Raw genomic sequence first — 57,671 nt, 5'->3', positions numbered from 1 at the left:
TGGCGGTGCCGTCGAGGTTGAACGAATACCCGGTCGGGACAACAACACCCACGGTGGTGCGCTCCACCCCCGCGTGTTCCATCTTCGCGATCAGTCGCGGCAGCGCCGACTCCGACGACGAGGTCGCCACGATCAGCAGGTACTCACGCGACAGGTAGCGGCACAGCTTCAGGATCGAGACGCCCGAGACCATCCGCAAGATCACGCCGAGCACACCGAACACGAACACCAGGCACGTCAGATAGAACGCGATCATCAGCGTCGCCAGCTGCACCACCGCCGACCAGCCGGTGCGGCCCACCACGTTCGCGATCGCGCCGAACGCGCCGATCGGCGCCAGCCACAGGATCATCGACAGGATCCGGAACACCAGCTTCTGACCCAGCGAGACCGCGCGCAGGATCGGCGCGCCCGCCTCGCCCATCGCCTGCACGGCGAACCCGACCAGCAGCGCGACGAACAGTGCCTGCAGCACGCTGCCCGCGGTGAGCGAGGACACGAGTGTGGTCGGCACGATGTTCTGGATGAAGTCCCACGTGCCGCCCGCACTGTGCGCCTGATCGGCGTATTTCGCGCCCGCGCCGGAAGCGCCCACGTCCAGGCCCTCGCCCGGATCGATGAGGTTGCCGACGACGAGCCCGATGCCGAGCGCGACCGTCGACATCGCGAGGAAATAGCCGATGGCCAGGCCGCCCACCTTGCCGACGGTCGCGGCCGCGCGCACCGAACCGATGCCCAGGACGATCGTGCAGAAGATGACGGGTGCGATCATCATCTTGATCAGGTTCACGAATACGGTGCCGAGCGGCGCGAGTGACTGACCGAATTCCGGGGCCACCCGGCCGACAACGACGCCGGCCACGACGGCGATGATCACCGCGATGTACAGCCAGTGGGTATGGTCGCGTTTCCGCGCTGCGGTGGTATCACTCATGCCGACGAGCATGAGCAACTATTGTGACGGCCGTCACTTTGGTCCATAAGTTTCATATCTGTGCATAACGTTCGAGAATCCAGGTCGGAGGCAAGAGGTGCGACGAGGACGACTGTCGCTCGCGGGACAGGCCTTCGTATGGCAGTTGGTGGTGCTGGCGCTGCTGATCGCCGTCGGCACGATCCTGGCCGTACTCGACGCCAGACGCGACCATGACCTGGCCGCGGAAATGCAGGTCAGAGATGTCTCGGTCACGGTGGCGCGGTCGCCGTCGACCCTGGCCGCGGTGAACTCGCCCTACCCGAGCGGGTTGCTGCAACCGACCACCGAGCGGATCAGGGCAGCGACCGGCATGGACTTCATCGTCGTGATGGCACCCGACCGCACCCGCTACACCCACACCAACCCCGATCTGATCGGCAAGCCCTTCGTCGGCAGCATCGACGGCGCTCTGGCGGGCCAGACTCTCACCGAGACCTTCACCGGCACCCTCGGCCCGTCGATCCGCGCGGTCACTCCGGTCTACGACAACGGCCGGGTGGTCGCGCTGGTCTCGGCGGGTGTCACCCGCGCCAAGATCAGCACCCAGGTCGCCTCCCAGCTGCCGCTGATCCTCGGCGTGGCCGCGATGGGTCTCGCGCTGGCCGCGCTGTCGTCGTTCCTGATCAGCCGCAGGCTGCGTCGCCAGACCCACGGTCTGGCCCCCGACGAACTGCGCGCGCTCTACGAGCACCACGACGCGGTGCTGCACTCCGTCCACGAGGGGCTGGTGGTGTTCGGCGACCAATCCGAGGCCGCCGAGGTCGTCAACGATCAGGCGCGCACCCTGCTCGACCTACCTGACGGTCCGGTCCTGCGCGGCGACCTGCCGGTCTCGCTGCAACAGATGAGCGGGGGCGTGGTGCGCGACGAGACGCACGTGACCACCGACCGCATCCTGCTGGTGAACCAGGACCTGGTGAGCTGGGAGGGCCGCGATATCGGCACCGTGCTCACCATCCGCGATCAGACCGAGCTGCGCGCGGTGCTCGGCGAGCTCGACTCGGTACGCGGCTTCGCCGAGTCGCTGCGCGCCCAGGCGCACGAGGCGGCCAACCGGCTGCACACCGTGGTGACCATGGTGGAGCTGGGCCGCCCCGAGGAGGCGGTGGCCTTCGCGACCGCGGAGCTGCAGCTCTCGCAGGTGCTGATCGACCGGCTGCTGGCCGCCGTCGGTGACGCGGCGCTGGCCGCGCTGCTGCTCGGCAAGGTCGACCAGGCCGCCGAGCGCGGCGTGAGCCTGGCGATCAGCGAGGACACCGCGCTGGACTCCACCGATCCGCTGTCGGCGCAGGAGACGGTGACGCTGGCAGGCAACCTGATCGACAACGCGATCGACGCGGCGGCCGGCACCGTCGACAAGCGCGTCGAGGTGTCGGTGTGTCATCGTGACGGCGCGCTGTGGGTCCAGGTGTCCGACAGCGGGCCGGGCATGTCGGCCCAGATGTTCTCGCGTGCCGCCGAACGCGGCTACACCACGAAATCCGACCACGCGGGCCTCGGCCTCGCTCTGGTGCACCGCCTCGTCGACCGACATCGCGGCACCATCACCACCACGGCCGCACCACACAGCGCGGTCATCGTTCGCATTCCGCTGAGGGAGACACCGTGATCCGCGTTCTGATCGTCGAGGACGAGCAGTTGATCGCCCAGGCACATCGGGCCTATCTCGAAAGGCTCGACGGTTTCGTCACCGGCGGGGTCGTGCACACCGGACGCGACGCGCTGCGGGTGGCGGCCGAGGCGATCGCCGACGGCAATCCGTTCCATCTGGTGCTGATGGACATCGGGCTGCCCGATATCAGCGGCCTCGATGTGGCCGCCGCGCTCAACGGGCTCCAGCCGCGCCCCGACGTCATCGCGATCACCTCGGCGCGCGAACTGAACATGGTGCGCAGCGCGGTGGCGCACGGTGTGGTGCTGTACCTGCTCAAGCCGTTCACGTTCGCCGCGTTCCGCGAGAAGCTGGAGCGCTACCGCGATTTCAACACCGCGCTGCCCGCGGGCGAGGCGGCGCTGTCGCAGTACGACATCGACCGCGCGCTCGGCGCGCTGCGCACCGCCGACCAGAAGGCCGGTGCGCCGAAAGGCGTTGTCCAGCACACCCTGGAGGAGGTGTCACGGGCGGTGCGCGCGGCCGAATCGGGTATCACGGCCACCGATGCCGCTGCGGCCGTAGGTGTTTCGCGGATCACAGCATGGCGGTATCTCGAGAAGCTCGCCGACGACGGCCTGGCCGAGCGCCGCGCCGATTACGGCCGGGCCGGTCGCCCGAAGACCCGCTACCGCTGGCGTGCGAGCACGTAAGCCCGCACGAGGGCTTGCACAGCGCGAGCAGTCCGGCCGCGTGAGCACCGGGCTCAGGCGGGACGGGAGGCACCCGCCAGGTCATCGGGCGCCGCGATTCGCGCGACCGGACCCAGGTCGACCGGCATGTGCTCGAAACCGTGCAGCGTGAACAGGTTTCGGCGGACCGGCTCACCGCGCAAACGCAGATTCGGATAGCGGGTGTAGAGCGCGCGTAGTGCGTGCACCGCTTCCATCCTGGCCAGGCTCGCACCGAGGCAGGAGTGGACGCCGCTACTGAAGGCCAGGTGGTCCTTGGCGTTGCGGCGGTCGATATCGAAGCGATGCGGGTCGGGGAAGACCGCCGGGTCGCGGTTGGCCCCGGCCAGCGACAGGATGACCGTGCTGTTCGCCCGCACTCGCACACCGTCGATGTCGACATCCTCGAGTGTTTGGCGCGCGGTGGTCTGGACGGGCGGATCGAACCGCAGCGTTTCCTCCACCACGTCGGGCCAGCGTTCGGGGTCGTGCTGGGCGAGGGCGAGCTGGTCGGGGTGGGCCGACAGCGCGGCGACCGCGTTGCCGATCAGATTGACCGTCGTCTCGAAACCGGCGCCCATCAGCAGACTCGCGCCCGCCTGCAGTTCCCGCAGACTCAGATCGCCCGAGCTGACCAGAGTGGACAGGATGTCCTCGCCCGGTGCGCGACGCAACGTGGCGATGTGGTCGGCCAGATAGTCGTCCATGGTCTCGATCGCGGCCATCGCGGCCCGATAGGTCCGCCACGATGTGCCGAGATCGAGCAACGGCGTGACTTTGTCGCCCCAGTGCAGGAACATCTCGCGGTCCGCGGGCGGGAAGCCGAGCATGTCGGCGATGATCGCGATCGGGACCCTGGCCGCGAAATCGGTGATCAGGTCGACCGAGCCGTTCGCGGGCATCGCCTCGAGCAGTTCGGCGGTGACCACCTCCACGCGCTCGCGCAGCCGGGCGATAGCGCGCGGGGTGAAGGCCGACGCCACCGGCTTGCGCATCCGGGTGTGCTCCGGCGGGTCGAGGACCAGCATCGACGGCGGCTCGACCGGATTGGGCGGCACCGTGACCAGCGCGGCGAGCGTGCGCCACGGGGCGGGCAGGTCCGCGTTGAGGGCAGGGCGCACGCCGAATCGGGGGTCGCGCAGGATCGCTCGGACCTGCGCGTGATCGAACGTGGCGTAGGACACCGGCGTCTTGATCACGCCGCCGCGACCGCGCAGTTCATCGATCAGCGAATACGGATCGTGCAGGCCCCGCTGACCGCTGAGCAACGTCGAGAACGGATCGCCGCGACGCACCTGCCATCGCAGGATCGCCCGCGGCGCCCCGTGTTCGGCCGACCATCGAACCCAGTATTTCGCAATCATCGCCACCCCTGCCGCTCTGCCGAAGTCTTGCTTCCACAGTACGGCCGGGGTGTGACTCGCGACACGTCCCCGAGGTGGACCCGAACCTATACCTGGGTAGGAGTCAGCGCCGGACGGTCACCTTCTCGGTGACGACCCGATGTTCGACACCGGCCGGATCGGGATTGACGACCTGCACCAGCGAGGCCCCGGCGAACAACACCGCGACGAAGCCGTCGATCAGCTCCTGCACCGTCTCCCACGGCGTACTCGACAACACCCGGTCGCCGGCGGAAAAATCTTGCAGTGCGGCGGATTTGCGTGCCATCGTGAGCACTTCCGGCACCGGGAGCCCGTCGAGCGCGGCCCGGAAACCACCGGGCAGGAACTGATCACCGTGCACCCGCACCGCGGTCGCGAAGTCGGTGACACCGACCGGCAGGTCGCGCACCGGGGTCCCCATGGCGTCCAGCGACAGCACCGCCACCTCGTCGACACCGTCGGCATCGTCGAGCCGGTCGGGCGTGACCAGCGCGAGGTCGGCGTCGGGATCGGGGGTGAGCACCACTTCGGTGCCTGCCCACCAGCAGCCGAGCAGCACCGCGGCGGTCTGCCAGTGCGCGGGCAACAGCACCGCGACCCTCGCGCCCGGGGTGAGCGCGAATTCGTCGCGGATCAGGTTCGCGGTCTTGGCGGCCCAGTTGGCCAGCGTCAGCCCGGACAGTTCGATCCGCGCACCGGTGGCGTCGTCGTACCAGGTGACGCGCGGTCCGGCGGGATCGCGTTCGAGGATGGGGTCGAGGAGGGCGTCGGTCAGGGTCGAATTCGGCTCACGCATGGGTCAATTCACACATTTCGGTCCGTTCTGGCCTGCGTCGATCGGCGGGGCGGGCGGTATCGGTGTCGCGGTCGCCGAGGAAGTCGCGTCGAGATCGAACATGCCTGCCGCGGCCGAGCCGGGACCAGAATAGTCGCTCGCCAACACCACGCTCACTGTATCCGCCGACACTGTCTCGCCGGCGACCACCGTCAAGCCACCCAGCGCCTCCGCGACCGCCGCCGCCTTCGGGTCGTCGGCGTCGGCGGCCAGCACGCGGCTCGAGCTCACGCTGCCGCCGGTGTAGTTGCCGACCGTGCCTTCCCGGAATCCCTTGCCCGTCAGGGCCGTGGACACTTTGCCCGCGAGTCCGGTGGCGCCACCCGCGTTGAGCACGTTCACCGTCACGGTCGAGTGGTCGATCTTCGCAGCGGGGTCTTCTTCCTTCTTCTCCTCCCCCACCAGCCCGGCGACGAAACTCTGCACCGTCTTCGGGTCGACCTTCACCACCGATTCTCCGGCCGAGGTCATGCTGTTGAGGTCGGAGACGGGAATGGTCTCGAATTCCACCTTGCCGCCGGACAGATCCTTGAGCTGCTGCAGGAAGGCCAGCACGTCCCAGTCGTCGTCGAGCACGACGGTGCGCCCGACCGCCTCGCTGATCTGGCTGAGCTTGCCCGGATTGGCCAGGGTCTTGGCATTGAGCAGCTGGCCGACCAGTTGCGCCATGAACACCTGCTGACGCACGATCCGGTCGATGTCCCCGCGTTCGAGATCGTGGCGCTGGCGCACGAAGCTCAATGCCTCCTGACCGTCGAGACGCTGACGCCCGGCCGGGAAGTCCGCGCCCGACATCGGTTCGTCCACCGCCTGATTCAGGCACACCTCGACGCCGCCGACCGAGTCGGTGAGCAGCACGAAGCCGAGCAGGCTCACCTCGGCGTAGTGGTCGACGGTGATGCCGGTCAGCTTCGCCACCGATTTGATCAGTGCCTGCCGGCCCGCCTTGGTCGACTCGCGTTCCGCCTCGGCCTCGGACTTGCCGTCGGCGAGCAGTTCGGCGCGTTCGGTCTCCTTGGTCGAGCCGTAGGCGGAGTTGATCTTGGCCTTGCCCTGGCCGCCGACGTCGACATAGGAGTCGCGCGGGATGGAGATCGCGGTGGCCGAGCGGCCGTCGTTGGGCACGCGGATCAGCACGATGGTGTCGGTGTTGGTGCCCACCTCGTCGCCGGCGTGCAGCATCGCGCGTTCGGCGGTGGTGAGCGGGTTGCCGTGCGCGTCGGTGCGGCTGTCGACGCCGACGAGCAGGATGTCGACAGCGCCGTCGCGCTCACCGCCGAGGCCGAGGCCACCGATCCGGTCGATGTTGGCGATCAGGTTGTCCACACTGCGCCAGGCGAATCCGGTGAGTGCCAGCACCAGCACCGCCGAAATCGCCACCATCAGTTTGGCCGGACCGAAGGTGCCCGCAGGCGCGCTGACCGGTCTTGTCGACTCTCGCACTCGTGCATCCTCTCGACGAACTCCGCGCCCGATCCGCTCTTCCCCCCGGCAAACTCCGCCTTGTCGTTACCCGGGCTCGTCCGAGGACACCGGCCATCACAGGCTAACCAACAGTTACCACACTCGAGCCCAACCACACGTGCCCCGGCGTGCCAGACTGGCCGCGTGAACGTCGATTTCCCCACCCCCGCTCCTCTGATCGTAGCCGGCGCACGCGGCCTGCTGGGGCGACAGATCCTGCGCCTGGCGCCCTCGGCGCACGGCTTCGGGCGGGCCGAACTCGACATCACCGACCGCGCTGCCGTCGACGCCGTCCTAACCCCGGGCGCCGTAATGATCAACTGCGCGGCCTACACCGCGGTCGACGCCGCCGAAACCGACGTCGACGCGGCCTTCGCCGCCAACGCGACCGGACCGGGCGTGCTGGCCGCCGCCTGCGCCGAGGCGGGCGCGCGCCTGATCCACGTGTCCACCGATTACGTCTTCCCCGGGACCGCGCGCACTCCGTATGAACCCGATGATCCCACCGGACCGGACACCGTCTACGGCCGATCCAAGCTCGCCGGTGAGCGGGCGGTGCTCGCGCTGGGCGCCCAGGTGGTGCGCACCGCCTGGGTCTATTCCGGTGTTCAGGGGGATTTCGTCGCGACGATGCGCAGGCTGGAAGCCGAACGCGACACCGTCACCGTGGTGAACGACCAGCTCGGCTCCCCCACCAGCGCCGCCGATCTCGCCGCGGGCCTGCTCGAATTGAGTACCCGCCCCGACACTCCCCGTGTGCTGCACGCCACCAATTCCGGCACCGCCACCTGGTTCGACCTCGCCGCGGCGGTTTTCACCGACCTCGGCGCCGACCCCGGCCGGGTACTGCCGTGCGCGTCCAGCGAATTCCCCAGACCCGCACCGCGCCCGGCGTATTCGGTGCTGTCCCCCGCGGTCTGGGACGCGGCGGGTCTCACCCCGCTTCGCCCCTGGCGTATCGCACTCACCGACACACTGCGCGGGTTGTCCGACTAGGCTCCGCAGTCGTGAACGCAGCAGACGCAGCCGATTCTCCAGCCACCGCCGGCCTTGCCGTGGTCACGGTGACCTATTCACCGGGTGAGCACCTCGAGCACTTCATCACCACCCTGGCCGACGCGACGAGCGAGAAGCCGCAGGTGATCCTGGCCGACAACGGCTCGACCGACGGCGTCCCCGAACTCGTCGCCGAGGCCAACTCGCACGTGACGCTGCTGCACACCGGCGGCAATATCGGCTACGGCGGCGCCATCAACCGGGCCGTCGCCGAGATCGATCCGTCCATCGAGTTCGTCATCCTGGCCAACCCGGACATCCGCTGGGGCGTCGACTCCATCGACAAGATGCTCGAAGCCGCCGCCCGCTGGCCGCGGGCAGGCGCGATCGGGCCGATGGTTCGTGAGCCCGACGGCAGCGTCTACCCGTCCGCGCGCCGGGTCCCCGGGCTCGCCGACGGCGCCGGGCACGCGATCCTGGGCTCGGTCTGGCCGAAGAACCCCTGGTCGGTGCGCTACCGCCAGGAGAACGAGCAGATCTCCGAGCGGGTGGTCGGCTGGCTGTCCGGCTCCTGCCTGCTGGTGCGCCGCGCCGCCTTCGACACCATCGACGGCTTCGACTCGCGCTACTTCATGTACATGGAGGACGTGGACTTCGGTGACCGCATGGGCAAGGCGGGCTGGCACAATGTGTTCGTCCCGGACGCCGAGGTGACCCACGCCAAGGGTCACGCCGCGGGCAAGCATCCGGAATTGATGCTGCCCGCCCACCACGCCAGCGCCTACCGCTTCCAAGCGGACCGGCATCCGCACTGGTGGCAGGCACCGTTGCGGGGCGCGTTGCGGGCCGGACTTGCGGTTCGCTCCAAGATTGCGGTTCGATCGGCGCTGCGTGAGCAAGCGCGAACCGGCGCCTGAGTAGGCACCGGTCCACTGTGAACAGGGGAAACTCGATGGCAGGCAATGCAGGCACCGACGCGGTCATCCTCGTCGGCGGACAGGGCACGCGGCTGCGTCCGCTCACCCTCTCGGCGCCCAAGCCCATGCTGCCGACGGCCGGGCTGCCGTTCCTGACCCACCTGCTGGCCAGGATCGCCGAGGCCGGGATCACCCACGTGGTGCTCGGCACCTCCTTCAAGGCCGAGGTCTTCGAAGAGCACTTCGGTGACGGCTCCGAACTGGGCCTGGACCTGGAGTACGTGACCGAGACCGAACCGCTCGGCACCGGCGGCGGTATCCGCAATGTGCTGCCCAAGCTGCGCGCGGACAACGTGATGGTGTTCAACGGCGACGTCCTCGGCGGCACCGATCTCGGTGCGATCCTCGACACCCACGAGTCGACCAACGCCGACGTCACCCTGCACCTGGTCCGCGTCAGCGACCCGCGCGCGTTCGGCTGCGTGCCCACCGACGACGACGGCCGCGTCACCGCGTTCCTGGAGAAGACCCAGGATCCGCCGACCGACCAGATCAACGCGGGTTGCTACGTGTTCCGCCGCGAGTACATCGAGAAGATCCCCACGGGTCGCCCGGTCTCGGTGGAACGCGAGGTCTTCCCGGCGCTGCTGGCCGAGGGCGCCCGCGTCCAGGGCCACGTCGACGCCTCCTACTGGCGCGACATGGGCACCCCGGAGGACTTCGTGCGCGGCTCCGCGGACCTGGTCCGCGGCATCGCTCCCTCCCCGGCCCTGCCCGGCCAGCGTGGCGAGTCCCTGGTCCACCCCGGCGCGGGCGTGGCACCGGGCGCGCTGCTCATCGGCGGGACCGTGGTCGGGCGCGGCGCGGAGATCGGCGCGGGTGCGCGATTGGACGGCGCGGTGATCTTCGACGGCGCGGTGGTCGAGGCGGGCGCGACCGTCGAACGCTCGATCATCGGCTTCGGTGCGCGCATCGGCCCCCGCGCGCTGGTTCGCGACGGTGTGATCGGCGACGGCGCCAATGTCGGCGCCCGCTGCGAGCTCCTGCGTGGCGCTCGCGTGTGGCCCGGCGTGGTCATCCCCGACGGCGGCATCCGCTTCTCCACCGACGTCTGATCCTCGCGACCGCGCAGCAGCGGCGCCTCCAGCGCTCGGGGCCGGCCACCGGTCGCCCAGGCCAGACCCGCCCGGCCCCGCCTCGCTCGTGATCGCGACGATGGCGCGATCGAGCAGCTCGACGCGATCGAACGCGCCCGCGCCGCGGCTAGCTGAAGCCGACGGCTTGGTCGCCCCAGGCGGTGTGGAGTTCGGCGTCGGGGTTGTCCACGATGCGGTCGATGGTGTCGATGAGCAGGGTGGTGCGGGCGGTGGGGCGGTAGTGGGGCCAGTGTTTGGAGCCGTCGAGGGCGGCGGGGACATTGTGTTCGGCGAACGCCAGCCAGCGGCGCTGCATGCGGCCCGAGACCGCGACCGAGGCTTTGCGCCCACCGAGCCAGAAGGTGGGGTCGTGGTTCAACGTGCCGAAATTGCCGAAGACATAGGGCAATTCGGTGGCATGACCGGCTCCGACCCTGGCGGCCTTCAACATCGGGGTGGCGTAGTCGAAGCGATACATCCAGGTCGGCGAATGCTGGGCGTGGCCCTCGGCGACCCAGGCCGCGGGCATCCGGAAGGCCGCGTCGGTCGACATCGCCAGTGCGCCACGGGTTTTGGTGAGATCAGGGTAGGCCGAGGTGATCTCGGCGATCCGCTCGGGCGACATCTCCGGATGCGAGGCGGCGACGTCGCGCAGCATCGCGTTCACCGCGTCGGGCGTCACCGGCATGATCGGTGAGCGCAGCACCCGGAACAGCGACGCCTCATCGCGATTGGTGCCGATCAGCAACGGCACCCGATGCGAGCGTCCCTGCTGGAATCGGTCGATCGGGTAGCCGGGCAACAGTTCCCCGTCGACGACCGGCGCCGCGGCGAGCCTGCCCGGTTCCTTGATGGGCACCTCGTCCAACAGCACCGAACCGATGTCGACGAGCTGTTCGATCGGCAACTCCAGCAACCGATTCGCCGCGCCGGGCCCGAGTTCGAGCAGCTCCAGATAACGCTGCCCGACGACCGCCGCCCGTTCCTGCCCGAAAACTGTCGTGGCGGGCGGACTCTGGGCAATGGCCTTGTGGAACAGGCCTGCCGCGGCGGGCGAGGTGAGCAGCGCGGTCACACATCCCGCGCCCGAGGACTCACCGAACAGCGTGACGTTGCCCGGATCACCACCGAACGCGGCGATATTGTCGCGCACCCAGGTGAGCGCGGCGAGCTGATCGTGCAGGCCGAGGTTCGCGGTGAACTGCTCGCCGAACGAGGACAGATCGAGGAAACCGAGCACCCCGATTCGGTAGTTCACCGAGACGACAACCACATCGCCCGCCTCGGCCAGCTTGCGTCCGTCGTAGATGGTCTGGGCGGCGGTGCCGAGGCAGTAGGCGCCGCCGTGCACCCAGACCATGACCGGACGCGGGGCGCCGTCGCTGGGCTCCGGCCGCGGCGACCAGACATTGACCCACAGACAGTCCTCACCCATCTGCAGGTCGGAATCCACCGGCACCATCGCGCCCATGGCCTGCGGTGCGATGTCGCCGAAGACCACGCAGTCGCGCACACCGTCCCAGGGCTTCGGGGGTTCGGGTTTCGCGAAGCGCGCGGGCCCGGCGGGTGCGGCGGCGTAGGGAATGCTGCGCCAGACGGCGATCGGTCCGTCCCAGGTCCCACCGACCGTGCCGTACTCGGTCTCCGCCAGTGGGTCGGCATCGTGGGCCCGCGTGTCCGGGTCGAAATCGGGCTGAATGCTCATCGCACACCTCCTAGCCGGCACGACCGCACGGGTGCCTGTGTATTTGCTCCCGCTGGTCGAAGCACCTGGTGACTATCTACGAGAGTACGTGCGCACCGCCCGAACGCGCGCTCTACGCGCCATTTCCGCAGGTAACAGTTACTCCGCGGTACACGCGAAGGCCCCGTTCCGCGGCGACGCACGGCGGTCGTGACGCGAGTTCGGCGGCCGATACCCACCCCGGCCACCGCTCAGGGAGAAACGAGGTCGGCCGCCGTCCGAAACTCCCTCCATCGGACAGCGACCGACCCCGCGCCGGTTAGCTGGATATGTGCTGAGCCTCGTCGCCGACGTAGGCTGCCCACAGGCGCCGGTACGGTCCATCGACGCCGACCAGCTCGGCATGGGCGCCGATCTGCACGAGCTTGCCCGCGCCGACCACCGCGATCAGATCGGCGTCGGCGGCGGTAGCGAGCCGGTGCGCGACGACGATCGTGGTGCGGCCCGCCGTCAGCACGTCGACCGCGGCACGCACCCGCGCCTCGGTGGCCAGGTCCAGCGAGGCGGTGGCCTCGTCCAAGATGAGGATGTCCGGGTCGATGAGCTGTGCCCTGGCCAGTGCCAGCAGCTGACGTTGCCCGGCCGACAGACTGCGCCCGTGCGCGCCGATCGGCTGGTAGTACCCGTGTTCGAGCGCCGCGATCATCTCGTGCGCCCCGACCGCACGAGCGGCCCACTCGATCTCGGCGGGCTCGGCGTCGGGGCTGCCGTAGGCGATGGCCTCGCGCACGGTGTCGCCGAACAGGAACGGCTCCTGCGGGACCACCCCGAGACGTTTGCGGAAGTCGCGCAGCCGGAACCGGCGGATGTCGACACCGTCGACGAGAACCGCGCCCTCGGTCGGGTCGTAGTACCTGGCGAGCAGCTTGACCAGGGTCGATTTGCCCGCACCGGTCTCACCGACCAGCGCGACCTTCTGCCCCGGCTCGATCCGCAGATCCACCCTGTCGAGCACGGTCTTGGCGCGCGCGGAGTACCCGAAGCTCACCGCACGCAGTTCGATCGCGCCGTCGAGCCCGGTCACCGGAAGCGGATCGGCGGCCTCGGGGGTGTCGACGGGAGTGCGCAGCAGGTCGCCGATGCGGTCGACGCCGACCACCGCCTGCTGATAACTGTCGAACACCTGCGAGAGCTGCTGGATCGGGGCGAACAGCAACTCGATGTAGAGCAGGAACGCGATGAGCGTGCCCGCGGTGAGCACGTCGTCGCGAACCTGGTGCACGCCGACCGCGAGCACCGCGGCCGTGGCGATCACCGACATCAATTCGATGCACGGGAAGAACACCGCCATCAGCACCTGCGAGCGCAGCCGCGCGTCGCGGTAGGCCCACGATCGGCGTTCGAACTCGGTCTGGTTCACCGATTCCCGGCGGAACGCCTGGGTGACGGTGATGTTGTCGACGTTCTCCTGCAGATACGCGTTGACCGCGCTGACGCGCTCCCTGGCCAGGTTGTACGCGGGCACCGACGCGCGCCGGAAGGCCACGGTCGCCACGCCGAGCACCGGCAGCAACACGAGCACCACCACGGCCAGCTCGGCATCGATCACCAGGAGCGCGGCGACCACGCCCGCGATGGTGACCGTGCTGGTGAGCGCGGTGGCCAGGCCGGTCTGCAGAAACGCCGACAGCCCGTCCACGTCGGTGGTCATCCTGGTCATGATCCGGCCACCGAGCTCGCGCTCGTAGTACTGCAGCCCGAGCCGTTGCAGGTGGGCGAAGGTCTTGAGGCGCAGACCGTAGAGCAGCCGCTCCCCGACCCGCCCGGTGACGCGCACCTGGGCGACGCTGATCGCCCAGTCCACCACCACGACCACGATCGCCAGCGCGGCCGCGCCGATCACCACCTCGCGCGCACCGGCCAGGACGCCGTGATCGATGCCGTAGCGCACCAGGAACGGGATCAGCACCTGGGCGATGGCATCGAGTCCGACCAGACCGAGGCCGGCGAGCAGCGGCCAGGTGAACGGGCGAAGCAGTCGCGGCAGCGAGAACGCGGTGTCGGGAGTGTGGGAGAACGACGGGTCCACCTCGGGTTCGCCGGACACCGGCGGCAGGCGGTCGAGCAGAGCGACGAGGTCGCCGCTGGGTGGCGCGCTCGCCATCATGCCCCCGCCCGCGCCACCGCCGGGGCCCGCGGGCGCGCCGGCCGAGCGCCGCGCGAACGCCTTGGCCAGGTGTTCCATCGTGCGGTCGTCGTCGGAGTCGACTTCCGGTGCCACCCAGAGCTCTTCGGTGGCGACCCGAGTGGGGTCGCGATGCGGATCGGCACCGATGCCGACGACCTCCGGCGGTGTGAACAGCGCGCGGAACAGCTCACCGGACTGCTGCAGTTCGCGCAGTGTGCCCAGTTCGGCCACGCGGCCGCCGTCGAGAACCGCGACCCGATCGGCGAGCGCCAGCGTCGAGATCCGGTGCGCGACCACGATGGTCGTGCGCTTGCGCAGTTCGGACCCGATCCGCCGGTAGATCTGCTCCTCCACCTGGGCGTCGATGGCCGAGGTGGCGTCGTCGAGCACGAGTACCGGCGCCTCGGTGAGCAGGGCCCGGGCGAGCGCGATGCGCTGGCGCTGACCACCCGAGAGCCGCTGTCCGCGTTCGCCGATGGTGGTGTCGATCCCCTGCGGCAGGGCGGTGACGAATTCGTCGGCCGCGGCCAGATACAGCGCGTGCCAGACCTGTTCGTCGCTGGCGTCGGGCCGGCCGTAGGCGACGTTGGCCCGGATCGAATCGGCCATCAGGTGCGTGTCCTCGAAGACCATCGCCACCTGCGCGCGTGGATCGGGCAGTATCCGCAGGTCGACACCGTCGAAACGCACCGCGCCGGAATCGGGTTCGAGCAGCGCGGGCAGCAACGACACCAGGATCGACTTGCCGCTGCCCGCACCACCCGCGATGGCGACGGTCTCGCCCGAGCCGATCCGCAGATCGACGCCGTCCAGGATCGCCGTGTCGTCGAAACCGAAAACGACCGCGTCGAATTCGATCGATGGCGGCTCGGTGCCGCCGAGACCGCTCGAGCCGGCGTCCGGCGTCCCCGCCGCACCGGCCACCGCGCCCGCGTCGTCCGGCGCTTCGATCACCTCACGCACCCGGTCCAGGGACGCCTTGCCCTGCTGGCTCACGGTCAGCAGCATCGAGAACTGCCGCACCGGCCCCACGAAGGCACCCAGATAGGTCATGAACGCGAGAAAGGTACCGAGCGTGATGGATTGGCGCAGCGCGAGCAACCCGCCGACGATCAGGATCAGCGCCTGCCCCGCCGCGGGCACCGCCTGCACGACCGGGGTGAACCGGCTGGTGATCCGGGCCACCCGCAACCGCGACCGGTACAGCACCCGCGCACGCGCGCCCAGCTGTTCCAGCTCGTACTGCTCCTGCCCGAAACCCTTCACCACCCGCACACCGGCCACCGCGGCCTCGACCTGCATCGCCACCTCGGCGGCCCGCGCCTGCGCGTCCCAGTTGGCGGGGAACAGTTGACGCTGACTGCGCCGGGTGACGATCCACAGCCCCGGCAGCACCACCAGCGCGATCACGGTGAGCGCGGGCGACATCACAGCCATCAGCACCAGCACCGCCGCCAGCAGCGCCACATTGCCCGCGATCATCGGGATGAGCTGCAGGAACATCTGGATCAACGTGACATCGGTGATCGCCCTGCTCACCACCTGCCCGGTGCGCAACTGCGCCTGCTCGCGCCCGTTGAGCCGCAGCAACGCGGCGAACAGGTCGCGGCGCAGATCGTGTTGCACCCCCAGCGACAGCTCGGAGGAGGCCACCCGGCGCGCGTACGACGACCCGAACCTGGCCGCCCCGATCACCAGCAACAGCACCACCCACGGCATCACCGAGGCCGCGGTGGCGCTGAGCGTGTCGACCACGTGCCGCACGACCAGCGGCAGCGCCGCGGTGAGCAGCGCCGCCGCCAGTGCGCCGGTGTAGCTGATGATCACCAGCCGCCGGTGCTCGAGACAGCGACGGGTCAGGTAGCGGATCCAATCCGATCTCATCGGGCAGCCACGAGCACGTCCGCGTCGTCGAACTGGTTCGCCGGCCGCGACAGACCGTAGTGGCCGCGCAACGTGGTCTCGGTGTACTCGGTACGGAACAGGCCGCGCTCCTGCAGGATCGGGACCACCTCGTCGACGAAGCGCTCCAGACCCGAGGGCAGCACCGCGGGCATGATGTTGAAGCCGTCGGCGGCGCCCTGGCGGAACCAGTCCTCGATGGCGTCGGCCACCTGCACCGCGGTGCCCGCGAAGGTGCGGTGCCCGCGTCCGCCACCGAGGCGGGCGATCAGCTCGCGCAGCGTGAGTCGTTCGCGCCGAGCCAGATTCACGATCAGGGTGAAGCGGCTCTTGGCGCCCTCGATATCGTCCTCGGTGGGCAGGTCCTCGGGTAGTTCGCTGTCGAGGTCGAGTTCGTCGACGGGCAGCTTGAACCGCTCGGCGAGTTGTTTGCGCGCGTATTCGGGCGAGATCAGCCGCGCCAGTTCCTCGTCGAGTTCGCGGGCCTGTTCCTCGGTGTCACCGATGATCGGGACGATGCCGGGCAGGATCTTGATGCTCTCCGGGTCGCGGCCCGCGGCGACGGTGCGGGCCTTGAGGTCGGTGTAGAAGGCCTTGGCGTCGTCGAGGGTCTGCTGCGCGGTGAACACGGCCTCGGCGTAGCGGGCGGCGAATTCCTTACCGTCCTCCGATGATCCGGCCTGCACCAGCAGCGGGTATCCCTGTGGGGAACGCGGCAGGTTCAGCGGACCGTCCACTCGGAAGTGCTCGCCGTGGTGCAGGATCTTGCGCACCTTCGAGGCATCGGTGTGGATGCCGAGTTCCTTGTCGGCCAGGATGGCGTCGTCGTCCCAGCTGTCCCACAGTTTCGTTGCCACGTCGACGAATTCGGCGGCCTTCTCGTAGCGCAGCCGGTGGTCGGGGGTGTCGTCGAGACCGAAGTTGCGGGCCGCGTCGGCACCGGCGGTGGTGACGATGTTCCAGCCTGCCCTGCCGTTGCTCGCCCAGTCCACCGAGGCGAACCGGCGGGCGAGGTTGTAGGGGTCGTTGTAGCTGGTGGAGGCCGTGGCGATGAGGCCGATTCGGCTGGTCTGCACGGCGACCGCGGTCAGGATCACGGTCGGCTCCAGCTTGCCGCTGGGCCGGCGACCGGGGTCGCCCATCAGGACCGGGCTGTCGGCGAAGAAGATCGAGTCGAGCTTGCCGCGCTCGGCGGTCTGGGCGAGGCGGACGTAGTAGTTGATGTCGGTGTGCGCGTGCGGATCGCTTTCCGGCAGCCGCCAGGCCGCCTCGTGGTGGCCGACCGACATCAGGAAAGCGTTGAGGTGCAATTGTTTCGACATGGGAAGCGCCTTTCAGGCCGCACGTTCGGCGACGCCGAGTGCGGTGAGCAGGGTGTGACGAATGCGCCCGAAGGCGGGCAGGCTCGGATCGCGCGCGCCGGTCAGCTCGACCGGGATGTCGAGCGAGAGGCGTCCGTCATCGAGCACGATCACCCGGTCGGCCAGGGCGACAGCCTCGTCGACATCGTGGGTGACCAGCAGCACGCTCGGGCGATGCCTGCTGATCAGGTCCCGCAACAGGGCGTGCATCTTGATCCGGGTGAGCGCGTCGAGCGCGCCGAAGGGTTCGTCGGCCAAGAGCAGATCGGGTTCGCCGACCAACGAGCGGGCCAGCGAGACCCGTTGCTGCTCACCACCGGAGAGTTCCCTGGGCCAGGCGCGTTCGCGGCCGGCGAGGCCGACTTCGGCCAGTACCTGCTCGGCGGCGGCGCGGCGCGTTCTCGGCTGTCCGTAGAGCACATTGGGCAGCACCCGCTGCCAGGGCAGCAGCCGCGAATCCTGGAACACCACCGAGGTTTTCGCCGGTATCCGCAACGTGCCCTCGCCCTCGACGTCGTAGTCGAGTCCGGCCAGTGCCCGCAGCAGCGTGCTCTTGCCGGAGCCGCTGCGTCCGAGCAGGGCGACGAACTGGCCGGGCGCGATGGTCAGGTCGATCGAGTCCAGCACCGTGCGGTCACCGAATTTGCGAGTCAGCGAGCGAACCTCGACCCCGGTGACCTCGGGCTCACTCACCCCGCGATAGTGCGTCGCCATGACAGCACCCTCCGTTCCACCAGCCGGATCGCCGAATCCGAGGCCAGGCCGAAGATGGCGTAGACCACCAAGCCGACCAGGATCACATCGGCCTGTCCGTAGTTCTGCGCGTTCGACATCATCTTGCCGAGACCGTCGATGGCGTTGACCGTCTCGACCACGATCAGCACCAGCCAAGCACTGGTGACCGACATCCGCAGACCGAGGAAGAAGCCGGGCAGCGATCCCGGCAGCACGACGCTGCGAATGAACTCCGCCCGCGAAACACCCTGTACCTCTGAGAGTTCCACGAGTTTCTGATCGATCGTGGTGAGCGAGGCGTGGGTCTGGATGTACATGTGCACGACCACACCCAGGGTGATGAGGACGAGCTTGAACTCCTCGCCGATGCCCAACCACAGGATCATCAGCGGGATCAGGCCGAGGGTGGGAATCGCCCGCTTGATCTGGACCGGGCCGTCGATCAGCGATTCACCCCACCGGGAAAGTCCCGCGATCACGGCGAGTGTGGTGCCGATGAGCACACCGAGGACCATGCCGATCAGCACCCGTTGCAGCGACACCCCCAGATTGGCCAGCAGTGGCCCGTCGACCAGCAACTCCCAGCCGGTCGCCAGGACGGTCCACGGCGCGGACAGTTTGCGCGGGTCGATCAGTTCGAGCAGTGAGCCCGCGGTCCACGCGCCCACCAGCAGGACCACGCCGAGCAGGCGGGCGGCGGGGAAGGCCTTGCGCAGACCGAGCCGGCGCAGAGCGCGCCGCTCGACGAATCCGTCGCCGGACGGTGCGGAAACCGGAATCGCGGCACGAGACAGGGCGATGGTCATTGCTGCCCCTTGGTGCGATACGGCGCCGGTACCGCGTCGAACGCGAGCTTCTCGAATCGGCGGTCGAACAGTTCGGCGGCGGGGAAGGAATTACCGAAGAAACCGGCTTTGGTCACCAGATCGATCGTCTCCTGTTCCCAGGAGATCGCCTCGTTCCAATTCTCCGGGAAATACGGCTTTTCCGTTGTGGCGACAATGCGTTTGCCGTCCTCGACCGAGACCGTCTGATCCTTGACGTAGTACGCGTCGATCCATTCCGTGGGATGCTCCCAGGCCCAGACTTCCCCGCGTGCCCAGAATTTCACGAATTCGGCGACGGCGGCGGCTTTGCTGTTGTCACGCAATACCGAGGTCGGCGCCCACAGCACGGTCAGCGCGTCGACGGCGGGAGTGTCGATCGCGGTGGCGCCGTCGACGCGATACTTGTCGAGGTACTTGGTCAGGGTCGGTTCGCCGAACGGGGCGACGTCGATCTCCTTGGCCTGCAGGGCGGTGAGGAACTTCGTGCTCGGCAGATCCACGAGCTGCACCTCGTCGGTGCGGATGCCCGCCGCCTTCAGCGTGCGCAGCACCACCAAGCCCTGCGCCTGGCCAGGCGAGAAGCCGATCTTCTTTCCACGCAGCCCATCGAGGCTGGTGAAGGTGGATCCGGGGGCGGTGGCCAGCTTGTACAGCGGGGTCGTGCGCACCTTGACGCCGACGATCTTCGCGTCGAGACCGCTGGCGTGCGCGTGGATCGGCGGAATGCCCGCGTTGGTGGCCAGGTCGACCGACCCACCGCGGAAAGCCTGGATGACATCGGGACCGGCCTGCACGGCGGGCCACGACGACACCGTGAAGCCGAGCTTGTTCAGTTCTCCCGACGCGGTCAGCGCCACTCTGGCGGTATTGGCCGCGACCGCGAGCGAGACCCCGGCGGGGACTTCGGTGGGCAGCGGGCCCGTCAGTGCGGCGCCGTCCTCGTCGCCGGTGGCGCAGGAGACCGCGAGCAGCGAAGCCGCTGCGGCGAGAAGTGCTATTCGTCGAATATTTTTACGCAAGGTGATTTCCCGGAGGTGATCGAAGAATTATCGGCGACGGAATTCGAACCGCGACAACACAGCACATCCGACGTGACCCGGGCGACGCCGGACTGCATTTTGTTCATAGTGTCAACTGTCGCGTGCGACGCCGCTTCCGGTCAATATTCGACTGTCTTAAAATAACCACGAATCAAACTGCCTGCGCGACAGCCGTGCTCAGTGGATCACTGAACAATTCCTGCAACACCACCCCGGCAGCCGCCATCACCAGCACTTGGCCGGGAAACGTCGACGCGAAGATCACCTCGGCCGGGTCGGCGCCGATGGTCGAGTGGGCACGCACCGCCTCGTCGTAGGCTTCGCGGACGCCGGGAACCGTGTTCAGGCCACGGTCGATCAGTACCAGCGCTTCCGGATCGATCAGATCGATCAGCGCCGCGGCGACCTCACCCATCACCGTGGCACGCTCGATGAAGTACTCGCGTTCCGGACCGCCGGCCGCGGCCGCCGCCACCAACGCGGGAAAGCCGTCGAACCGGCCTGCGGTTTCGGCGCGCGCCAGCAACGCGTGGTCGCCGAGGGCCTCGAGGGCGAATCTGTTGGTCGTGCCGAGCAATCGGGCGATCGAGCCCGCCCCGAAATGTGGCCCGCAGTGGACGCGGCCGTGCACGGCGATGGCGGCGTCGATGACATTGCCGACGAACAGCACGATCGAGCTCGCCGAGCCGCGCAAACGGCCGTAGAGCTGTTCGGCGTGCACCGTCGCGCGGGTGTGGCTGTCCACACTGACCGGTAAACCTGTGCGGGCACTGAGGTATTCGCGCACCGGCACATCACGCCAGCGCAGATAGGAGTGTTCGACCACCGAACCGGTGGCGGTGTCGACGCGGCCGCCGATCGCCACCCCGAGCCCGCGGATCCGCACCTGATCGGCAAGGTTCGCTCCGACCGCGCGCACGCGCTCCAGCACGGCGTCGAGGATGTCGTACGGGGCGTGGGTGCGATGGGGCACCTGTTCGCTGTGCAGCACCGAACCGGCGATGTCGACCACCGCGACGGTGATCTGCACCGCCGCGATGTGCACCGCGATCACCACATTGCCGACGGCGTCCAGCGCGATCGGACTGTGTGGCCTGCCCACACCACCCGGCGCCGGCGACTCCGGCAGTTCGACGAGCAGCCCCGCCTCGACCAGCGCCCGGCTCTGCCAGGTAACCGTGGCAGGCGAGACCCCGGCGTGTCTGGCCACCACGCTGCGCGGTGCCGACCCGAGGTCGAGCACCGCCCGCAATACCGCCCCCGCGCTACTGTTCGCCATGCGCCACCTCGCCATCACCGCCGTTCGCTCACGGTACGGAGCGCAGCGGCCGCGGCGAAGCGTTCGGCGCACGGTGATCCCAAGCATGGGCCCCTACACTGGGCCGATGCCGAACTACAGCTTCCGGTGCCGCTCCTGTGGCGACACGTTCGACGTCAACCGGCCGATGGCGCAGTCCTCGGATCCGGCGACGTGCCCGGCCGGCCACGACGACACCGTCAAACTGCTCACCACCTTCGCGGCGGTGGGACGCGGCTCGGCGCCCGCCCCCGCGCCCGCGCCGCGTCCGGCAGGCGGCGGTTGCTGCGGTGGTGGCGGCTGCTGCTGACCCCGCGGGTGCCCGGCCGCCGCCCGGTCGTCAGTCGCGGCGGTCGACGTGGCCGAGGTCGCGATCGGGGGCGATCCGGTCGCGAACGCGCTGCTTGAGGACCGCGATATCGGGGAAACCCCCGTCCGCCTTGCGTTCCCAGAGTTGTTCGCCGTCGAGGGTGATGCGGAAGATGCCGCCCTGGCCGGGCACGAGCGCCACCTCACCGAGTTCGGTGGCGAACGTGGTCAGCAGTTCCTGCGCCATCCAGCTCGCGCGCAGCAGCCAGCGGCATTGGGTGCAGTATTCGATCGCGATACGGGGCACCTGAGCAGTATCCCCCGCTCAAGCCCGAAACGTCCCGTCGAGGTAGACCCAGGCTCCGTCGACCCGCACGAAGGTGCTCAGCTCGTGCATCGTGTCCCGGGCGCCGTCGATTCTGTAGTGGGCGATGAACTCCACGGTGCCGTTGTCGTCGAACGGCCCGCCACGCCGCGTGCCCACGATCTCGAGGAACAGCCACCGCTGATCCGGATCGAGCTCGAGCTCGGCGGGGCGCGTGCTGGGGTGCCACGAGCGCAGCAGGTAGTCCACATCGCCGACGACATAGGCGGTGTAGCGAGACCGCATCAGCGTCTCCGCGGTCGGCGCGGCCTTCTCCCCGGCCAGAATCGGCCCACAACAGCCATCGAACGGCTCACCTCGACGACACGCTCGCACTTCACCCATACCGTCATCCTGCCGGACCCACCCGCCACACCGCGCACCCCAGGTCCGCCGTGCCTACTCTGCGTCGCTCACCCGAACGGCTGCTGCGCGAGGGGAGCGAGCTCGAGTGCCCGCGCCAGCTCCGCGGTCTGATCGCGCCACCGCCGCAGATCGGTGACACTCGGCGCCATCTCGTAGTCGAGGTGATGCGCCGCCCGCGACAGCGCCGCCCACAACGCGCCGACCTGTCCCGCGGTCTCCGGCCCCGCGTAGACCCGCAACGCGAGCAGCTGTGCCCGCATCGGGCACCGCATCAACTCCGGCGCCACCTGCGCCCACAGCTGGTCCACCGCCTGCTCGAGCGCCAACCGCAGGATCCAGGCCACCGCCCGCGACCACACCCCACCGGCATCCGACACCGACCCGTCCAGCAAGTTCTCGGCCGCTTCCAGCCGCTGCGCCACCGAGGGCCGCGGGCTGAATTTCGCGCGAGCCGGTCTGCCGCGGCGACTCACGACCCCACCGTACCGGCACGGCGGCGCGCGGCCACCGACTCGCGCCGACCGCGAAGGGGCCTGCCGGTGTCCCCGGCGAGCCCACTCATGTGCGCGCCGCCGCAGGCTCGTGCGCCCGCAGCCAGGCGATGAATCGTTCGGTGTCACTGATCAATTCCCGCATCGGGCGATCGATCGGCACGTGCGCTCCCGCGGTGGCATCGCGCAGGACGCCGACGAGCCAGCGTCCACCGACCGCGCTCAGGTGCTTGTTCAGGTCGTCCACCCGGGCGCCGACGCCCATGATGGCGAGGGTGATCATGGCGCGGGTGGTGTGGGCGTTGCGCACGCGCCGCTCCACTTCCCCGTGTTCGAGGCCCACCGCCAGCAGTTCCTGACGGGCTTTCGCCAGCCCGGCCGCTTCGATGGCCGAACGGCAGCAGGTAGCGACGAGCTCATCGGCGATCGCCGGTGGGAGTTGCGGTGTGCGCAACAGGGATCGGGCATCGTCGAGATAGCGGCGGACCGGGTCGCCGGTGACCCTGACCTCGACGATCGAACGCTCGCGACGCTGCACCTCGAGCACCGTCGCGTCGAGCTGCATGCGGCGCACCGCCTCGGCGAGACGCTCGTCATGGGTGAACACCACCACCTGCCGCGCGGCCGCCACCTCGGCGAGCACCCTGGCCAGTCCGTCGACCTTCGCGGGATCCATCGCCTGCACCGGGTCGTCGATCATCACGAACCGGAACGGGCTGTGCGCCACCGTGGCTCGTGGGAGAAACAGCGAAAGGCCGAGCGCGTGCAGCTCCCCCTGGCTCATCACGCCCAGCGCCGCGCCGTCCACCTCGTCGACCGTCACATCGAGCAGCACCCGCCGCGCCGTGCCCGCGCTGCCCTGCAACCGAATCGCGCCGAGCTCGACATTGCTCTGCTGTCGCAGGGTGCTCCACACCCAGCGTGCCGTGGTCTCCAGCGGCCGCATCCGCTCCTCGCGGATCGTCGCCGTCGCCGCCTTGAGCCAGTCGGCCGCCTTCTTCACCACCCGCAGCTCACTCGCGTGATCGGCGACGGCGCGAGCGGGATCGAGCCAGGCGAGCACGCGCGGGACCAGCGGCGACCACACCGCATCGAGGCGGTCCAGCTCGGTGCGCGTATCCCGTTGCAGCGCGGTGAGTTCCGCGGTGAGATCGGCGTGAATCGCGCGCAGTCGAGCCGGGAGCTGGTCCGCGTAGTCGGCTGTCGCGAGCGCGGCCCACTCCGACCAGAGCTGTCCGACGATGTCGCGCTGTTTACGCAACGAGTCCGAGGTGGCGTACCGCGCGGGCGCCTCCGACTGGCGCTGCACCGAATCGAACGCCTGCCCCAGGTGGCCCGGTGCGCCGGTACCGACCGCGAATGCCGAACCGAGCTCGACCGGCAGGTCTGCGGGAAGGTTGCGGGCCGCCGCCAGAGCCGTGTCGAATTCCGCCGTGGCCGCCTGAAACGCCGCGAGTTCCGCAGTGCGGTGGGCGATTTCGGCATCGGCCGCGGCCAGCCAATCGGCGTCGAGTTCGTCACGTCCACAGACCGGGCACGGGCACGAACCCACCGCCGAGGCGTGTTCGCGTGCCCGCGTGAGCAATTCGAGCACGCGCAGATCGGCCTCGGAATCGGCAGTGGCGTGGCGCGCCACATTCCGGGCCGCTTCGGCGAGTCGATCGGTCGCGGCGGCGACCCGCGCGACATCGGGCAACGACAGGCGCAGGGTCGCGCGCAGACCCGCGGGCCCGTCGATACCGAGGACCGAACCGGCTACCGCGCCCGCCACCGCGTCGAGATCGGGGTCGGGCGTGCGCAGCAGGTCGGCCACGGCGCGGGCACGTTCGTCATCGGCCTCGGCCAGCTCGACCAGCAGGTCGGCGCGGGACTGGCGCGAATCCTTCACGGCGCGTTCGAGTTCGAGTTTGCGCAACCGGATCTGCTCGGCCGCGGCGGCCAGCTCGTCGAGGCCGAGCAGGCGATGCAGCGCGTCGAACAGGTCGCTCGGCTTGCCGTCGACGAGCGCGCCGAGCTCGCTGTAGGACAGGAACGGCCGGTACAGATCGAGCCGCTGGCGCCGGCCGTGCGGGTCGACCGAGGCCGCCGCTGCGGATCCACGCCGCTCGGTCCACCGCGCGTCGGCCAGCTCCGCACTCGGGTCCCAGCTGGTGGCGACCGAGAGCGCGGGGTCCTCGCCCGCGGTGAGCAGCTCGACCTCGATTCGGGCGGTCCCGGGTTCGTGCAGGTTGCGCCACCCCTCTCGCCAGGCGGTCGAGCGGCCGTCCCAGCGCCGATTCCCGCCGGTCAGCGCGAACTCCGCGGCCTCGGCGAAACTCGACTTCCCGCTGCCGTTGCGACCGACCACCAGCGTCAGGCCGGGTCCCGGATTCAAGCGCAGCGTCGCCGCGGGCCCGATCCCCCGGAAACCCTGCACGGTGATCGACCGCAGAAAGACCCCGGTATCACCGGAATCCGTTGCGGCCGAGTCACCGTCGACAGCTGTGAGCGCGGCGAGCACGCAGTCGGCGACCCGTTCCTCCACTGCCGGGTCGGCGGCGAGCTCGCGCGCGACCACCTCGGCGATCCGATCCGAGCACACTTGCGACATCCCCCTTCGCGTCGGCGCGCAACGCGGCGATCCTGGTTGAAACGCTACCCGATCGCCGGATGTTCGCCCAGGGGATGCGCAGGGCCCCCAGCGAATCTGCCCGCGGGAGTGGAATGGCCATCGCGGCGCCACGGCGGGCCCTCGATGTCCACCCCTCGCCCACCCCGGCGGGCAGCTCGATGAGGTGTTCACACCCGCGTTACGCTGCGTCGAGCAGCACGGGCGGTCCGGGCGGTGCCGAACAGGTCAGAATGCCAGAGATCACGACCCACGGCAAGAGCTGGAGCACGAATTCGCCGCAGCACCAGTGTTTTCCACGCGCCCCGCCGCCGGCGCCGCCAGTTGTCGGTGGGTTGCGGTAGATATTCGGCGAACACGAGAACGGGGGAACCGATGACCGAGCAACGCACGCCGTGGACCGAGGACCAGGTCCGCGCGCTCGCGCCCGATGCGAGCTCGCTGGCTGCCGCACGCAAGCTGGCCGGTCGCTGGCGTGAGACCGGCACGGCGGGCAACGCGGTGTGGGGGCTGTGTCAGGGCAGTGGCGCCAAGCCGTATCAGGCGATCGTCGACCTGGACGGGCCCGCCTACAAGTGCTCGTGCCCCAGCCGCAAGTTCCCGTGTAAGCACACGCTGTCGCTGTTGCTCACCTGGTCGAGCGGCCAGATCCCCGGACGGGAAGCGCCCGCCGACTTCGCGGCCGAGTGGCTGGCCGGGCGGGCCGCGAAAGCCGCCGCGCCACCGAAGGCCAAGGCCGCGAGCACGCCCTCGCAGGCCACCGTCGAACAGCGGCGGGCCAGGGTGGCCGCCGGGCTCACCGAACTGGAGGTCTGGCTCACCGACCAGATCCGGACCGGGCTGGCGCAGACCGACCGTTCGTATGCCGCCTACGAGGCGATCGCGGCGCGGATGGTCGATGCCCAGGCGCCCCGCATCGCCGAGGCCCTGCGCAGGCTGCCCACCGCGGTCGTCACCACCGAACACTGGCCCGAACTGCTGTTGCGCGAGTACGCCCGGCTGCACCTGCTGGTGCTGGCCCATCGCAGGCTGGATGCCCTGCCCGAGCCGCTGCGGGCCGGGATCCGCACCCACGTCGGCTACCCGACGTCGGCCGAGTCGGTGCTGACCGAGCCCGCCGTGCGGGATCGCTGGCTGGTGTTCGGCATGCGGGTGAGCGAGGAGGAGCGGCTGCACACGCGCCGCACCTGGCTGCGCGGTCGCGGGAGCGGACGGTGGGCCCTGCTCATCGAGCATTCCTTCGCCACCCCGAATTTCACCGGTGAGGTGCCCGCACCCGGGAACGAAGTGGACGCCGAACTGCACTATTACCCCGGTGCGGTGTCACTGCGCGCGCAATGGGGCACTCGCCACAGCGTCCCCGAGCCCTTCACCACCGTCCCCGCGGTCGGCGGCACCACGATCGACGACGCGCTCGACGCCTACGCGGGCGCGTTGAGTGCGGATCCGTGGCTGCGTGCCTGGCCCGCGCTGCTCACCGATGTCGTGCCGGTGCTCGACGAGACCGGCTGGCAGCTCGTCGCCTCCGACGGCACCGCGCTACCGCTGCCGGCGGGCGTGCGCCCGTGGCGGCTGATCGCGGTCGCGGGTGGTCACCCGGTGACGGTGTGCGGCGAGTGGCGAGCCGACGGCTTCGACCCGATCTCGGTGCTGTGCGCAGGTGAGGTGAGCGACCTGGAAACCGAGTTCCCCACCGAGACCACCCCGACCCCCGCGCTGGCCGAACTGGTCTCGGTGGCGCTGCTCGGCACCGCCCGCCGCAGCGCCGACGGCGTCCATCTCGACTCCGCGGTCGCCGCCGCCGTCCCGCAGCACGCGGGCGAACCAGCCACCCGGCTGCTCCACACCGCCGCGCTGCAAGACCTGTACCTGCGCGGCGGGCAACTCCCCCGCACGGCGGCGAAACCGGAACCCGCCGTGGATGATCCGCGGCCGCTACTGCCTCGCCCCGCCGCCGACCGTCTCAGCCGCCTCCTCGCCGACAAATCCCCGTTCCTGTCCGAATGGTTCACCGCGGCAGCACCGTATGACTTCCGCCTCCCCGATGTGCTGTGTGTCCAGGCGCTCTCCGCGGCTTCCGACACCGCGCTGAGAGCACCGCTGCTCCGGCTGGCGGGCCGGCGCGGACGCTGGCTCGCCGCCCGCAACCCGGCCTGGACGAAACTGGTCGACGAGTTCCCCGCCGACGCCGCTACCGCGTCGGCGGGTGCGGCAGGCGACAACGGGCGGCCGGAGCTGACGGCGAGCGCCGACCTCCACCTCGACACCGACCCGAGCGCCGGGCCGACAGATCACAGTGTCGATTCGGGCTCCGGTACAGAGCCGGGAGCACACGATGTCTGGTTGTTCGGCACATCCGGCGAGCGAAAGGACTGGTTCGCGCGTGCCCGCCGGGCCGACCCGGCCGCGGCACTGGCCGTGTTGACCGCGGCGTGGCCGAAGGAGTCGGGGCCGGTCAAGGCTGAGCTGCTCGAACTACTCGCCGATGGGCTGAGTTCGGCGGACGAAGCCCTGCTCGAGCGGGCCCTCGACGACCGGCGCGGTGACGTCCGGCGTACCGCGACGACGCTGCTGAACAAGCTCCCGGAAGCCGCTTTCGGACGCCGGATGGCAGCACTGGTGGCGTCGTGGATCCGGGTGCGGGACGACGGCACGGTAGACGTGCGGGTACCCGCGGAGCTCGACGCGCAGGCCCGGCGCGACGGCATCACCGATGCGACCGATCAAGCGAAATTGCGCTGGGACACTCCTGATTCGACGATCACGACCCTGCACCAGGCGATCGCCGCGACCCCGCTCACCGCGTGGTCCTCGATCGTGCGGGCCACCGGCGAGCACACCCCGGTCACCGCGTTGACACTGTCGCTGCCGCCCCGCTATGCCAAGGCGATCGTGGACGGCTGGGTCGATGCCACGCTCGCCCAGCACGACACCGCGTGGGCCCGTGCGCTGTTCGCCCACGCCACCCCGACCGAGCAGGCGGTGCTGCGGCGTCGCGAACTGTTCACCCTGCTCGATGCCGCCGACCGGATCGAGCACGTGCTCGACCTCGACGCGCACCAGCTCACCGAACTCCACGCGATCCTGCCCGGCCTCGATCACCCCTGGCCCGAACCCGTCGCCGGCCACGTACTGCGCCTGCTCGGCGAGCGCGCCCGCACCACCGCGCGGCAGCCGCACGCCAGTGCGGGCGTGTACACCGACCGGGCGCTGCTCACGGCCGCGAGCGTCCACTTCCCTGTCGAATTCGCGACGCGCGTCAGCGCGCTCGCCGACACCACCGACGATCCCGCCTGGCACCAGGCATTCCACCGACTCGCCCACGATCTCACCGATCGTGCCACCATGCTCGAGGAGCTGCGTTGACCACCACCGAACCCGCCACCACCCTGCTGCGTCCCCACGCCGAACAGGCCTTCGCCGACGAGTTGGCCGCCCTCGACCGCGTCGACGACCGGGTGCGCCCGCCGTCCTGGAAACTGTCGCCGTGGGCCGTGGTCACCTACATTCTCGGCGGCACCCTCGACGACGGCACCGTGATCACGCCCAAATATGTCGGCCCGCGCCGGCTGATGGAAGTCGCGGTCGCCACCCTCGCCACCGACCGCGCGCTGCTGCTGCTCGGTGTGCCGGGCACCGCGAAAACCTGGGTGTCCGAGCATCTTTCGGCTGCCATCAGCGGTGAATCGACGCTGCTCGTGCAGGGCACCTCCGGCACCGCCGAAGAGGCGATCCGCTACGGCTGGAACTACGCCCGGCTGCTCGCCGAGGGGCCGAGCGACGCCGCCCTGGTCGCGTCACCGGTGATGACCGCGATGCGCACCGGGGCCATCGCGCGCATCGAAGAGCTCACCCGTATCCCCTCCGATGTGCAGGACGCGCTGATCACCATCCTGTCCGAGAAGACCCTGCCGGTGCCCGAGCTCGGCGCGGAAGTGCAGGCGGCCAAGGGTTTCAACGTCATCGCCACCGCCAACGATCGCGACCGCGGCGTCAACGATCTCTCCTCGGCCCTGCGGCGCCGCTTCAACACCGTGGTGCTGCCGCTGCCCGCCGACGAGGATTCCGAGGTCGCCATCGTCAGCCGTCGCGTCGAACAGCTCGGCGCCGCACTGGAATTGCCGACTGTTCCGGCCGCCGCCGAGGAAGTCCGCCGCGTGGTGCGGGTCTTCCGCGAACTGCGCTCCGGCATCACCGCCGACGGGCGCACCAAGCTCAAATCCCCCTCGGGCACCCTGTCCACCGCCGAGGCGATCTCGGTGATCACCAACGGCCTCGCCCTGTCCGCCCACTTCGGCGACGGCGTCCTGCGCGCCTCCGACATCGCGGGCGCCGTCCTCGGCTCGGTGATCAAGGACCCGGTGGCCGACACCGTGGTCTGGACCGAATACCTCGAGGCCGTGGTGCGGGAACGCCCGGATTGGGCCGATTTCTACCGGGCCTGCCGCGAAAACGCGGGCTGACAGCACACCGAAGGGGAGGACGGAACACACACCACACATGGGGTTTTCGATGAGTCAACGCAACAAGACGACCCACCCGGCCACCGGTGACACCGCACCGGGTGACCCGGCGAGCGCTGCCGACATCGCCGGGAGCGCCGGCTCGGACACGGGCGATACCGCCGAGACACTCGAGGCCGTCACGAGCGCGGCGGCCGGTGCGGGTGCGGAGACCGGCCCGAGCGCGGGCGCGTCGAGCGATCCGCTGCTCGGCGCGGCGGCGGTGACGCGGGTGTTCGGCATCCGTCACCACGGGCCCGGATCGGCACGCTCGCTGCGCCACGCGCTCGAGGAGTTCCGGCCCGATGCCATTCTCATCGAAGGTCCCGCCGACGCTGATCCGCTCGTCGGGTTCGTCGCCGCCGACACGATGGCCCCACCGGTCGCGTTGCTCGCCTATGTCCCGGATTCGCCCGCCCGCGCGGCATTCTGGCCGTTCGCCGTGTTCTCCCCCGAGTGGCAGGCCATGCGCTACGGCGTCGACCACGCCGTCCCGGTCCGCTTCTGCGATCTCCCCGCCACGAACGTCCTCGCCGCCGACGACGACGCCCGTGGCGGTGGCGCCGACCCGCTGGCCGCCCTGGCCTCGGCCGCGGGCTACGACGACGCCGAACGCTGGTGGGACGCCGTCGTCGAATCCGTTCCCGACAGCGCGGCTTTCGACGCCATCACCGAAGCGATGACCGTCCTGCGCGAGGACGCCCGGCACTCCGCGACCGGGACCACACCACCCGCTCCACCGCGGCTCGACGTGTCCACGCCGAGCGATGCCGCCGTCCCCGACCCGGTGTCCGGATCGCCGCTCGACGCTCCGGACCTGCCGGAGAAACATTCGGCAGCAACCGGATTCGAGTCGCCGACAGACGCCGAGCGACCGGACACCGCGATCGCGCCACTGCTCGTCGACCACCACACGCTGGTCCGCGAGGCGCATATGCGACAGGTGATGCGGCAGGTACTCAAGGGCGGCGCACAGCGGCTGGCGGTGGTGTGTGGCGCCTGGCACGCACCGGCGTTGGCCGAACCGCTCGGTCCTGCCGCACCGGATATGCGGCTGCTCAAGGGTTTGCCGAAGACGAAGGCCGCGCTGACCTGGGTGCCGTGGACGCATTCGCGGCTGGCGGCCGGGTCCGGCTACGGGGCAGGCGTCACCTCGCCCGGCTGGTATCACCACCTGTTCACCGAGACCGAGCGGCCGGTGGCGCGCTGGCTGACCAAGGTCGCCGGAGTGTTGCGCACGCACGATCTGCCGGTGTCGAGTGCGCACATCATCGAGGCGGTGCGGCTGGCGGACACGCTCGCCGCGTTGCGCGGCCGGCCGCTGCCGGGATTGTCCGAGGTCACCGAGGCGGTGCGGTCGGTGATGTGCGGTGGCGACGAGACCATGCTGCGACTGGTGATCGACGAACTCGTCGTCGGCGAGACGCTCGGTGGGGTCCCCGAGGACACCCCGACGGTCCCGCTGGCGGCTGATCTGCGGGCACGCTGTAAGACCCTGCGGCTCAAGCAGGAAGCGCTCGCCCGAAATGTCGATCTGGACCTGCGCAAGGAACGCGACGTCGAGCGTTCGCATCTGCTGCACCGCTTGCGCCTGCTCGGCATCGGCTGGGGCACCCCCACAACCGGCGAAGTCCGCAGCACCGGCACCTTCCGCGAGACGTGGACGCTGCGCTGGGAACCGGAATTCGAAGTCCGCATCGTCGAAGCGGCGGTATGGGGAACGACGCTGCGCACCGCCGCCGAGACGAAGATCCTCGATACCGCGAGCCGCGACGACGTCACCGTCACCGCCCTCGCCGCCGCCCTCGAAACGGCTTTGCTCGCCGATCTGGGCGGCGCCACCGACGGGTTGATCACCAGGCTCGAAGCCGCCGCCGCCCTCGACCACGATGTCACCCACCTACTCGGCGCCCTCCCGGGCCTGACCCGCACGCTGCGCTACGGCGATGTCCGCGGCACCGACACCAAGGCTCTCGCCCATGTCGCCGACGGCTTGCTGGTGCGCATCTGCGCGGGCCTGCCCGGCGCCGTCACCGGACTCGACACCGATGCCGCCCAGGCCCTGCGCACCCAGATCGATGCCGCGCACACCGCCATCAGCACCCGCGACGACGAGCACGCCACCACCGAGTGGCTGGCCACCCTGCACCGCATCGCCGACCGCGACGACGTGCACGGCGCGATCGGCGGCCGCGCGGTGCGCCTGCTGTGCGACGCCGAACGCATCGACGATGCCGAATCCGCCCGTCGGCTGGCCGCCGCGCTGTCCGTCGGCAACACCCCCGCCGCCAAGGCCGCCTGGATCGACGGTTTCCTCGGCGGCCGCGGCCTGCTCCTGGTCCACGACCGAGAGCTGTTGCGCCGCATCGACGAATGGCTCCGCGACCTCAACGAAGACCAGTTCGTCGCCACCCTGCCGCTGCTGCGCCGCACCTTCGGCTCCTTCGAATCCGGCGAACGCCGGGCCATCAGCCAGGCCCTGCGAGACACCGGCTCAGCACCGACCACCTCCGACGGACCCACCCCGGTCGATCCGATCCGCGGGCAACTGGCGCTGCGCGCAGCGACCGCGATCCTGGGGGCCGCGGGGTGACCCACCTCCGCAGACGTCTGACACCGAGCCGGCGGCCGGGCCGTGCGCGACATCCGATCCACCGGTTGCCGCGCCGGGATCACGCACCGCGAATCGCGTGCGGCGCGATCGTCACGGTGGCCGCGCCCGACACCCACTCGCCACCGCATCCCGCTCTCCCGCTCGACCACCAGGAGCACTGATGACCGAATCCGACGAAACCCAGTCGCGCCGTTGGCGTCTCGTGCTGGGCACCGCCGCCGAAGAACAGCTCGGCGGGTTGAGTTCCGGCGCCGACCAGGCGATGGACCAGGCACTGTCGGCCCTCTACAACACCGGTGAAGCGGGCGGGTCGACGAAAAGGTCCGGTGGACTCGGTGGTTCGGCGCCCCGGGTAGCGCGCTGGCTCGGCGATATCCGCACCTACTTTCCCGCGACCGTGGTCGAAGTGATGCAGCGCGACGCCGTGGACCGGCTCAACCTCACCCAACTGCTGCTGGAACCCGAGCTCCTGGAATCGGTCGAGCCCGATGTGCACCTGGTGGGCACATTGCTCGGCCTCAACAAGGTGATGCCCGAAACCACCAAGGCCACCGCGCGCATGGTGGTCGAGAAAGTGGTGCGCGAGATCGAGCAGCGGATCGCCGCCAAGACCGTGGCCGCGGTCTCGGGCGCCATCAACCGTGCCGCGCGCACCCATCGCCCGAAACTGCGCGACCTCGATTTCGACCGGACCATCCGCAAGAATCTCGCCAACTACCTGCCCGAACACCGCACCATCGTGCCCGAACGGCTCGTCGGCTACGGCCGCAAGTCCCAGTCGATCCAGCGCGATGTGGTGCTGGCCATCGACCAATCCGGCTCGATGGCGGCCAGCGTCGTCTACGCCTCGGTGTTCGGCGCCGTCCTCGCGTCCATGCGATCGCTGAAGACCTCGCTGGTCGTGTTCGACACCGAGATCGTCGATCTCACCGACCAGCTCAGCGACCCGGTCGACGTCCTGTTCGGCACCCAGCTCGGCGGCGGCACCGACATCAATCGCGCCATCGCCTACTCACAGACGCTGATCACCCGGCCCACCGACAGCCTCTTCGTGCTCATCTCCGACCTCTACGAAGGCGGCGTCCGCAACGAGATGCTGCGCCGCTGCCACGCGATGAAGGAGGCAGGCGTCCAGGTGGTCGTGCTGCTCGCCCTCTCCGACGAGGGCGCACCCGCCTACGACCACGACAACGCCGCGGCCCTGGCAGCGCTGGGCATTCCCGCCTTCGCCTGCACCCCCGACAAGTTCCCTGACCTGCTCGCCACCGCACTGGACCGCGGCGACATCACGCGCTGGGCCGACACCAACGCTCCGGCGGTGTGATCGCGCCCCGGGCAACGTGGCGGGACTCGGGAGCGTTGCGCGCCCGGGACAACTAGGCTGCGAACGATCGGGTTCGTTGGACGGGGGTGAGGCGATGTTGCGGCACGGGGCGGTGTTCGCCGGTTTCGTCATCGAACGTGAGCTGGGGCGCGGCGGGATGGGCGCGGTGTACGCGGCCAGAGATCGCAGGCTGCCGCGGCTGACCGCGCTGAAGTTGATGCACCGTGACCTGTTCGCCGACTTCGAGATCCGCGCCAGATTCGAACGCGAAGCCGACCTGGTGGCCCAGCTCGACCACCCGAACATCATCACCGTCTACGACCGCGGCGTCGACGAGGAACGTCTCTGGATAGCCATGCAGTTCGTGGACGGTGTCGACGCTTCAGCGGTTCCGGTGCAGCAGTTCGGGAGCGAGCGGATCGCCCAGATCGTCACTCAGACCGCGAGTGCGCTCGACTATGCCCATCGCCAGGGCGTTCTGCACCGTGACGTGAAGCCCGCCAACATCCTGTTGTCGCACACCGCGGGTGTCGGCGCGGGCTTCGACGAACGAGTCGTGCTGACCGACTTCGGCATCGCGAAACTGCTCGACGACACCGGCGGCCTCACCCGCACCGGCCAGTTCACCGCCACCATCGCCTACGCCTCGCCCGAACAACTCAGCAGCGCACCGCTCGACGGGCGCGGCGATCAATACTCCCTGGCCTGCACGGTTTTCCGACTGCTCACCGGCACCGGCCCCTTCGACGCCGCCAACCCCGCCACCGTCATGCTCGGCCACCTCAATGCCCCACCTCCCGCGGCCAGCACCCGCCGCGCCTCCCTTCCCACCGCGGTCGACGCGGTCCTGTCGAAGGCCATGGCCAAAGACCCCACCCACCGCTTCCCCACCTGTACCGCGTTCGCCACCGCTCTCACCGAGGCACTGCGCCACCCCGCCCGATCCGCCGCCACCCACGCCCCGATCCGCATCGAGAGCCCCCCACGCGCCTCCGTCTACCCCGCGGGCACCGTATCGGCGGCCGAGTCGCGCCCGACCGCGACGTCATCGCCCGCGTTCCCACCGAACTCCGTCGCCGAGGCCGCACCCCACGACGGGTCGAGTCGGCGCAGCGCTGCCCGGCGCCACGACCCGACAGCTGTTCGCCACACCGCAGCCGAGCCGGAAACCCGGTCGCCTGGTGCGCCGGGTGACCCAGCGGCGCCCGCCCGGACGGGCACCGTCTCGCGGGACCAGTGGCGTTCGGCGGTTCGCAACGGGGAGCCGGGGAATGCCGCGCGCAAAGCAGTGGGTGCGGCGATGTGGGCGCAGCGTGTGCACGGTTGCCTGCTCGGCGGCGCGATCGGCGATGCGCTCGGCGCCCCGGTGGAAACGCGTTCACTGCAACAGATCCGGGCCGAATACGGCTCGGCCGGGGTCACCGACATCGACCCGCTGCGCATCTCCGAGGAAACCCAGCTGACCGCGTTCACGGTCGAAGCGCTGATCAGAGGCTCGGTGCGGGCCAGGGCCAAGGGCATCGGCGGGGCGACGATGGGCCTGCTCCAGCAGGGCTTGCTCGTGTGGTTGCGCGGACAGGTCTCCGAGATACCAGACCAACCGTTCGCGCTGCACAGCTCACTCACCGGCTACCCCGAGCTCATCGAGCAACGCGGTGTGGCCAATTCGGTCTACACCGCGCTACGCCAGGTGGCGACACGGCGCGCGCCGACCGATCCGCTCGGTACCCGCGACCAGCCAATCAACCACTCCAAGGGCAGCGGAGCCGTGATGCGCGCGGCCCCGTGCGGATTCGGTTACGCCGCAGATCGTTCCGGCGACGCGACCGACGCCATCTTCGAACTGGGTTGTGACGCCGCCGCACTCACTCACGGCCATCCCAGCGGCTGGCTCCCCGCGGGCACCCTGTCGGCGCTGATCTACCAGCTCGCGCGCGGCGCCGACCTCGCCACCGCGCTCTCCCACGCGCGGGTCGAGCTGGCGAGCTACCCCGAACACGAGGAAACCTCGGCCGCTCTCAACGCCGCGCACCGGCTGGCGGCGCGGATCGAACGCGAACGGCGGTATCCCACACCGGAAGACGTCGAAACCCTCGGCCAGGGCTGGATCGGCCCCGAAGCACTGTCGATCGCCGTGTTCGCCACCCTCGCCGCCGAAGGACTCGGCGGCGCACCCCACGACATCGTTCGCACCGGCCTGCTGCTGTCGATCAACCACTCCGGCGACAGTGATGCCACCGGCTCGATCGCGGGCAGTCTCCTCGGCGCCCGCCACGGCTACCACGCCCTACCCCGACGCTGGTTCGATGCGGTCGACGCGCGTCCCGTCCTCGAACGTCTCGCCGCCGACTACGCCACCGAATTCGGCCTCACCCCACCGGCCGGCAACTCCGGCCAGCCGACCGACGACTGGTACCACCGCTACCCGGCGTGACCACCGTCGGCCCGACACAGGTCGGCCCCCGGCGCGGAATTTCGCCGAGGGCCGAAGTGCCTGTGCGGCCTACAGATCCGCGATAGCCGCCAGCGGCGGCGTCCGCGCGGCGCGCACACCCGGCCACACCGCGGCCAGCACACCCACCACACCGGACGCGATCAGCACGATCACCAGCTGCGACCACGGAATGGTGATCTGGTCGATGCCCAGATCGCGCAGCGTGCGCAGGAATCCGACCCCGAGGGCGATACCGAGCACCAGACCGACGATCGCGCCGAAGATGGCGATCAGCATGGACTCCAGATAGATCGTGCGACGCACCTGCGCACGCTGGGTGCCGACCGCGCGCAGCATGCCGATCTCGCGCCTGCGCTCCACCACCGACAGCGCCAGGGTGTTGATGATGCCGAGCACCGCGATCACCACCGCCAGGGCGAGCAGCCCGTAGAGGATGGCGAGCAGGGTGTCGATCTGCTGGCCCTGCGCGCCCTTGAACTGTTCGTGGTCCTGGACCTGCACCACCACGAACGGTTCGGTGGCCTTCTCCAGGTTCGCCCGCATCGCGGTGAGATCGGCGCCCGGTGCGGCCTTGACCAGCACGAAGACATTGGTGCGCAGACTCTGCGGCATCAACTGCTCGTAGATGCCGGGATCGACCACCATGGGCCCGAGCAGCGGCGAGTCGGCGTAGACGCCGGCGATCGTGAGCTCGATCTGCTTGTTGTCGAGACTGGTGATGGTGACCTTGTCGCCGAGCTTCCACCCACGCTCGTTCGCCTCGGTCTCGTCGATGAGCGCGCCACCGGCGGGGATCGTGGTGGAGCCGCTGATCACGTCGATGTCCATCACCGGGTCGATCGGACCATCCGGCGAGGTGGCGCCGATCTGCTCGTCGCCGACCTTGAACGCGACGAGCCGGATCCCGGTGACATCGCTGACGCCGGGAACATCGGTACGCACAGCGTCGACCGCACCGATCGGCGCACCGATCATCTGCGGACCGGCGAGCACGTACTCGGCCTTGACCCCCTTGTCGATGAGCACACCGACACTCGTCTTCGCCGAAGCGCCCAGAATGCCGATCGCCGAGACCAGCATCAGACCCAGCGTGAGCGCGAACGCGGTGGCGGCGGTACGCCGCGGGTTGCGCGTGGCGTTGTTGCGCGCCATCTGCCCGATCGCGCCGAACGGCCTGGTGAGCACCCCCAGCACGAGCACCATCGGCCGCGACAACGCGGGCGCCGCCAGCAGCACCGCCAGAATCAGCCCGAGCGCACCGACGCCGACGGTCACCGCCGAGCCCTTGCCGGTGCCCTGCGCACCGACGTACACGAGCACGCCACCGGCGACAGCCATCACCGCGCCGATGATGGTGCGCAGCCGCAAAGAATCACCCGCACTGGCGAATTCGGAACGCATCGCCTCCACCGGGGGCACCTTCGCGGCCCGGCGAGCCGGCGCGTAGGCACTGGCCACGGTGACGATCAGGCCGACGAGCAGCGCGACGATCGCGGTACGCGGCAGCACGGTCAACGACCCCGTCGGCAGTCCGAGATCGAACGCGTTGAGCAACGCCGACAACCCGTACGCCAGCGCGATACCCGCGGCCAGCCCGAGCGCGCTGCCGATCAGCCCGATCACGATCGCCTCGGAGACCACCGACCGCCCGACCTGCTGACGGCTCGCCCCGATCGCGCGGAGCAGCGCGAGTTCGCGCAGCCGCTGGGCCACGATCATCGAGAAGGTGTTGTAGATGATGAACGTGCCGACGATCAGCGCGATCGCGCCGAAGGCGAGCAGGAAGTAATTGATGAAGGTGAGCGCCTCGGAGACCTCCTTCTTCATGTCCTCGCGGACCTCGTCGGAGTTCTGCACCTTGTAGTTCGGCAGGCCGGCGGCGAGCTGGTCGCGCAGGTCGTCGGCCGAAACACCGGGCGCCGCGGCGATATCGGCGTAGGCCACGTGCGAGCCGTCGGTGAACAGCTTGCGGCCCTGCTGCTCGGTGAACATCACCGCGACCACGCCGCCGCCCTCGGTGCCCGGCATCTCGTAGATGCCCGACAGCGTCACCTCGAACGGGTCACCCTTGGACGGAATCAGCACCTTGGTCGTGTCGCCGACCTGCAACCCGGCTTTCTCGGCGCCACCGGCGTTGAGCGCGATCTCGTTCGGCTGGGTGGGCGCGGCGCCCGACAGGAACTTCTCGGGCTCCTCGACGGACTTGTCCGGCGGCAGGTAGGACAGGCCGAAACTCGGTGCGCCACCGGTCTGCACGGCCTTCTTGCCGTCGGGCTCGAGCAGCACGACCGGGCCGTTCACGGCGGGCGCGACCCTGGCGACGCCGGGAGTCTTGGCCAGCGCGTCGACGATATTCGTCGGTACGCCCAGTGATTGGCGGTCCGCGGGGCCGACCCGCACGTCGACGCCCTGAGCCTGGCCTTCGAAAATACCGTCGAAGGTGCGCTGCAGGGTGTCGGTGAAAACGAACGATCCGGAGATGAAGGCGGTACCGAGCACCACCGACAGCAGCGTCAATGCCAAGCGCACCTTGTGCGCGGCGAGGTTACGCAAGGCGACCTTGCGCATCGGGTTGCTCATCGGGTTTCCAGCGCCTTCATCCGGTCGAGGATCGAATCCTGGGTCGGGTCGCGCAGCTCGTCGACGATGCGGCCGTCGGCGAGGAACACGACGCGGTCGGCGTAGGCGGCCGCGCGCGGGTCGTGGGTCACGATCACGACGGTCTGGCCGAACTCGTCGACCGAGGCGCGCAGGATCGAGAGCACCTCGCCCGAGGAATGCGAGTCCAGGTTGCCGGTCGGCTCGTCGCCGAAGATGATCTCCGGCTTGCCCACCAGCGCCCGCGCACACGCCACCCGCTGCTGCTGGCCACCGGACAGCTCCGACGGCCGGTGCTCGAGGCGGTCGCCGAGACCGAGGCGCTTGACCACGGTGTCGAGCCATTCCTGATCGGCCTTGCGACCCGCGATATCGAGCGGCAGGGTGATGTTCTCCAGCGCGGTGAGCGTCGGGACCAGGTTGAACGCCTGGAAGACGAACCCGATCCGGTCGCGCCGCAACGCCGTCATCTGCTTGTCGGACAGCCCGGTGAGCGCGGTGTCGCCGATGCGCACCTGGCCCGCGCTGGCACTGTCGAGCCCGGCCAGGCAGTGCATCAGCGTCGACTTGCCCGAACCCGATGGACCCATGATCGCGGTGAATTCGCCCTTCGCGAAGTCAGCCGACACCCCGTCCAGTGCCTTGACCTGTGTATCTCCCGATCCGTACAGCTTGACCAGATCGAGCGCGGCGGCCGCGATATCGGTGGCGGCCGCCGCATCGACGGCCTCGGTCCCCATGGCGTGCGAAGTCATGCTGTCCAGTCTGGCTGCCCACCGTAAGCCGCGCCATCCGGGATCCCCCCGATACCGCAGGTCTTACCGACCTCTCAGCGAACGACCCACTCGAACGCGTCGGCCTCCGAGCGCGCGCCTTCCAGCGCGCGGGAACGGTTGGGCTCGCCCAGCTCGGCGAGCAGTTCTTCGGTGAGGCCGACCAGGCCGGCCAGCGAGACCGGGGTGAACCAGTCGGGCCTGGTCGCGAAGAGGATGTCCTCCGACGACGTGTTGCCGCTGGCGCCGGGAGCGAAGGGACAGCCGCCGAGGCCGCCCAGCGCGCCGTCGACCATGGTCGCGCCCGCGGCGACGGCCGCGAGCGTGTTGGCCACACCCATGCCCCAGGTGTCGTGGCCGTGGAACACGACGCGTCGCGGCGGGGTGGTGTCGCGGACGGCGGTGACCAAGGCGCTCACCTGAGCAGGATGGGCCTGGCCGAGGGTGTCGGCGAGGACGATGTCGGCGGCGCCGACGGTGCGCGGATCATTCGCGATGGCGAGCACCCGCCCGGGATCGACGGGACCGTCGAACGGGCAGGTGAACGTGGTGGCCAGGCACAGCTGGATCTCGCCGCCCGCCTCGTGAGCGAGCCGGATCGCGTCGGGCATCGCCGCCACCGAAGTCTCGGTATCGCGGCCGATATTGGCCCTGTTGTGCGCGTCGGACACCGAGAAGCAGTACTGGAAATTGCGCGCGCCCGCGGCGGCGGCCTTCTCGACGTGACGCGGGGTGGCCACCCACACCCAGCACTTCGCCAGTTCATCCGGGGTGAGCGCCGCGATCAACTCGAGCGAGTTGGCCATCGGCGCGACCAGATCCGGCCGCGCCATCGACCCGATCTCCAGCGCGGGCACTCCCAGGGCGAGCAGTCTGCGCACCACATCGATCTTCTGCTCGACGGGCAACACCTTGCCGGTGAGCTGCAAACCGTCGCGCAGCGTCACATCACGCAACAGTGGTGCGGTCACCGCCGCTGCTCCGGTTCCCGCGCGGGCACACACATCACGCCACCGCACGGTTTGTCGCCCACGCTGGCCGGGGTGGGGTGGACCGTCGGACGCACATGACCCGGACCGCGCGGCTCCCACTTGTTGCGCACCGGCGGGCGGCGCCTGCCGTGTACTCGCCTCGTCACAGTGCCTCCAGCGCGTCGATCTGATCTTCACTCATCCCGAGCAGCCCGCCGAGCACCTCTCTGGTGTGCTCGCCGAGGTCGGGGCCGACATTGCGGATCGGCAGCGATGCGCCCCCGATCACCGGGACGATGCCACCGAAACCCACCTGCTTGGGTTCGGCCTCGCCCACGTCGACGGGGAACATCTGGATCATATTGCGTGCGCGATACTGCTCGTCGGCCACGATGTCGGCGGCGGTGTAGATCGGGCCGCACGGGATGGCGGCGTCATCGAGCAGTTTCAGCGCCTCGGCGCGCGTGTGCTTGCTCGACCATTCCGCGATCGAGGCGTCGAGGCGTTCGCGGTTGCGCCAGCGGCCGTTGTTGTCGGCGAGTTCCGGATCGGCGGCGAGGTCGGGGCGGCCGATCACCCGCATGTACCGCTGGAAGATGGCATCGCCGTTGCCACCGATGATGATGGAGTAGCCGTCGCTGGTCGGGTAGGCGTTCGACGGCGCGATGCCTTCCATCCGGCCGCCGACGCGCTCCCGGTTGATGCCGTAGCCGAGATGGTCGGGGATCAGCGATTCCATCACCGACAGGATCGACTCGTTGAGCGCGACATCGATGATCCGCTCCACCTGCGGCACCGGACCCGCGACCCGTTCGCGCTGGAACAGCGCCATCACGGTCCCGAAGGCCGCGTAGATGCCCGCGATCGAGTCACCGATCGACACCCCGGTGCGCACCGGCGGCCGATCGGGATCCCCCACCAGCTCCCGCAGGCCACCGACCGCCTCCGCCACCGCGGCGAATCCCGGTCGGGTGGCCATCGGTCCGGTCTGCCCGTAGGCCGAGATCCGCGTGATCACCAGCTTCGGGTTCGCTTGCTCGAGCGCCTCGGGCCCCAGCCCCCACTTCTCGAGCATTCCGGGCCGGAAGTTCTCCAGCAGCACATCGCACTGCTTCACCAGATCGAGCACGATCGCGCGCCCCGCCTCGGTCCGCAGATCCAGCACGATCGACTTCTTGTTGCGGTTGACGGTGCGATACAGCATCGAGGTATCGCCACCGTACAACCGCCAGTTGCGCAATTCATCGCCCGTGCCAGGGCGTTCCACCTTGATCACCTCGGCACCGAAATCGCCGAGGATACGTCCGGCAGTAGGCGCGGCAACATAGTTACCGAGTTCCAGGACGCGCACTCCGTCCAACGGCCGAATACTCATGCAGGCAGTATCGCAGTGCGACCCCCGGTGACGCCGGGCACGTGCGGCCCGGCGGCGAACCGATAGTTCAGCTGGCCAGGAGCTCCACTTCCTCGATGATCGAGTAGTCCTCGGCGTTGCCCTTCAGCACGGTGCTGGTCCGGCCGTCGACGCCGACCGGGATGTCACCGGCGAGGGTGATGCGGGTGAGGCGCCGTGGCTGGTCGTTGTAGTCGTCGATGGCGTAGTGCTGAGTGGCACGGTTGTCCCAGATCGCGACGTCGCCGTCGGACCAGTTCCAGCGGGTGGTGTTCTCCAGGCGGATGACCCGATCCTGGAGCAGACGGAACAGCTGGTCGGACTCGCGGGCCGGAATCCCGACGAACTGCTTCACGAAATGGCCGAGCAGCAGCGCACGCTCGCCGGTCTCGGGGTGCACCCGCACCACGGGGTGTTCGGTCTCGTACACATCGGACTGGAACTCCGCCGAGTACTTCACCTGGGACGGACGCACCTTGTCGACCGCTCCGGCGTAGTCGTAGAGATTGGTGTGCACCGCGCGCAGGTTCTCGGCCAGCGCCTTGAGCGGGGCGGGCAGCGAGTTGTAGGCCGCGACCGTGGACGCCCAGGTGGTCGAGCCGCCGTAGGTGGGCAGGTGCTCGGCGCGCAGGATCGATGCCTTCGGCACGCGGTCGACGAACGTCACATCGGTGTGCCAGGAGTTGGCACGGCTGCGCTCGGAGTCGATGGCCAGGCTCTTCACACCGGCCGACTTCACCGTGGGATGCGGGGTGGTCGGGCTGCCGAGCAGCTCCGCGAATTCGTACTGGCCGTCCTCGGTGAGGTGGTTCTGACCGCGGAAGAAGATGACCTTGTGCTCGTTGAGCGCGTGCCGGATCTTGGCTACGGTCGCCGCGTCCAGGTCACCGCCGAGCCGGACACCATCGATCTGCGCGCCGATGTGGGCGCCGAGCTTGGTCACCGTCAGGGTGGTCGGGAGGGCGTGGTCGACCGTCATGGGGATCACCTTCACTGTCGTTCTCGATCGGTTGGTACGCATCAAGCACACCGCGAATCCCGTTCGACAGACAGGGTTTGCCTCGGAGTGATCCCAACGGCGTCAGCCGATGTGCTCGCGCAGGTAGGCCAGGTCCTCGGCGACCCCGTCGGCGGGAGTTTCCAGGATCACCGGCGCACCGGCCGTGCGGCAGACCTCGGCCAGCAGTTGCGGGTCGATGGTGCCGTCGGCGAAATTGGCGTGCCGGTCGGCACCGGAATCGAATTCGTCGCGCGAGGAGTTCAGGTGCACGAGATCGATGCGCCCGGTGATGGCCTTGATCCGTTCGACCACCCCGACCAGTTCCTCACCACCGGCCCACGCGTGACAGGTGTCGAGACAGAAGCCCGCACCGTAGTCCCCGACCGCGTCCCACAATCGGGCGATCGAATCGAAGTGCCGGGCCATCGCGTGATTGCCACCGGCGGTGTTCTCGATCAGGATCGGCACGGCGAACCCGCCCTTGTCCTGCTGACGCTCGAACAGCTTGCGCCAGTTGTCGATTCCGGTGTCGAGCTCGGCGTCGGAGCGCACATGACCCCCGTGCACGACCAAGCCGAACGCACCGAGATCGGCCGCGGCCTTCGCCTGCTGGGCCACCGCGTTGCGCGAGGGCATCCGCAGCCGGTTGTTCAGGCTCGCCACATTGATCTGATAGGACGAGTGGACGACGACATCGATCGGACTGGCCAGAATCTCGGCGGCCTTGGGATGCGGCTGGGGCTTGTCCCAGCTCTGCGGATCGACCACGAACAACTGCACGACCTCGGCACCGAGCTTCTCGCCGAAGCCGATCGGATCGCTCTCGTCGCGAACGTGTGCTCCAATGCGCATAGCTGCCACCCTAATATCAGGCACCGACAACTTCGCTCGCGATGTTGCGCGGCGGTGGGTTCGGGAGATACATCGGTAGAATTTCAAACGGGTGCTCTGCCCTGGAGGGGGTGACTTCGCGTGTTGCGCAAAGGCGACGTGTTCGCCGGATACACGATCCGGCGCGTGCTGGGCCAGGGTGGAATGGGCGTGGTCTACCTGGCCAGGCACCCCCGGCTGCCCCGGCTCACCGCGCTGAAACTGCTCAGCCGTGAGCTGTCCGCCGACGAGGAGATCCGCCGCCGCTTCGAACGCGAAGCCGATCTGGTCGCCCAGCTCGAGCACCCCAATATCGTCAATGTCTACGACCGCGGCACCGACGACGATCAGCTGTGGATCTCCATGCAGTTCGTGGCGGGCACCGATGTCGCGACCGCCGACGTGAACGTGCTGACACCGGGCCGGGCCGTGCAGATCGTCGCCGAGACCGCCACCGCGCTGGACTTCGCGCACGCGGGCGGCGTGCTGCACCGCGATGTGAAACCGGCGAACATCCTGCTCGCCAAGCCACCGATCGGGCGCCCGGAACGCGTGGTGCTCACCGATTTCGGCATCGCCGCGGTGCGCGACAGCGAGACCACCCTGTCCTCGGCGGGCACGATCACCGCCACCCTGGCCTATGCCGCGCCCGAGCATCTGGCGGGCGCGCCCCTGGATCATCGCGCCGATCAGTACTCGCTGGCCTGCACCCTGTTCTGGATGCTCACGGGCTCGGTGCCGTTCCCCGGGCCCAGCCCGGGCGCGGTGATCCAGGCGCACCTGAGCAAGCCCGTTCCGCCGCTGCGCAGCCTGCGCCCCGACCTGCCAGCGACCCTGGACGCGGTGCTGGCCAGGGCCACCGCCAAGCGCGTCGAGTCCCGTTTCGCCAGCTGTGCCGAGTTCGCGCAGGCGGCCAAAGCCGCGCTGTTCGCGGCGCCGGGGCCGTGGCATCAACAGCAGCAGCAGTACACCGCGGCCGGCGTGGTCCTGCGTGCCCGCGAGTCCTACCCGCAGGCGCCGGGATATCCCCGGCCGCACACTCCGGCGCAGCCCTACCGCAACGCGCCCCCGCCGACCACCCCCGCGCAGCCGCACCCGCACGTGCAGCCGACCACTCCCGCGCAGCCGCATCCCCACGCGCCGCGGCCGTCGACGGGCGGTCCGGCCATCCCGCCACGACGCGGGCCCGCACGCCCTGGCACCATCGATTTCCCTGGTGGCCGTAACCATCCCGGCTATATCGTGCCGCCCCAGCAGCGGCGTCCGCCGTGATCGCAGCAACCGCCGGCATCGTCGCCGACTGCTAAGGTTTCGTTGATTTTCCCGTGGCGGGCAACCCCGGCCGCGGCTTTTATGCTGTACGCGCGTGCGCTGGTGGGTCCCGGCGCACGGCGGGAAGTGGAGCAGACATGCTGGCCAACGGAGATGTCTTCGCCGGCTACGTCATCGAACGGCAGCTCGGCCGTGGTGGCATGGGTTCGGTCTATCTGGCCAAGCACCCACGCCTACCGCGGATGACGGCGCTGAAGTTGCTCAATCGCGAGATGTTCTTCGACGCCGAGGTGCGGGCGCGATTCGAGCGGGAGGCCGATCTCGTGTCGCGCCTTGATCATCCGAACATCGTCACCGTGTACGACCGCGGGCACGACGACGAACAGCTGTGGATCTCCATGCAGTTCATCGACGGCGTCGACGCGGCATCGGTGGATCCGCAGACGCTGCCGCCCGCCCGCGCGCTGCAGATCGTGAAGGAAACCGCCGACGCGCTGGACTACGCGCACGGCATGGGTGTGCTGCACCGCGACGTGAAACCGGCCAATATCCTGCTCGCCCGCTCGGGCGCGGGCCGTGGCGAACGCGTCTACCTCACCGACTTCGGCATCGCCCGATTGCGCGACGACACCGGCCACCTCACCCAGACGGGCACCTTCACGGCGACGCTGGCCTACGCCTCCCCCGAACAGCTCACCGGCGCCGCGCTGGACCACCGGTCCGACCAGTATTCCCTTGCCTGCGCGCTGTTCTGGCTGTTCACCGGTTCGGGCCCGTTCGCGGCGACCAACCCGGCCGCGGTGATCCAGGGCCATCTCCAGCAGCCGCCGCCCACGCTGAGCAGCGTCCGGCCCGGCCTGTCCTACGCGCTCGACGGTGTGCTCGCCAAGGCGATGGCCAAGCGGCCCGACGACCGGTTCGACTCCTGTTCGGACTTCGCCGAGGCCGCGATCGAGGCGCTGAACAGCCCGAGCGCACCCGCGATGCCGATCGTCGGTCCACGACCGGGCACCGGTGGGGCGCTGCCGATCGCCGGGCGGCCCACCACGGGTGGCGCGATCGCGCAGGCCGGTCCGCCGTATCCCGTTGCCACGCAGGGCCCGATGACCGGTGGCCAGATGGGCACCGCCCAGGGCCCGATGACCGGCGCTCCGATGGGCACCGCGCACGGCCCGACGACCGGCGCTCCGATGGGGACGGCGCAGGGCATGACCGGCGCCGCACAGGGGCCGATGACCGGTGGCCCGATGGGCACCCAGCGTCCGATGAACCAGTCGCCCACCGGCGCTTCCCAGCCCTACACCCAGCAGTCGCGCCCGCAGTACCAGTCCGCGCCGCGGCCACAGGCCGGCGGTTTCGCCCAGTATCCGCAGGGGCAGCGGCCGTCGAAGTCGTCGAACACGGGGTTGATCATCGGCATCGTCGTCGCGGTGATTCTGGTGATCGTGCTGCTGATCGGTATCGGCATCGCGGCCAGCGGCGACGACGCGGGCGGCGGCGACCGCACGACCACCACGTCGGCGGCCGCCTACATCACCCCGAGCGCCGACGCCATCAGCGCCGAGTTCGGCCGGATCGTGCCCGCCACGGTCGACGACTCCACCGGGTACAACGGCGCCACCTGCTGGGAGACCGACAGCAGCGACCCCCCGTCGCCCGCGGAAGGCGAACCCGATTTCGGCGCCTGGGTGCACCTGTGGAGCTGCTTCGGCGGCGGCGACAGCGACGATCCGTTCTACCGGATCTACGCCTTCAACTCGGCCGCCGACGCCAAGGCGGTGCTCGACGGCCTGCCTGCCAACACCAAGTCCACCGACAGCAACGGTGGCAAGCAGTACACCAACTACAAGTACACCGACAATGGGAACAAGATCATCACGCAGTTCACCGGCAACCCCGGCCGCGCCCAGTTCCTGATGTACACCGACGGCTACGGCACGGCCGACGAAGTGCTGCGCTGGTGGCGCTCGGCCCCGCTGAACTGACCGCGATGTACGACGAGGGCGGCGTTTTCGCCGGATACACCATCGAACGATTGCTGGGCCGTGGCGGCATGGGCTCGGTGTACCTGGCGCGCCATCCGCGGCTGCCACGGCGCACCGCGATGAAGCTGCTGAACCGGGAATTGTTCTTCGACAACGAGATCAAAGCCAGGTTCGAACGCGAGGCCGATCTCGTGGCGCAGCTCGAACACCCGAACATCGTCACCGTGTACGACCGGGGCGTCGAGAACGACCAGCTGTGGATCTCGATGCGCTACATCGACGGCTCCGACGCGTCGTCGCTGCCCTCGCCCGTCGACCCGGCGCGCGCGGTCCGCATCGTCGCCGAAACCGCCGCGGCACTGGACTTCGCGCACAGCCGTGGCGTGCTGCACCGCGACGTGAAACCCGCCAACATCCTGATCGAACCGGTCGACGGCACCGAACGCGTCTACCTCACCGACTTCGGCATCGCCCGCCTGCACGACGACAATGCCGCCAAACTGACCCAGACCGGAACCTTCACCGCCACCCTGGCTTTCGCATCCCCCGAGCAGCTCTCCGGTATCACCCTCGACGGCCGCGCCGACCAGTACTCCCTGGCCTGCACTCTCTTTCGCCTACTGACCGGATCCACCCCCTTCGACGCCACCAATCCCGTCGCGGTGATCCAGGGCCACCTCCAGCAACCCCCGCCCCGCGCGAGTGCCCTGCGCTCGGGCATCACCCCGGCACTGGACGCGGTCATCGCCCGTGGCATGGCCAAGCGACCCGAAGAACGCTTCGCCACCTGCGCCGAGTTCGCCGCCGCCGCGCTCCACGCCCTGGCCGGGCACGCTCCCCCGCAGCAGCTCCACGGGTCGGCGCCCACCAGAACCTACCCGCCGAACTCGCCGTACACTCCCGGTGCCGGGTACCCGATCGCCGGCCGGACCGACCCGAATTCGCTTGGCGGACAGACGCCATGGCCGGGCGCGACCGGTCCCGAGCAGCCGTGGGCCGCGGGCGGACAACCCGCGCCCGCGGGTTACGGCCAGTCGTGGCCTGCCGGGCCCGGCAGCCGATCGTGGGCCGCGCAGTCCGGTCCTTCGTGGCCGAACGGCCCCGCGAGCGCCCCGAACGCCCTCGCTCAGCGTCCCCGCGACGCCGGGAATTCCCGGGCGAGGGACGGGCGTCCTTCGGTCGCCGAGGAGTATCTCGGCAAGAAGCGTAAATCCCGCTGGGAGGGATCGCCGATCGGCTGGCTGGCGATGATCGCGGCCGTGATCTTCCTCGGCTGGATTCTCGTGACCGCGTTCGGCGACGACGGCAACGCCGGTGCGTCGGGCGGGCCGGGTTCCGAAACCTCCACGGTCACCACATCGTCGGTCGAGGCGGCGACCTCCGCCCCCCAGCGTCCGACGTCGACCACCCCGCCGACGAGCGACCGACGGGTCATCGGCGCCAACGCGGCCAAGCTCAGCGACGAGTTCCCCCGCATGCTGCCCGCCACCTCGGCGAGCAACCTGGTCCATGCCGGTTCGGGGTTGGGCAACGCGGGCTGTTTCGCCTACGACCGCGCGACCGCCAGCCGCGATTCCGACGACGCGGACATGGGCGACTGGTCGGTCATGTGGCATTGCTTCGGCGGCGGCAACAAGGCCACCTACGAGTTCTTCCTCTATCCCTCCGCGGGACTGGCCGCGCAAGCGATCGCGGGCCTACCCGCCAACGACGCGCGCCCCATGACCCACACCGACCGCGACTACACGAACTTCGTCCTGCACGGCAGTCAGGCGAAGTCACCGCGCATGGTCACCCGCTTCGACGGCGACCCGGCCCGCGCCACCATGCTCATGTACAGCCGCGGCTTCATCGCCGACGAGGCCCAGGTGCTGGATTGGTGGCGCTCCGCCCCGCTGGTCTAGGCACGCGTTCGCGCCCATCAGGCGGTCAGCGTGTAGTGCACGAAGTCGCGCACGGGCTCGAAGCCGATTCGCTGATAGATCTTGTTCGAGGTCGGATTGGCCAGGTCGGTGAACAGGCAGACATCGGCGCCTTCCGCGCGAATCCGACCGGCGACCGTCGCCGTCAGCGCGCTCGCGAAGCCGTTGCCCCGGAACGGCGGTGGCGTGTAGACCGGGCCGATCCTGGCCCAGCCGAAGACCGCCGTCTGCCGGGCGACCAGAGTGACCGGCGTGCCGTTGTGCTCCCACAACCACGATGCTCCGGCCTCGAGGCGGTTGCGCACAGCCGTCTCGTCGAGTCGACGCGGCCCGTCGATTTCCACCCTGAAATTCTCGAGCATCGCCAGGCATGGGTCCAGATCGTCGACGGTGGCCTGGCGAGGCGCGCCGGGTGCCTCTGGCAGGTGCAAGGAACCCAGGCGGAACAGGCGGGTCGTGTATTTCTCGCGGTAGGTACCGCGGGTGGTCTTCGACCAGTGTTCCGCGAAGAGAGCGGCGTCGGACCGCTCGCCTTCGACGCTGCGCGCCGTGGTGTCGGACGCCACGAAGGCATCGGCGACGGCCGAGATGCTGTGCGGGGGCAGCTCGCCCAGGTAGATGGCGCCATTCGTGCTCTGCGCGAGACCGACGACCACACCCGCCTGGTCGCGGACACTCAGGAACTGCGTCACCATCGAGCCGGATCTGCCCGAGATCAGATTGGTGAGGGTACTCGCAATCACCGTGTGTCGCAGCGGGTCACACTGCAGGAACGGTTCCGCCTCGACCAGAAGCCGGGCCGCGTCAGTGGTGATGTCGATGCGCACCACACCGACGGTAAGCCGTCACACCCGCGACCGCATTCGAATTATGAGGTGTCTCAGGTTGTTTCGGGGATGTCCCGATCGGTGCGCAGCTTCAATAAGATGAGTCCAGCCGTACAGGCCAGGATCAGCCCGGCGACGGTGATCTCCACGTGCAGGCCCGCGATCCCGAGGCCGGCGCCGACGAGACCGCCGACGAAGAACAACCAGCCCATGATCCGCGCGGCCACCGCGAAGGTGCGGTTGCCGGGCGGTGTCGACGAAAGATGCCCGACGGTGGCCGAATCGGTGTTCGCCGCCGCGGTTTCCAGCCGGGATGTCGAGAGTGCTCCCATGAGATTCTCCTCGATGACGCCGATCAGATACTTGCGCCGCGCAACCTCGCGCGTCAGGGGTAACGTTCCGGACGTCTCATGCGTAACTTTGCTCACACACGCTACGACTCGGCGACGTCGAACGCGCGCGACACGTCCCCACGACACGCTGAATTGATCAATCCGATATCTGGACCACTAACGTTTAAAATGCGCTCTTTGGCCCGACCTGCACTACTGTGAGGCGATCTCGAAGCCGACGAGGAGTAACAGGCGATGGATAACAGCAGGGCCAAGTTCGTGGGTCCGGCAGTCGCTGTTGGCGCGGTGTCGCTCGGACTGATCATCATCGGTGCGTGCGGTGTCGGGCAGCAGGATGTCTACGTGCCGGCGCCGCCGTTGAGCGCGGATCTGGCCGCCGCCCCGGCGCGGCCGGCGGACGAGCCCACCTCGACGACAGTGCACATCCCGATCCCGCCGTCGCCCAGTTGGCGGATCGCGCCGTACATGTCGCCGCGCAAACCGTTCAGCCTCAGCTCCACCGAGACCTCGCCGTCGGAAACGCCACCGCCCGAGGGCGAACCGGCGCCCGAGCCCCGCCCGGCCGAGGCGACGACGGAATCGCGGCCTGCCGAGACGACGACGCGGCCGCCGGAGACCACCGAAGACGAGCCGACGACCACCACCCGGCCGCAGATCCCCACCCGGCAGAACCCGACCCGCACCGTCACCCCGCCCCGCGTGGGCGATGACGAAGCGTCCGAGGACTATCCGCCGACCCACGCCTTCGACCGCGCGACTCCGACCCCGGCCGACACCGGCGCCACACCGACCACCGCGACGACCACCGAGGCCGCGACGAGCACCGAAACCCCGGCCCCCACTACCGTCGAGGGCTGACACAACGGTGGTGCAAGAGCTACAGCTCTACCAGGTCGTACTCGCCGATCCGATCGGCCAGCTCTCGCCGATGTTCCAGCGCCCCACCGAGCGTCTGCCCGATCGCGGTCAACCGGGCGACGTAGTGGCTCACCGGGTACTCCGCGGTGACGCCGATGCCACCGTGCATCTGGATCGCCTCCTGGCCGATGTGCTCGGCCGACTTACCCACCTGCAACCGGGCCCGTGACGCGACCGCCGGATCGTTGCCGCCGTCGGCCAGCGCCGCCGTCGCGTACAGGCTCATGCTGCGGGCCAGTTCCAGCGAGACGTAGCAGTCCGCCGCACGCTGGGTGAGCACCTGGAACTTCGACAGCGTGACCCCGAACTGCTTGCGGGTCTTGAGGTATTCGGTGGTGAGCGTGAGCGCGATCTCCATCGCCCCGACCGACTCCGCGCACAGCGCCGCCTGCGCGTAACCCTGGGTCAGGGCGATCGTCTCGGCGGCGTCGGCGGTATCGCCGAGCAGTACGCCCGTCGCGTTGTCGAAGTCGAACTGCGCGGCGCGACGGCCGTCGAAGGTGCGGTACGTGCGTCGGTGCACGCCGTCCTGATTCGGGTCGACCAGGAACAGCCCGGTCGCGCCGCCGGGCAGCAGCGCGCTGACGATCACCTCGTCGGCCACATCACCGCGCAGCACCGGATTCTTCACGCCGGTCAGCGCGTATTCGTCGCCCTGGGCCACCGCGGTGGTGGTGAGCTCCGTCGACGGCCACCGCAGGCCGGGTTCGGCATGGGCGAAGGCGAGCAGGATGGTTCCCTCGGCCAGCGCGGGCAAGAGCCGTTGACGCTGCCCGGCGCTGCCTGCCAGCCGCAGCAGTTCGGCCGGGATCACCACCGAGTCGAGCACCGGTTCCGGGGCCAGCGCGCGTCCGAGTTCCTCCTGCACCAGCATCGCCTCGACCGGGCCGGCGCCGACGCCGCCGTCCTCCTCGGGAATGGTCAGCCCGAGCACCCCGAGGTCGGCGAGTTGCTTCCAGACCGTGCGGTTCCAGCCGGGGTCGGTGTCGCCGCTCTTGGTGAGGGCTTCGCTGTCGTAGAACCGGTGCAGCAGTTCGCGCACGGTGTCACGCAGCATCGTCTGTTCTTCGGTCAGTGCGAGTTCCATGTCAGCGCCTCACAATCCGAGGATCGTGGAGGAAATGATCGAGCGCTGAACCTCGCTCGAGCCTCCGTAGATGGTCACCTTGCGGTAGTTCAGGTAGCCGGGGCCGGTGTGCTGGGCCCACGCGGGCGAGGCGATGTCGTCGGCGTCGACCGGCAGCGCGTCGGCGCCCGCGACGTCGAGCAGCAGTTCGGTGGCGGCCTGCTGCAAATCCGTGCCCTTGAGCTTGAGCACCGAGGACACCGGATTCGGCTTGCCCTCCACAGAATTGGAGACCACGCGCAGCTGGGTCAGTTCCAGGGCGAGCAGTTCGTTCTCCAGCTCGGCCAGCCGCGCCGCGAACACCGGGTCGTCGAGCAGCGTGCCGCGCCCGGTCCTGGTGGCGCGGGCGTAGTCCTTGGCGAGGCCGAGCTTGACCTTGGTCTTGCCGACGCCGGTGATGGAGGTGCGTTCGTTGCCGAGCAGATACTTGGCGTAGGTCCAGCCCTGGTTCTCCTCGCCGACCAGCTGATCGGCGGGCACCCGGACGTTCTCGAAGAACACCTCGTTGACTTCGTAGCTGCCGTCGATCAGCTTGATCGGGCGCATGGTGACACCGGGCGACTTCACGTCGAAGAGCAGGAAGGAGATGCCCGCCTGCTTCTTCGGCGCGTTCGGGTCGGTGCGCACGAGACAGAAGATCCAGTCGGCGTACTGGCCGAGCGTGGTCCAGATCTTCTGGCCGTTCACGATGTAGGAGTCGCCGTCGCGCACCGCCGTGGTGCGCAGCGACGCGAGGTCCGAGCCCGCGTCGGGTTCGGAAAAGCCCTGGCACCACCAGATGTCGAGCGCGGCGGTGGGCGGCAGGAAACGCTGCTTGAGCTCCTCGGACCCGAACTGGGCGATCACCGGGCCGACCATCGAGGCGTTGAACGTGAGCGGCTCCGGCACCGAGGCCAGCTGCATCTCGTCGAGCCAGATGTGGCGCTGCATCGGCGTCCAGTCCTTGCCGCCCCAGGCCACCGGCCAGTTCGGCACGCACAGGCCGTTGTCGTTGAGGATCTTGTTCGCGGTGACGATGTCCTCGCGGGACAGATCCTGGCCGTGCTTCACCCGATCGCGGATGTCGGCGGGGATCTCGGTCGCGTAGAAATGCCGGAGCTCGTCGCGGAAAGCGACCTCTTCCGGGGACAGGGCTAACTTCATACGGGTCTCCCAGTCACTCGTAGCCGTCGAAGAGAAACCTACCCTTCGGTAATCCCCGGTGTCGACTACATCACACGCGATGGGTGCTCCAGCGGCGCCCACCGCGGCGTCGGCGGCTCGGCGACCCGTGCGACGACCTGGTACGTTGCCAGACGAACCGGACTATCCGGCGACGAGCATCCATCGAGGAGTCACGGGTGAACGGCAGATCCATCGCAGGTAGAGCAGCGGTCGTCACCGCGGCGAGCATCGGCGCGCTGGCCCTGCTGGCCCCGAGCGCGATCGCGACGCCCACCGACGACGCGATCGGCCAACTCACCCACCTCGCCGGCGACGACACGACGGCGAAGGCCGGGGTGGGCGCGATCGCGAGCTTCACCGGCATCGTCGGCGTCGACGCCCTGCGGGACATCTCGACGCAGTTCACCCCCTTCACCTACGCCGCCCCCACGTTCGGCTGCGGCAGCAACGGCCCGATCACCACGATCATCGCCGCGGCGTCGTTCGAAGGGCCGGGCCCGCGCACCGCCACGAGCCTGACGCCCGGCGATATCCGCTTCAGCGCGAGCCCGCGCCACACCGGCGTGCCGCTGGCTTCGGGTCTGAGTGTCGCGTGGGTCAACGTCAACAACGGTCAGAGCGGCATTGTCGGTCTCGACGACCAGACCGAGTTCGATCTGCCGTCACTGTCGAAGACGGTGCACAGCGGTGCGGGCACGGTGGTCGCCTCCATGTGGGGAACCATCGACTACGCGGGCGTCCGCTGCGTGATGACCCCGACCGTCGGCACGTTCGTGGTGCCCGATCTGCCGGTGGTCGTCCCCGAAGCCCCCGCGGCTCCGCCCGCCCCCGAACCGCAGGCCGTGAGCCCCGGCTCGGGTGAATCCTCCTCTGGCGCACCGACATCGAAGGCTCCGGCGCCCGCTCCGGTCGAAACGCCCCAGCCGGCCCCGGCGCCCGCTCCCCCGGCCCCGCCCGCGGCGGCCAACGTCGGCGGCTGAGCCGCTTCCGGTAAGCCCACGGTCGACGGACGAATTCGCCGACCGGACAACGGCAGCCCGATATCCGGGCGCGCCGGTTGCGTCAGCCGATCGGGCGGATGCGCAGGACCGTGCCTTCCTCGGAGCCCGCGAGCAGCGCCGAAGGGTCGGCCGGATCGGCGACGACGGCGGTGAGCGGCTGGGTGGCGACGACGGTGCAGGCGGTGCCGGTGTTCGGGTTGACGCGGACGAGGTGCCCGGCCAGCGTCGTGACGTACAGGGCGCCGTCACGGACGACCAGGTCGTCGACGAAATCGGGCAGTGTGCCGAACGAGGTCAGGTCGGCGACCGTGGTCGGTGCTCCCGGATGGGTACGCGAGAGTCGCAATACGCGACCGACGGGCCCCTCCGCCCCCACGAAATTCGCGGTGACGTAGACCGAGTCACCCGACACCACAACACCGTTGGGTCCCTCGATGCTGACGGCCGTCCACCAGTCCATGTCCTCGCTGCCGTCGCGGCGCAGGCGGTGCAGCCCGTTGCCGGTGGTCACGTACAGATTGCCGTCGGCGTCGAAGGCCGCGCCGTTGGGCTGAGGGAAGCCGGTGGCGAAGGCGACAGGGTTCGGCCGCGCGGCCGCAGGGTCGAAGCGCACGATGCCGCCCGAACCGGCCAGCGGCGAGTTGCCGGTGACCACGTACAGCAAGCCGTCGGGACCGAGTCGCACGGCACCGGGCGAGGGCACGGCCACCGTGGCGGTCAGGCGCCCGTCGCGGTCGTAGCGCTGCACCTCGCCGCGCATGATTCGCGAAACCCACAGGTCACCCTGGGCGTCGATACCGAAGTTCTCCGACCAGTCCAGCAGCGGCACACTCGACCTGATCGCGACGTCCTGGCGCGCCTGTCCGCACAGTGACAGCGGGGCGGCGCCCGCGACGGCGCCGGAACCGAGCGAGGCGCTGGTCACGACAGCCGCACCGACCACAACACGGACGACGCAACGACGGAACGACAACATCTGTAACCCTCGACTCTGTTGACCCAGTTCGACGCGCGAAGTCTAACGGCTCCGGGCTCACCGTGTGCAGCCCACGTCACCTGCGGTTCCCAGCACGGGGCGCCACGTACTAGTGCTGTCTCCCATGACAATTCGATCGGACCGCCAGCGATAATCGACAGGTGCCCTATTTCGACAGCGAGCGTGGACGATTGCACTGCCGGTGTTGGTCCGTCGACCAGCCGGCGGCGAGGCTGGCGCTACTGCCGGGTACCGGTCAGCACAGCGGGCACTATCACCGCTTCGCCGCGGCGTTGATGCCCGCCGGGATCGAGCTGTGGGCCCTCGACACCTCGGGGCAGGGACTGAGCGAGGGCGATCCCGGCGCGCCGGGCACCATCGACGAGCTGACCGCCGACGCGCGGGGATTTCTCGAACTCGTCCGGGCCGATCACCCGGACCCGCCGGTGTTGATGGGGCACTCCCTCGGCGCCGTGACCGCCATGAACCTCGCCCGCGAAAACTCCGCTGACCTGGCCGGACTCATCCTGTGCGGTACTCCGCGCCGCGTCGCCGACCTCGCGCCGGCGCCCGGTCTCGCGCTACTCGCGGTGCACGGCGTGGACGACCGGCGGGCACCCATCGATGTAATCCGGCTATGGACAGCACGGCACCGATCGGTAGATTTGCGCGAGTACGCCGACGCCGGACACGACCTGTTGCACGAACCGGTGCAGCACCGCGTGGCGGCCGATATCGCGGAGTGGGTACTCACCGCGGTGCGATGAACGACGAAGGGGGAACCGGTGCAACCGAATCGAACGGGGCTGCCGAATACGGCGGCCCTTGGCCAAGCCGTCGACGAGGGCGGGCTGTGGATCGACGGGGTGCTCGTCGCCGACGGCGCGCCCGAACGCTGCGCGCTGCGCTACGAACGGCTGGCCGACGAAGTCGAGGCCCAGGTGCGGGTGCTCAGCGGGACCGCTGTCATCCCCGGTTTCGGCGGCCTCCCCTCGGGCGGTGCCCTGCGCACCGGTTTCGAGTCCAAGGCCACCGAGGCGCTCGACGAACTGCGCGCCTACGCGAGCACCGCGCGCGACCTGGCCGCGGTGTTCCGCGCCGCCGGGGCGAGCTTCCGCGAGGCCGATCAGGCGCTGGCGGGCGCGGTCGCCGCGATCGAGGTTCCCGGTGATGGCGATGCGTAGTATTTCCGGCCGCACCGATGTCGACTACGTGTCCGTCGTCGAAGTCTTCGACAACCTTTCCCATGCCGAAATCCACAGCGCGGTACGGCAACTCGATCCGGCGGCGCTGGCAGGCGCGGGCGAGACGTTCCTCACCACCGCCACCGGCCTCGGCGACGGCGTCGAGATCGCGCACGGTGAGATCCGTGCCGCCATCGCCGACGGCTGGCGCGGCGCGGCGGCCCAGCAGGCCTCCGACGCCGTACGCGACTTCGAGCAGGCCGGTCGGCGCATCGCCGATGTCCTGACCGCGGTCGGCGTCCGGCTCAGCCAGGCCGGTGACGCCGCCGAGTCCCTGCGCGCCGCCGTCGCGGAACCCGATGGGGCACAGCCCGATCCGGCTGCCGCGCTCCTGGACTCCGAGCAGGCCGCGAACAACGCCACGATCACCCGCGAGGCCGAGAACGCCCGGCTCGACGCGGTGCAGGCGATGGAGACGATCTACGCCGGAGCCTTCCTGCCGACCGGGTCGGGCGTGCCCGCCTTCACCGGAATCGCCACGGAGACCGGAACCGTCGCCGCCGGTGTGGCGTCGCCGGGTGCCGCGCCCTCGGCCGGAATACCGCAGGCGCCCGTCGTCGTCGCGTCGGCGACGACACCGGCGACCGTCACCGCCGCCACGATGCCCGCCGGGGCTTCGCCGGTCCTCGGTACAGCGGGCACCACCGCGACCGGCACCGGCGCGCTCCCGACCAGTGGGAGCGCCGCGGTGGCGGCGGGCGGGACGACTCCGGCGACCAGCTCCCCGGCCGCGATCACCGCCCCGAACCAGCCGCTTGCCGGCTCCAGCAGAGCGAGCACCACAACCACCCCGGCGTCGGCCACGGCACCCCTCGGCGCGATGACGGTAGGCGCCCGGACTCGTCCCTCGACTACGTCCGCACCGGGTCGGGTGGCACCGCCCGCCGACGAGACCCACTCGGCGAATACCGCCGCCGCCGGCAACGCGACGGCAAGCGACACCGCCACCGAAGCAGCGAGCGAGGGCAGGCAGCAGGGCGATCACTCGGTGTCCGGTGGCGAGGCCGCCACCGGGATGGGCGCGGGCGCGATCGGCGGAATGATGGGTGGGGCGATCGCCGCCGCGGATCAGTCGCGGCCGTCCGGTGGTCCGCGACCCACCCACGCGGCGGAGGAGCTCGAGGACGAGGAGGACGAGTTCCTGCGGTTCCTGGAGGAGGAACCGACCTACCTCGAACCC

At 69.6% G+C, this 57,671-nt stretch carries 45 protein-coding genes (2 of these 45 running past the window's edge); 19 read left to right on the top strand and 26 right to left on the bottom strand.

Translation table 11 applies throughout. The annotated features are described in order from the left end of the window. On the bottom strand, positions 1 to 934 hold the 5' portion of the coding sequence (locus tag ACFWFP_RS23240; protein WP_379298244.1) for a cation:dicarboxylate symporter family transporter. Its footprint begins 431 nt before the window's first position; only the first 934 of its 1,365 coding nucleotides appear in the window; it begins with the start codon at positions 932 to 934; the stop codon falls past the left edge of the window. A gap of 97 nt (positions 935 to 1,031) precedes the next feature. Between ACFWFP_RS23240 and ACFWFP_RS23235 the strand changes: the two genes are divergently transcribed. Together ACFWFP_RS23235 and ACFWFP_RS23230 are read left to right on the top strand one after the other, a co-directional pair. After that, positions 1,032 to 2,585, top strand: a complete 1,554-nt coding sequence (locus ACFWFP_RS23235) for an ATP-binding protein (RefSeq protein WP_379298242.1) — start codon at positions 1,032 to 1,034, stop codon at positions 2,583 to 2,585. Next, complete coding sequence (locus tag ACFWFP_RS23230; protein WP_379298240.1) at positions 2,582 to 3,280, top strand: response regulator; 699 nt, start codon at positions 2,582 to 2,584, stop codon at positions 3,278 to 3,280. The genes ACFWFP_RS23235 and ACFWFP_RS23230 overlap by 4 nt, the downstream gene beginning before the upstream one ends. 53 nt (positions 3,281 to 3,333) lie before the next feature. Here ACFWFP_RS23230 and ACFWFP_RS23225 read toward each other — a convergent pair whose 3' ends face one another. From ACFWFP_RS23225 to ACFWFP_RS23215, 3 genes are all read right to left on the bottom strand, one after another. Next, on the bottom strand, positions 3,334 to 4,662 hold the full coding sequence (locus tag ACFWFP_RS23225; protein ID WP_379298238.1) for a cytochrome P450: 1,329 nt from the start codon (positions 4,660 to 4,662) through the stop codon (positions 3,334 to 3,336). A 103-nt stretch (positions 4,663 to 4,765) separates the two neighbouring features. Beyond that, positions 4,766 to 5,479: a TIGR03089 family protein gene (locus ACFWFP_RS23220; protein WP_379298236.1), complete on the bottom strand. Its 714-nt coding sequence runs from the start codon at positions 5,477 to 5,479 to the stop codon at positions 4,766 to 4,768. A gap of 3 nt (positions 5,480 to 5,482) precedes the next feature. After that, on the bottom strand, positions 5,483 to 6,901 hold the full coding sequence (locus tag ACFWFP_RS23215) for an LCP family protein (RefSeq protein WP_379298365.1): 1,419 nt from the start codon (positions 6,899 to 6,901) through the stop codon (positions 5,483 to 5,485). 225 nt (positions 6,902 to 7,126) lie between these two features. Here ACFWFP_RS23215 and rfbD point away from each other — a divergent pair, with 225 nt between their 5' ends. Genes rfbD through ACFWFP_RS23200 form a run of 3 tightly spaced genes read left to right on the top strand, consistent with a single transcriptional unit; the run spans position 7,127 to position 10,010 of the window. Next, positions 7,127 to 7,978 carry a dTDP-4-dehydrorhamnose reductase gene (gene rfbD, locus ACFWFP_RS23210; RefSeq protein WP_379298234.1) on the top strand — a complete coding sequence of 284 codons (852 nt, stop codon included), beginning with the start codon at positions 7,127 to 7,129 and terminating at the stop codon, positions 7,976 to 7,978. 11 nt (positions 7,979 to 7,989) lie between these two features. Further along, complete coding sequence (locus tag ACFWFP_RS23205) at positions 7,990 to 8,895, top strand: glycosyltransferase family 2 protein (protein ID WP_379298232.1); 906 nt, start codon at positions 7,990 to 7,992, stop codon at positions 8,893 to 8,895. A gap of 35 nt (positions 8,896 to 8,930) precedes the next feature. Beyond that, positions 8,931 to 10,010, top strand: coding sequence for a sugar phosphate nucleotidyltransferase (locus tag ACFWFP_RS23200; protein ID WP_101466021.1), 1,080 nt, complete (start codon positions 8,931 to 8,933; stop codon positions 10,008 to 10,010). A gap of 148 nt (positions 10,011 to 10,158) precedes the next feature. Here the strand turns inward: ACFWFP_RS23200 and ACFWFP_RS23195 are convergent, their stop codons facing one another. From ACFWFP_RS23195 to ACFWFP_RS23165, 7 genes are all read right to left on the bottom strand, one after another. After that, positions 10,159 to 11,736: a carboxylesterase/lipase family protein gene (locus ACFWFP_RS23195; RefSeq protein ID WP_379298230.1), complete on the bottom strand. Its 1,578-nt coding sequence runs from the start codon at positions 11,734 to 11,736 to the stop codon at positions 10,159 to 10,161. 298 nt (positions 11,737 to 12,034) lie between these two features. Further along, on the bottom strand, positions 12,035 to 15,787 hold the full coding sequence (locus ACFWFP_RS23190; protein ID WP_379298228.1) for an ABC transporter ATP-binding protein: 3,753 nt from the start codon (positions 15,785 to 15,787) through the stop codon (positions 12,035 to 12,037). Continuing rightward, positions 15,784 to 17,127 carry an LLM class flavin-dependent oxidoreductase gene (locus ACFWFP_RS23185; protein ID WP_379298226.1) on the bottom strand — a complete coding sequence of 448 codons (1,344 nt, stop codon included), beginning with the start codon at positions 17,125 to 17,127 and terminating at the stop codon, positions 15,784 to 15,786. Before ACFWFP_RS23185 ends, ACFWFP_RS23190 begins: the two co-directional genes overlap by 4 nt. Positions 17,128 to 17,139: 12 nt before the next feature. Next, positions 17,140 to 17,880, bottom strand: coding sequence for an ABC transporter ATP-binding protein (locus tag ACFWFP_RS23180; protein WP_379298224.1), 741 nt, complete (start codon positions 17,878 to 17,880; stop codon positions 17,140 to 17,142). Continuing rightward, positions 17,856 to 18,707, bottom strand: a complete 852-nt coding sequence (locus ACFWFP_RS23175; protein ID WP_379298222.1) for an ABC transporter permease — start codon at positions 18,705 to 18,707, stop codon at positions 17,856 to 17,858. Before ACFWFP_RS23175 ends, ACFWFP_RS23180 begins: the two co-directional genes overlap by 25 nt. Next, the gene (locus tag ACFWFP_RS23170) at positions 18,704 to 19,747 is read right to left on the bottom strand and encodes an ABC transporter substrate-binding protein (protein WP_379298220.1); all 1,044 of its coding nucleotides are present in this window, start codon (positions 19,745 to 19,747) and stop codon (positions 18,704 to 18,706) included. The genes ACFWFP_RS23175 and ACFWFP_RS23170 overlap by 4 nt, the downstream gene beginning before the upstream one ends. A gap of 172 nt (positions 19,748 to 19,919) precedes the next feature. Continuing rightward, the gene (locus ACFWFP_RS23165; RefSeq protein ID WP_379298218.1) at positions 19,920 to 21,047 is read right to left on the bottom strand and encodes an ROK family protein; all 1,128 of its coding nucleotides are present in this window, start codon (positions 21,045 to 21,047) and stop codon (positions 19,920 to 19,922) included. Between the two features lie 106 nt (positions 21,048 to 21,153). Between ACFWFP_RS23165 and ACFWFP_RS23160 the strand changes: the two genes are divergently transcribed. Further along, complete coding sequence (locus ACFWFP_RS23160) at positions 21,154 to 21,375, top strand: zinc ribbon domain-containing protein (RefSeq protein WP_379223472.1); 222 nt, start codon at positions 21,154 to 21,156, stop codon at positions 21,373 to 21,375. Between the two features lie 30 nt (positions 21,376 to 21,405). Here the strand turns inward: ACFWFP_RS23160 and ACFWFP_RS23155 are convergent, their stop codons facing one another. From ACFWFP_RS23155 to ACFWFP_RS23140, 4 genes are all read right to left on the bottom strand, one after another. Then, on the bottom strand, positions 21,406 to 21,681 hold the full coding sequence (locus ACFWFP_RS23155; RefSeq protein WP_132369677.1) for a SelT/SelW/SelH family protein: 276 nt from the start codon (positions 21,679 to 21,681) through the stop codon (positions 21,406 to 21,408). Positions 21,682 to 21,699: 18 nt separating this feature from the next. Then, positions 21,700 to 22,083, bottom strand: a complete 384-nt coding sequence (locus ACFWFP_RS23150) for a YchJ family protein (RefSeq protein ID WP_379298216.1) — start codon at positions 22,081 to 22,083, stop codon at positions 21,700 to 21,702. 68 nt (positions 22,084 to 22,151) lie between these two features. Beyond that, entirely contained in the window at positions 22,152 to 22,577 is a 426-nt protein-coding gene (locus ACFWFP_RS23145; RefSeq protein ID WP_379298214.1) for a hypothetical protein, read from the bottom strand. 85 nt (positions 22,578 to 22,662) lie between these two features. After that, complete coding sequence (locus ACFWFP_RS23140; protein ID WP_379298212.1) at positions 22,663 to 25,185, bottom strand: AAA family ATPase; 2,523 nt, start codon at positions 25,183 to 25,185, stop codon at positions 22,663 to 22,665. 393 nt (positions 25,186 to 25,578) lie between these two features. Here ACFWFP_RS23140 and ACFWFP_RS23135 point away from each other — a divergent pair, with 393 nt between their 5' ends. From ACFWFP_RS23135 to ACFWFP_RS23115, 5 genes are all read left to right on the top strand, one after another. Then, complete coding sequence (locus tag ACFWFP_RS23135) at positions 25,579 to 28,569, top strand: DUF5691 domain-containing protein (protein ID WP_379298210.1); 2,991 nt, start codon at positions 25,579 to 25,581, stop codon at positions 28,567 to 28,569. Further along, the gene (locus ACFWFP_RS23130) at positions 28,566 to 29,666 is read left to right on the top strand and encodes an AAA family ATPase (protein ID WP_379298208.1); all 1,101 of its coding nucleotides are present in this window, start codon (positions 28,566 to 28,568) and stop codon (positions 29,664 to 29,666) included. The genes ACFWFP_RS23135 and ACFWFP_RS23130 overlap by 4 nt, the downstream gene beginning before the upstream one ends. Before the next feature lie 49 nt (positions 29,667 to 29,715). Further along, positions 29,716 to 32,298 carry a DUF5682 family protein gene (locus ACFWFP_RS23125; protein WP_379298206.1) on the top strand — a complete coding sequence of 861 codons (2,583 nt, stop codon included), beginning with the start codon at positions 29,716 to 29,718 and terminating at the stop codon, positions 32,296 to 32,298. Positions 32,299 to 32,479: 181 nt separating this feature from the next. Continuing rightward, the gene (locus ACFWFP_RS23120) at positions 32,480 to 33,643 is read left to right on the top strand and encodes a VWA domain-containing protein (RefSeq protein ID WP_379298204.1); all 1,164 of its coding nucleotides are present in this window, start codon (positions 32,480 to 32,482) and stop codon (positions 33,641 to 33,643) included. Positions 33,644 to 33,737: 94 nt separating this feature from the next. Next, positions 33,738 to 36,077, top strand: a complete 2,340-nt coding sequence (locus tag ACFWFP_RS23115; protein ID WP_379298202.1) for an ADP-ribosylglycohydrolase family protein — start codon at positions 33,738 to 33,740, stop codon at positions 36,075 to 36,077. 69 nt (positions 36,078 to 36,146) lie between these two features. On the opposite strand, the gene ACFWFP_RS23110 is transcribed toward ACFWFP_RS23115, so the two are convergent. The 6 genes from ACFWFP_RS23110 to ACFWFP_RS23085 form a co-directional block, all read right to left on the bottom strand. Then, complete coding sequence (locus tag ACFWFP_RS23110) at positions 36,147 to 38,678, bottom strand: ABC transporter permease (protein ID WP_379298200.1); 2,532 nt, start codon at positions 38,676 to 38,678, stop codon at positions 36,147 to 36,149. Next, entirely contained in the window at positions 38,675 to 39,451 is a 777-nt protein-coding gene (locus ACFWFP_RS23105) for an ABC transporter ATP-binding protein (RefSeq protein WP_379298198.1), read from the bottom strand. The genes ACFWFP_RS23110 and ACFWFP_RS23105 overlap by 4 nt, the downstream gene beginning before the upstream one ends. A gap of 74 nt (positions 39,452 to 39,525) precedes the next feature. Further along, a complete protein-coding gene (locus tag ACFWFP_RS23100) occupies positions 39,526 to 40,440 on the bottom strand; it encodes a hydroxymethylglutaryl-CoA lyase (protein ID WP_379298196.1) in 915 nt (304 codons plus the stop codon). Between the two features lie 163 nt (positions 40,441 to 40,603). Then, complete coding sequence (locus ACFWFP_RS23095; protein WP_379298194.1) at positions 40,604 to 41,815, bottom strand: CaiB/BaiF CoA transferase family protein; 1,212 nt, start codon at positions 41,813 to 41,815, stop codon at positions 40,604 to 40,606. Between the two features lie 67 nt (positions 41,816 to 41,882). Continuing rightward, complete coding sequence (locus ACFWFP_RS23090; RefSeq protein WP_379298192.1) at positions 41,883 to 42,812, bottom strand: TauD/TfdA dioxygenase family protein; 930 nt, start codon at positions 42,810 to 42,812, stop codon at positions 41,883 to 41,885. A 102-nt stretch (positions 42,813 to 42,914) separates the two neighbouring features. Then, positions 42,915 to 43,685, bottom strand: coding sequence for a deoxyribonuclease IV (locus tag ACFWFP_RS23085; protein WP_379298190.1), 771 nt, complete (start codon positions 43,683 to 43,685; stop codon positions 42,915 to 42,917). Between the two features lie 120 nt (positions 43,686 to 43,805). Between ACFWFP_RS23085 and ACFWFP_RS23080 the strand changes: the two genes are divergently transcribed. The 3 genes from ACFWFP_RS23080 to ACFWFP_RS23070 all read left to right on the top strand — a co-directional run bounded on the left by ACFWFP_RS23080 (position 43,806) and on the right by ACFWFP_RS23070 (position 48,864). Further along, positions 43,806 to 44,975 (top strand): serine/threonine-protein kinase, encoded by a 1,170-nt coding sequence (locus tag ACFWFP_RS23080; protein ID WP_379298188.1) that lies wholly within the window; start codon positions 43,806 to 43,808, stop codon positions 44,973 to 44,975. Between the two features lie 137 nt (positions 44,976 to 45,112). After that, entirely contained in the window at positions 45,113 to 46,960 is a 1,848-nt protein-coding gene (locus tag ACFWFP_RS23075) for a protein kinase (RefSeq protein WP_379298186.1), read from the top strand. Further along, positions 46,936 to 48,864: a protein kinase gene (locus ACFWFP_RS23070; protein ID WP_379298184.1), complete on the top strand. Its 1,929-nt coding sequence runs from the start codon at positions 46,936 to 46,938 to the stop codon at positions 48,862 to 48,864. The genes ACFWFP_RS23075 and ACFWFP_RS23070 overlap by 25 nt, the downstream gene beginning before the upstream one ends. 17 nt (positions 48,865 to 48,881) lie before the next feature. Here the strand turns inward: ACFWFP_RS23070 and ACFWFP_RS23065 are convergent, their stop codons facing one another. Both ACFWFP_RS23065 and ACFWFP_RS23060 read right to left on the bottom strand, forming a co-directional pair. Then, the gene (locus tag ACFWFP_RS23065; protein ID WP_379298182.1) at positions 48,882 to 49,709 is read right to left on the bottom strand and encodes a GNAT family N-acetyltransferase; all 828 of its coding nucleotides are present in this window, start codon (positions 49,707 to 49,709) and stop codon (positions 48,882 to 48,884) included. Positions 49,710 to 49,762: 53 nt separating this feature from the next. Next, positions 49,763 to 50,041 (bottom strand): hypothetical protein, encoded by a 279-nt coding sequence (locus ACFWFP_RS23060; RefSeq protein ID WP_379298180.1) that lies wholly within the window; start codon positions 50,039 to 50,041, stop codon positions 49,763 to 49,765. A gap of 255 nt (positions 50,042 to 50,296) precedes the next feature. On the opposite strand from ACFWFP_RS23060, the gene ACFWFP_RS23055 reads away from it, so the two are divergent. After that, complete coding sequence (locus ACFWFP_RS23055) at positions 50,297 to 50,920, top strand: hypothetical protein (protein WP_379298178.1); 624 nt, start codon at positions 50,297 to 50,299, stop codon at positions 50,918 to 50,920. 19 nt (positions 50,921 to 50,939) lie between these two features. On the opposite strand, the gene ACFWFP_RS23050 is transcribed toward ACFWFP_RS23055, so the two are convergent. Both ACFWFP_RS23050 and ACFWFP_RS23045 read right to left on the bottom strand, forming a co-directional pair. After that, positions 50,940 to 52,067 (bottom strand): acyl-CoA dehydrogenase family protein, encoded by a 1,128-nt coding sequence (locus tag ACFWFP_RS23050; RefSeq protein ID WP_379298176.1) that lies wholly within the window; start codon positions 52,065 to 52,067, stop codon positions 50,940 to 50,942. A gap of 9 nt (positions 52,068 to 52,076) precedes the next feature. Then, complete coding sequence (locus tag ACFWFP_RS23045) at positions 52,077 to 53,249, bottom strand: acyl-CoA dehydrogenase family protein (protein ID WP_379298174.1); 1,173 nt, start codon at positions 53,247 to 53,249, stop codon at positions 52,077 to 52,079. A 197-nt stretch (positions 53,250 to 53,446) separates the two neighbouring features. On the opposite strand from ACFWFP_RS23045, the gene ACFWFP_RS23040 reads away from it, so the two are divergent. Then, complete coding sequence (locus ACFWFP_RS23040) at positions 53,447 to 54,250, top strand: hypothetical protein (RefSeq protein ID WP_379298172.1); 804 nt, start codon at positions 53,447 to 53,449, stop codon at positions 54,248 to 54,250. Between the two features lie 82 nt (positions 54,251 to 54,332). Here the strand turns inward: ACFWFP_RS23040 and ACFWFP_RS23035 are convergent, their stop codons facing one another. Then, the gene (locus ACFWFP_RS23035) at positions 54,333 to 55,196 is read right to left on the bottom strand and encodes an SMP-30/gluconolactonase/LRE family protein (RefSeq protein WP_379298170.1); all 864 of its coding nucleotides are present in this window, start codon (positions 55,194 to 55,196) and stop codon (positions 54,333 to 54,335) included. 212 nt (positions 55,197 to 55,408) lie between these two features. Between ACFWFP_RS23035 and ACFWFP_RS23030 the strand changes: the two genes are divergently transcribed. The 3 genes in view from ACFWFP_RS23030 to ACFWFP_RS23020 are tightly spaced (at most 18 nt apart) and all read left to right on the top strand, a layout consistent with a single transcriptional unit that may run on beyond the window. Beyond that, positions 55,409 to 56,014: an alpha/beta hydrolase gene (locus tag ACFWFP_RS23030; protein WP_379298168.1), complete on the top strand. Its 606-nt coding sequence runs from the start codon at positions 55,409 to 55,411 to the stop codon at positions 56,012 to 56,014. An 18-nt stretch (positions 56,015 to 56,032) separates the two neighbouring features. Further along, positions 56,033 to 56,431 (top strand): hypothetical protein, encoded by a 399-nt coding sequence (locus ACFWFP_RS23025; RefSeq protein ID WP_379298166.1) that lies wholly within the window; start codon positions 56,033 to 56,035, stop codon positions 56,429 to 56,431. Next, positions 56,424 to 57,671, top strand: the 5' portion of a protein-coding gene (locus ACFWFP_RS23020) for a WXG100 family type VII secretion target (RefSeq protein WP_379298164.1). Its footprint extends 81 nt past the window's final position; 1,248 of the gene's 1,329 nt are visible here — the first part of the coding sequence; its start codon is at positions 56,424 to 56,426; the stop codon falls past the right edge of the window. The genes ACFWFP_RS23025 and ACFWFP_RS23020 overlap by 8 nt, the downstream gene beginning before the upstream one ends.

Source organism: Nocardia sp. NPDC060249, assembly GCF_042728755.1.
Lineage (GTDB): Bacteria > Actinomycetota > Actinomycetes > Mycobacteriales > Mycobacteriaceae > Nocardia.
The sequence above is the reverse complement of the archived record's forward strand: the minus strand, read 5'-3'. Positions and strand labels throughout refer to the sequence as shown.

Bases quoted from the DNA above. Each gene is read 5' to 3' on its own strand.
- ACFWFP_RS23050 (WP_379298176.1), bottom strand. From the start codon at position 52,067: ATGGAACTCGCACTGACCGAAGAACAGACGATGCTGCGTGACACCGTG.
- ACFWFP_RS23110 (WP_379298200.1), bottom strand. From the start codon at position 38,678: ATGAGCAACCCGATGCGCAAGGTCGCCTTGCGTAACCTCGCCGCGCAC.
- ACFWFP_RS23090 (WP_379298192.1), bottom strand. From the start codon at position 42,812: ATGACGGTCGACCACGCCCTCCCGACCACCCTGACGGTGACCAAGCTC.
- ACFWFP_RS23180 (WP_379298224.1), bottom strand. From the start codon at position 17,880: ATGGCGACGCACTATCGCGGGGTGAGTGAGCCCGAGGTCACCGGGGTC.
- ACFWFP_RS23195 (WP_379298230.1), bottom strand. From the start codon at position 11,736: ATGAGCATTCAGCCCGATTTCGACCCGGACACGCGGGCCCACGATGCC.
- ACFWFP_RS23060 (WP_379298180.1), bottom strand. From the start codon at position 50,041: ATGGGAGCACTCTCGACATCCCGGCTGGAAACCGCGGCGGCGAACACC.
- ACFWFP_RS23190 (WP_379298228.1), bottom strand. From the start codon at position 15,787: ATGAGATCGGATTGGATCCGCTACCTGACCCGTCGCTGTCTCGAGCAC.
- ACFWFP_RS23215 (WP_379298365.1), bottom strand. From the start codon at position 6,901: ATGGTGGCGATTTCGGCGGTGCTGGTGCTGGCACTCACCGGATTCGCC.
- ACFWFP_RS23045 (WP_379298174.1), bottom strand. From the start codon at position 53,249: ATGAAGTTAGCCCTGTCCCCGGAAGAGGTCGCTTTCCGCGACGAGCTC.
- ACFWFP_RS23075 (WP_379298186.1), top strand. From the start codon at position 45,113: ATGCTGGCCAACGGAGATGTCTTCGCCGGCTACGTCATCGAACGGCAG.
- ACFWFP_RS23085 (WP_379298190.1), bottom strand. From the start codon at position 43,685: ATGCGCATTGGAGCACACGTTCGCGACGAGAGCGATCCGATCGGCTTC.
- ACFWFP_RS23150 (WP_379298216.1), bottom strand. From the start codon at position 22,083: ATGGGTGAAGTGCGAGCGTGTCGTCGAGGTGAGCCGTTCGATGGCTGT.
- ACFWFP_RS23055 (WP_379298178.1), top strand. From the start codon at position 50,297: ATGGATAACAGCAGGGCCAAGTTCGTGGGTCCGGCAGTCGCTGTTGGC.
- ACFWFP_RS23225 (WP_379298238.1), bottom strand. From the start codon at position 4,662: ATGATTGCGAAATACTGGGTTCGATGGTCGGCCGAACACGGGGCGCCG.
- ACFWFP_RS23105 (WP_379298198.1), bottom strand. From the start codon at position 39,451: ATGACTTCGCACGCCATGGGGACCGAGGCCGTCGATGCGGCGGCCGCC.
- ACFWFP_RS23165 (WP_379298218.1), bottom strand. From the start codon at position 21,047: ATGGCGAACAGTAGCGCGGGGGCGGTATTGCGGGCGGTGCTCGACCTC.
- ACFWFP_RS23135 (WP_379298210.1), top strand. From the start codon at position 25,579: ATGACCGAGCAACGCACGCCGTGGACCGAGGACCAGGTCCGCGCGCTC.
- ACFWFP_RS23220 (WP_379298236.1), bottom strand. From the start codon at position 5,479: ATGCGTGAGCCGAATTCGACCCTGACCGACGCCCTCCTCGACCCCATC.
- ACFWFP_RS23200 (WP_101466021.1), top strand. From the start codon at position 8,931: ATGGCAGGCAATGCAGGCACCGACGCGGTCATCCTCGTCGGCGGACAG.
- ACFWFP_RS23175 (WP_379298222.1), bottom strand. From the start codon at position 18,707: ATGACCATCGCCCTGTCTCGTGCCGCGATTCCGGTTTCCGCACCGTCC.
- ACFWFP_RS23095 (WP_379298194.1), bottom strand. From the start codon at position 41,815: ATGAGTATTCGGCCGTTGGACGGAGTGCGCGTCCTGGAACTCGGTAAC.
- ACFWFP_RS23120 (WP_379298204.1), top strand. From the start codon at position 32,480: ATGACCGAATCCGACGAAACCCAGTCGCGCCGTTGGCGTCTCGTGCTG.
- ACFWFP_RS23185 (WP_379298226.1), bottom strand. From the start codon at position 17,127: ATGTCGAAACAATTGCACCTCAACGCTTTCCTGATGTCGGTCGGCCAC.
- ACFWFP_RS23125 (WP_379298206.1), top strand. From the start codon at position 29,716: ATGAGTCAACGCAACAAGACGACCCACCCGGCCACCGGTGACACCGCA.
- ACFWFP_RS23115 (WP_379298202.1), top strand. From the start codon at position 33,738: ATGTTGCGGCACGGGGCGGTGTTCGCCGGTTTCGTCATCGAACGTGAG.
- ACFWFP_RS23140 (WP_379298212.1), bottom strand. From the start codon at position 25,185: ATGTCGCAAGTGTGCTCGGATCGGATCGCCGAGGTGGTCGCGCGCGAG.
- ACFWFP_RS23160 (WP_379223472.1), top strand. From the start codon at position 21,154: ATGCCGAACTACAGCTTCCGGTGCCGCTCCTGTGGCGACACGTTCGAC.